The 55,323-nt window shown below is 38.5% G+C and carries 61 protein-coding genes and 19 tRNA genes (1 of these 80 only partly in view); 20 read left to right on the plus strand and 60 right to left on the minus strand.

The window, feature by feature from the left end:
* The 15 genes from ISS83_01410 to pilM (ISS83_01480) form a co-directional block, all read right to left on the minus strand.
* Positions 1–2,216 (minus strand): hypothetical protein (locus ISS83_01410; protein MBL7142311.1); only part of this gene is annotated, 2,216 nt, incomplete at its 3' end.
* A 55-nt stretch (positions 2,217–2,271) separates the two neighbouring features.
* Entirely contained in the window at positions 2,272–3,201 is a 930-nt protein-coding gene (locus tag ISS83_01415) for a hypothetical protein (protein MBL7142312.1), read from the minus strand.
* Between the two features lie 169 nt (positions 3,202–3,370).
* Complete coding sequence (locus ISS83_01420; protein ID MBL7142313.1) at positions 3,371–4,102, minus strand: hypothetical protein; 732 nt, start codon at positions 4,100–4,102, stop codon at positions 3,371–3,373.
* Between the two features lie 49 nt (positions 4,103–4,151).
* A complete protein-coding gene (locus ISS83_01425; protein MBL7142314.1) occupies positions 4,152–4,589 on the minus strand; it encodes a hypothetical protein in 438 nt (145 codons plus the stop codon).
* A gap of 4 nt (positions 4,590–4,593) precedes the next feature.
* Positions 4,594–5,055 carry a hypothetical protein gene (locus tag ISS83_01430; protein MBL7142315.1) on the minus strand — a complete coding sequence of 154 codons (462 nt, stop codon included), beginning with the start codon at positions 5,053–5,055 and terminating at the stop codon, positions 4,594–4,596.
* 4 nt (positions 5,056–5,059) lie between these two features.
* Positions 5,060–5,866 carry a prepilin peptidase gene (locus ISS83_01435; GenBank protein ID MBL7142316.1) on the minus strand — a complete coding sequence of 269 codons (807 nt, stop codon included), beginning with the start codon at positions 5,864–5,866 and terminating at the stop codon, positions 5,060–5,062.
* Between the two features lie 99 nt (positions 5,867–5,965).
* Entirely contained in the window at positions 5,966–6,409 is a 444-nt protein-coding gene (locus ISS83_01440) for a prepilin-type N-terminal cleavage/methylation domain-containing protein (protein MBL7142317.1), read from the minus strand.
* A gap of 127 nt (positions 6,410–6,536) precedes the next feature.
* Positions 6,537–7,739: a type II secretion system F family protein gene (locus tag ISS83_01445; GenBank protein MBL7142318.1), complete on the minus strand. Its 1,203-nt coding sequence runs from the start codon at positions 7,737–7,739 to the stop codon at positions 6,537–6,539.
* Positions 7,740–7,880: 141 nt separating this feature from the next.
* A complete protein-coding gene (locus ISS83_01450) occupies positions 7,881–8,972 on the minus strand; it encodes a type IV pilus twitching motility protein PilT (protein ID MBL7142319.1) in 1,092 nt (363 codons plus the stop codon).
* The gene (locus ISS83_01455; GenBank protein ID MBL7142320.1) at positions 8,969–9,331 is read right to left on the minus strand and encodes a response regulator; all 363 of its coding nucleotides are present in this window, start codon (positions 9,329–9,331) and stop codon (positions 8,969–8,971) included. The genes ISS83_01450 and ISS83_01455 overlap by 4 nt, the downstream gene beginning before the upstream one ends.
* Positions 9,332–9,383: 52 nt before the next feature.
* Positions 9,384–11,111: a type II/IV secretion system protein gene (locus ISS83_01460; protein MBL7142321.1), complete on the minus strand. Its 1,728-nt coding sequence runs from the start codon at positions 11,109–11,111 to the stop codon at positions 9,384–9,386.
* Positions 11,112–11,256: 145 nt separating this feature from the next.
* Entirely contained in the window at positions 11,257–11,577 is a 321-nt protein-coding gene (locus tag ISS83_01465) for a hypothetical protein (GenBank protein MBL7142322.1), read from the minus strand.
* A gap of 1 nt (position 11,578) precedes the next feature.
* Positions 11,579–12,118, minus strand: a complete 540-nt coding sequence (gene pilO, locus ISS83_01470) for a type 4a pilus biogenesis protein PilO (protein MBL7142323.1) — start codon at positions 12,116–12,118, stop codon at positions 11,579–11,581.
* Positions 12,115–12,639: a hypothetical protein gene (locus ISS83_01475; protein ID MBL7142324.1), complete on the minus strand. Its 525-nt coding sequence runs from the start codon at positions 12,637–12,639 to the stop codon at positions 12,115–12,117. Before ISS83_01475 ends, pilO begins: the two co-directional genes overlap by 4 nt.
* Before the next feature lie 3 nt (positions 12,640–12,642).
* On the minus strand, positions 12,643–13,737 hold the full coding sequence (gene pilM / locus ISS83_01480) for a type IV pilus assembly protein PilM (GenBank protein ID MBL7142325.1): 1,095 nt from the start codon (positions 13,735–13,737) through the stop codon (positions 12,643–12,645).
* 49 nt (positions 13,738–13,786) lie between these two features.
* Between pilM (ISS83_01480) and ISS83_01485 the strand changes: the two genes are divergently transcribed.
* On the plus strand, positions 13,787–14,191 hold the full coding sequence (locus ISS83_01485) for a ComF family protein (protein ID MBL7142326.1): 405 nt from the start codon (positions 13,787–13,789) through the stop codon (positions 14,189–14,191).
* Positions 14,192–14,239: 48 nt separating this feature from the next.
* Here the strand turns inward: ISS83_01485 and ISS83_01490 are convergent, their stop codons facing one another.
* The 11 genes from ISS83_01490 to ISS83_01540 form a co-directional block, all read right to left on the minus strand.
* The gene (locus tag ISS83_01490; GenBank protein ID MBL7142327.1) at positions 14,240–14,836 is read right to left on the minus strand and encodes a hypothetical protein; all 597 of its coding nucleotides are present in this window, start codon (positions 14,834–14,836) and stop codon (positions 14,240–14,242) included.
* 220 nt (positions 14,837–15,056) lie between these two features.
* Complete coding sequence (locus tag ISS83_01495) at positions 15,057–15,308, minus strand: GIY-YIG nuclease family protein (protein MBL7142328.1); 252 nt, start codon at positions 15,306–15,308, stop codon at positions 15,057–15,059.
* 83 nt (positions 15,309–15,391) lie between these two features.
* A tRNA-Ser gene (locus ISS83_01500) sits at positions 15,392–15,475 on the minus strand.
* A 229-nt stretch (positions 15,476–15,704) separates the two neighbouring features.
* Entirely contained in the window at positions 15,705–16,076 is a 372-nt protein-coding gene (locus tag ISS83_01505) for a C39 family peptidase (protein MBL7142329.1), read from the minus strand.
* 92 nt (positions 16,077–16,168) lie between these two features.
* On the minus strand, positions 16,169–16,780 hold the full coding sequence (locus ISS83_01510; GenBank protein MBL7142330.1) for a hypothetical protein: 612 nt from the start codon (positions 16,778–16,780) through the stop codon (positions 16,169–16,171).
* A gap of 303 nt (positions 16,781–17,083) precedes the next feature.
* Positions 17,084–17,767 (minus strand): tRNA ligase, encoded by a 684-nt coding sequence (locus ISS83_01515; GenBank protein MBL7142331.1) that lies wholly within the window; start codon positions 17,765–17,767, stop codon positions 17,084–17,086.
* 87 nt (positions 17,768–17,854) lie between these two features.
* Positions 17,855–18,229 (minus strand): VOC family protein, encoded by a 375-nt coding sequence (locus ISS83_01520; GenBank protein ID MBL7142332.1) that lies wholly within the window; start codon positions 18,227–18,229, stop codon positions 17,855–17,857.
* A 422-nt stretch (positions 18,230–18,651) separates the two neighbouring features.
* Positions 18,652–18,936, minus strand: a complete 285-nt coding sequence (locus ISS83_01525; protein MBL7142333.1) for a hypothetical protein — start codon at positions 18,934–18,936, stop codon at positions 18,652–18,654.
* Positions 18,937–18,988: 52 nt separating this feature from the next.
* The gene (locus tag ISS83_01530) at positions 18,989–19,204 is read right to left on the minus strand and encodes a hypothetical protein (protein ID MBL7142334.1); all 216 of its coding nucleotides are present in this window, start codon (positions 19,202–19,204) and stop codon (positions 18,989–18,991) included.
* Positions 19,205–19,241: 37 nt separating this feature from the next.
* The gene (locus ISS83_01535; GenBank protein ID MBL7142335.1) at positions 19,242–19,445 is read right to left on the minus strand and encodes a GIY-YIG nuclease family protein; all 204 of its coding nucleotides are present in this window, start codon (positions 19,443–19,445) and stop codon (positions 19,242–19,244) included.
* An 82-nt stretch (positions 19,446–19,527) separates the two neighbouring features.
* Positions 19,528–19,615 (minus strand) — tRNA-Ser (locus ISS83_01540).
* Between the two features lie 78 nt (positions 19,616–19,693).
* On the opposite strand from ISS83_01540, the gene ISS83_01545 reads away from it, so the two are divergent.
* A tRNA-Arg gene (locus ISS83_01545) sits at positions 19,694–19,766 on the plus strand.
* Position 19,767: 1 nt separating this feature from the next.
* Positions 19,768–21,873: an ATP-dependent DNA helicase RecG gene (gene recG, locus ISS83_01550; GenBank protein MBL7142336.1), complete on the plus strand. Its 2,106-nt coding sequence runs from the start codon at positions 19,768–19,770 to the stop codon at positions 21,871–21,873.
* Between the two features lie 89 nt (positions 21,874–21,962).
* Here recG and ISS83_01555 read toward each other — a convergent pair whose 3' ends face one another.
* Entirely contained in the window at positions 21,963–23,489 is a 1,527-nt protein-coding gene (locus ISS83_01555) for a glycosyltransferase family 2 protein (GenBank protein ID MBL7142337.1), read from the minus strand.
* Between the two features lies 1 nt (position 23,490).
* Positions 23,491–23,565, minus strand: a tRNA-Glu gene (locus ISS83_01560).
* A gap of 29 nt (positions 23,566–23,594) precedes the next feature.
* On the opposite strand from ISS83_01560, the gene tsaD reads away from it, so the two are divergent.
* The 4 genes from tsaD to ISS83_01580 are packed head-to-tail and all read left to right on the plus strand — an operon-like array spanning position 23,595 to position 28,215.
* Positions 23,595–24,758, plus strand: a complete 1,164-nt coding sequence (tsaD, locus tag ISS83_01565; GenBank protein ID MBL7142338.1) for a tRNA (adenosine(37)-N6)-threonylcarbamoyltransferase complex transferase subunit TsaD — start codon at positions 23,595–23,597, stop codon at positions 24,756–24,758.
* A complete protein-coding gene (locus ISS83_01570) occupies positions 24,758–26,848 on the plus strand; it encodes a class I tRNA ligase family protein (GenBank protein MBL7142339.1) in 2,091 nt (696 codons plus the stop codon). The genes tsaD and ISS83_01570 overlap by 1 nt, the downstream gene beginning before the upstream one ends.
* Entirely contained in the window at positions 26,848–27,558 is a 711-nt protein-coding gene (locus tag ISS83_01575; protein MBL7142340.1) for a PrsW family intramembrane metalloprotease, read from the plus strand. Before ISS83_01570 ends, ISS83_01575 begins: the two co-directional genes overlap by 1 nt.
* Before the next feature lie 18 nt (positions 27,559–27,576).
* On the plus strand, positions 27,577–28,215 hold the full coding sequence (locus ISS83_01580) for an Hsp20/alpha crystallin family protein (protein MBL7142341.1): 639 nt from the start codon (positions 27,577–27,579) through the stop codon (positions 28,213–28,215).
* A gap of 47 nt (positions 28,216–28,262) precedes the next feature.
* Here the strand turns inward: ISS83_01580 and ISS83_01585 are convergent.
* From ISS83_01585 to ISS83_01615, 7 genes are all read right to left on the minus strand, one after another.
* A tRNA-Leu gene (locus tag ISS83_01585) sits at positions 28,263–28,347 on the minus strand.
* Between the two features lie 93 nt (positions 28,348–28,440).
* Positions 28,441–28,770 (minus strand): hypothetical protein, encoded by a 330-nt coding sequence (locus ISS83_01590; protein MBL7142342.1) that lies wholly within the window; start codon positions 28,768–28,770, stop codon positions 28,441–28,443.
* Between the two features lie 49 nt (positions 28,771–28,819).
* Complete coding sequence (locus ISS83_01595) at positions 28,820–29,167, minus strand: TrbC/VirB2 family protein (GenBank protein ID MBL7142343.1); 348 nt, start codon at positions 29,165–29,167, stop codon at positions 28,820–28,822.
* Between the two features lie 4 nt (positions 29,168–29,171).
* Positions 29,172–29,687: a methyltransferase domain-containing protein gene (locus ISS83_01600; GenBank protein ID MBL7142344.1), complete on the minus strand. Its 516-nt coding sequence runs from the start codon at positions 29,685–29,687 to the stop codon at positions 29,172–29,174.
* A 2-nt stretch (positions 29,688–29,689) separates the two neighbouring features.
* On the minus strand, positions 29,690–32,098 hold the full coding sequence (gene gyrA, locus ISS83_01605; GenBank protein ID MBL7142345.1) for a DNA gyrase subunit A: 2,409 nt from the start codon (positions 32,096–32,098) through the stop codon (positions 29,690–29,692).
* A gap of 222 nt (positions 32,099–32,320) precedes the next feature.
* On the minus strand, positions 32,321–32,521 hold the full coding sequence (locus ISS83_01610) for a hypothetical protein (GenBank protein MBL7142346.1): 201 nt from the start codon (positions 32,519–32,521) through the stop codon (positions 32,321–32,323).
* 9 nt (positions 32,522–32,530) lie between these two features.
* Positions 32,531–33,184 (minus strand): MBL fold metallo-hydrolase, encoded by a 654-nt coding sequence (locus ISS83_01615; GenBank protein ID MBL7142347.1) that lies wholly within the window; start codon positions 33,182–33,184, stop codon positions 32,531–32,533.
* Positions 33,185–33,447: 263 nt separating this feature from the next.
* On the opposite strand from ISS83_01615, the gene ISS83_01620 reads away from it, so the two are divergent.
* The 11 genes from ISS83_01620 (at position 33,448) to ISS83_01670 (ending at position 38,769) form a co-directional block, all read left to right on the plus strand.
* The gene (locus ISS83_01620; protein MBL7142348.1) at positions 33,448–34,500 is read left to right on the plus strand and encodes a S1 RNA-binding domain-containing protein; all 1,053 of its coding nucleotides are present in this window, start codon (positions 33,448–33,450) and stop codon (positions 34,498–34,500) included.
* An 80-nt stretch (positions 34,501–34,580) separates the two neighbouring features.
* Positions 34,581–36,467: an ATP-dependent zinc metalloprotease FtsH gene (gene ftsH, locus ISS83_01625; protein ID MBL7142349.1), complete on the plus strand. Its 1,887-nt coding sequence runs from the start codon at positions 34,581–34,583 to the stop codon at positions 36,465–36,467.
* A gap of 3 nt (positions 36,468–36,470) precedes the next feature.
* A tRNA-Ile gene (locus ISS83_01630) sits at positions 36,471–36,546 on the plus strand.
* A gap of 1 nt (position 36,547) precedes the next feature.
* Positions 36,548–36,621, plus strand: a tRNA-Val gene (locus ISS83_01635).
* A 1-nt stretch (position 36,622) separates the two neighbouring features.
* Positions 36,623–37,237 carry an RluA family pseudouridine synthase gene (locus ISS83_01640; GenBank protein ID MBL7142350.1) on the plus strand — a complete coding sequence of 205 codons (615 nt, stop codon included), beginning with the start codon at positions 36,623–36,625 and terminating at the stop codon, positions 37,235–37,237.
* Between the two features lie 61 nt (positions 37,238–37,298).
* Complete coding sequence (gene rplS, locus ISS83_01645; GenBank protein MBL7142351.1) at positions 37,299–37,688, plus strand: 50S ribosomal protein L19; 390 nt, start codon at positions 37,299–37,301, stop codon at positions 37,686–37,688.
* Between the two features lie 23 nt (positions 37,689–37,711).
* Positions 37,712–37,795, plus strand: a tRNA-Leu gene (locus tag ISS83_01650).
* 11 nt (positions 37,796–37,806) lie between these two features.
* Positions 37,807–37,879: transfer RNA gene (locus ISS83_01655), tRNA-Val, on the plus strand.
* A 41-nt stretch (positions 37,880–37,920) separates the two neighbouring features.
* Positions 37,921–37,992, plus strand: a tRNA-Phe gene (locus ISS83_01660).
* A gap of 6 nt (positions 37,993–37,998) precedes the next feature.
* Positions 37,999–38,070 (plus strand) — tRNA-Gly (locus ISS83_01665).
* Between the two features lie 165 nt (positions 38,071–38,235).
* Positions 38,236–38,769: a 3D domain-containing protein gene (locus ISS83_01670; protein MBL7142352.1), complete on the plus strand. Its 534-nt coding sequence runs from the start codon at positions 38,236–38,238 to the stop codon at positions 38,767–38,769.
* Between the two features lie 45 nt (positions 38,770–38,814).
* Here ISS83_01670 and ISS83_01675 read toward each other — a convergent pair.
* The 8 genes from ISS83_01675 to ISS83_01710 all read right to left on the minus strand — a co-directional run bounded on the left by ISS83_01675 (position 38,815) and on the right by ISS83_01710 (position 41,485).
* Positions 38,815–38,897 (minus strand) — tRNA-Leu (locus tag ISS83_01675).
* Between the two features lie 8 nt (positions 38,898–38,905).
* Positions 38,906–38,978 (minus strand) — tRNA-Cys (locus tag ISS83_01680).
* Positions 38,979–38,994: 16 nt separating this feature from the next.
* A complete protein-coding gene (rbfA, locus tag ISS83_01685; GenBank protein ID MBL7142353.1) occupies positions 38,995–39,339 on the minus strand; it encodes a 30S ribosome-binding factor RbfA in 345 nt (114 codons plus the stop codon).
* Positions 39,340–39,343: 4 nt separating this feature from the next.
* On the minus strand, positions 39,344–40,879 hold the full coding sequence (infB, locus tag ISS83_01690; protein ID MBL7142354.1) for a translation initiation factor IF-2: 1,536 nt from the start codon (positions 40,877–40,879) through the stop codon (positions 39,344–39,346).
* Complete coding sequence (locus tag ISS83_01695; protein ID MBL7142355.1) at positions 40,818–41,234, minus strand: DUF4446 family protein; 417 nt, start codon at positions 41,232–41,234, stop codon at positions 40,818–40,820. The genes infB and ISS83_01695 overlap by 62 nt, the downstream gene beginning before the upstream one ends.
* Positions 41,235–41,237: 3 nt before the next feature.
* Positions 41,238–41,324: transfer RNA gene (locus ISS83_01700), tRNA-Ser, on the minus strand.
* 8 nt (positions 41,325–41,332) lie between these two features.
* A tRNA-Ala gene (locus tag ISS83_01705) sits at positions 41,333–41,406 on the minus strand.
* A 7-nt stretch (positions 41,407–41,413) separates the two neighbouring features.
* Positions 41,414–41,485 (minus strand) — tRNA-Arg (locus ISS83_01710).
* An 80-nt stretch (positions 41,486–41,565) separates the two neighbouring features.
* Here ISS83_01710 and ISS83_01715 point away from each other — a divergent pair.
* Positions 41,566–42,594, plus strand: a complete 1,029-nt coding sequence (locus ISS83_01715; GenBank protein ID MBL7142356.1) for a trypsin-like peptidase domain-containing protein — start codon at positions 41,566–41,568, stop codon at positions 42,592–42,594.
* 104 nt (positions 42,595–42,698) lie between these two features.
* Here the strand turns inward: ISS83_01715 and ISS83_01720 are convergent, their stop codons facing one another.
* The 17 genes from ISS83_01720 to ISS83_01800 form a co-directional block, all read right to left on the minus strand.
* Entirely contained in the window at positions 42,699–43,298 is a 600-nt protein-coding gene (locus ISS83_01720) for a hypothetical protein (protein MBL7142357.1), read from the minus strand.
* A 40-nt stretch (positions 43,299–43,338) separates the two neighbouring features.
* Entirely contained in the window at positions 43,339–43,941 is a 603-nt protein-coding gene (locus tag ISS83_01725) for a hypothetical protein (GenBank protein MBL7142358.1), read from the minus strand.
* A gap of 122 nt (positions 43,942–44,063) precedes the next feature.
* Positions 44,064–44,801, minus strand: a complete 738-nt coding sequence (locus ISS83_01730) for a hypothetical protein (protein ID MBL7142359.1) — start codon at positions 44,799–44,801, stop codon at positions 44,064–44,066.
* 97 nt (positions 44,802–44,898) lie between these two features.
* Positions 44,899–44,971, minus strand: a tRNA-His gene (locus tag ISS83_01735).
* A 24-nt stretch (positions 44,972–44,995) separates the two neighbouring features.
* A tRNA-Arg gene (locus ISS83_01740) sits at positions 44,996–45,069 on the minus strand.
* Between the two features lie 13 nt (positions 45,070–45,082).
* Complete coding sequence (locus tag ISS83_01745) at positions 45,083–45,745, minus strand: hypothetical protein (GenBank protein MBL7142360.1); 663 nt, start codon at positions 45,743–45,745, stop codon at positions 45,083–45,085.
* 137 nt (positions 45,746–45,882) lie between these two features.
* Positions 45,883–46,185, minus strand: a complete 303-nt coding sequence (locus tag ISS83_01750; protein MBL7142361.1) for a hypothetical protein — start codon at positions 46,183–46,185, stop codon at positions 45,883–45,885.
* Position 46,186: 1 nt separating this feature from the next.
* A complete protein-coding gene (locus tag ISS83_01755; GenBank protein MBL7142362.1) occupies positions 46,187–46,726 on the minus strand; it encodes a hypothetical protein in 540 nt (179 codons plus the stop codon).
* Positions 46,713–47,267, minus strand: coding sequence for a hypothetical protein (locus ISS83_01760; GenBank protein MBL7142363.1), 555 nt, complete (start codon positions 47,265–47,267; stop codon positions 46,713–46,715). Before ISS83_01760 ends, ISS83_01755 begins: the two co-directional genes overlap by 14 nt.
* Positions 47,260–48,369 carry a type IV pilus assembly protein PilM gene (pilM, locus tag ISS83_01765; protein ID MBL7142364.1) on the minus strand — a complete coding sequence of 370 codons (1,110 nt, stop codon included), beginning with the start codon at positions 48,367–48,369 and terminating at the stop codon, positions 47,260–47,262. The genes ISS83_01760 and pilM (ISS83_01765) overlap by 8 nt, the downstream gene beginning before the upstream one ends.
* Positions 48,370–48,384: 15 nt before the next feature.
* Complete coding sequence (locus tag ISS83_01770; GenBank protein MBL7142365.1) at positions 48,385–49,791, minus strand: hypothetical protein; 1,407 nt, start codon at positions 49,789–49,791, stop codon at positions 48,385–48,387.
* A 1-nt stretch (position 49,792) separates the two neighbouring features.
* Positions 49,793–50,392: a type II secretion system protein gene (locus ISS83_01775; GenBank protein MBL7142366.1), complete on the minus strand. Its 600-nt coding sequence runs from the start codon at positions 50,390–50,392 to the stop codon at positions 49,793–49,795.
* A gap of 6 nt (positions 50,393–50,398) precedes the next feature.
* The gene (locus ISS83_01780; protein ID MBL7142367.1) at positions 50,399–50,878 is read right to left on the minus strand and encodes a hypothetical protein; all 480 of its coding nucleotides are present in this window, start codon (positions 50,876–50,878) and stop codon (positions 50,399–50,401) included.
* Positions 50,878–52,098, minus strand: a complete 1,221-nt coding sequence (locus ISS83_01785) for a type II secretion system F family protein (protein MBL7142368.1) — start codon at positions 52,096–52,098, stop codon at positions 50,878–50,880. The genes ISS83_01780 and ISS83_01785 overlap by 1 nt, the downstream gene beginning before the upstream one ends.
* A gap of 11 nt (positions 52,099–52,109) precedes the next feature.
* Positions 52,110–53,864, minus strand: a complete 1,755-nt coding sequence (locus ISS83_01790) for a type II/IV secretion system protein (GenBank protein MBL7142369.1) — start codon at positions 53,862–53,864, stop codon at positions 52,110–52,112.
* Positions 53,865–53,877: 13 nt separating this feature from the next.
* Positions 53,878–54,246, minus strand: a complete 369-nt coding sequence (locus ISS83_01795) for a response regulator (protein MBL7142370.1) — start codon at positions 54,244–54,246, stop codon at positions 53,878–53,880.
* Positions 54,247–54,251: 5 nt separating this feature from the next.
* A complete protein-coding gene (locus ISS83_01800; GenBank protein MBL7142371.1) occupies positions 54,252–55,199 on the minus strand; it encodes a HAMP domain-containing histidine kinase in 948 nt (315 codons plus the stop codon).
* A gap of 117 nt (positions 55,200–55,316) precedes the next feature.
* Here ISS83_01800 and ISS83_01805 point away from each other — a divergent pair.
* Positions 55,317–55,323, plus strand: a tRNA-Pro gene (locus ISS83_01805) (it continues 64 nt past the right edge of the window).

Consider the following 55,323-nt stretch of genomic DNA (forward strand, 5'->3'; position numbering starts at 1 on the left):
TTAGATAAATTAAAAGTGGATGCGCCGCAAGCAGAATTATCATTGTTAGTTACGGTTATCGTGTAAGTAAGCTGCTGTCCTGGGTCTCCTGTTTGAGAAGAAGGAGTTAAGGATACAGAAGGATCAGCTCTGGTGCAAGCAGTTTGTGTAGTAAATTGCTGCTGGCCGCCATCGGAAAGAAAAATAACTGCTCTTCTTTCATTAGTATCAGCAAGATTTGACCAGCCGGCTGAGTTATATGCCTGGGTTTTATAATAATAAATTTGCCCTGAAGTCATGTTGGTCAAAGTACCCTGAAAATTAGTAGCAACACTGCCGGATACAATATTATTGCATGCAGAAATATTAGGACTGTTACTCCAACAAAATCTTGTCTGAGTAACAGTTGTCCCCCCATCACCACTAATCGTTCCCCTAAAAATAGCTCGATTATTTTGAATTTCCGTAGCCCCAACCGTAGCAATATCAGTAGTAACAGTAGGAACAGTAATGATTTCGTATGTGTCAAAATTAAGGTCATTGTTATTCCACCCGCTTACAAGCGGACCATCGTCACAATACTGAGAAATATCATTATCCTGCGGAGATGTATAAATTGGAAGCGCATGCCATTTTATTTTAGCAATAGTATTATTTCCTTTCTTCCAGCTCGAGCTTCCGGATAGAACATCAGAATATTCATCACCATAATTAGGATACTGACCAAAACTAGAGGGAGATACCCAATACATATAGCCTCGACGGTATGCTGACTGGTCACCCTGATAATTTATCAGACCCATCATTCTTTGTAGAGTAACGGTATCATCATCATAACAGTTAATATACATCCATTGCGCTTCGCCAGGGGCAACTCTGTTTTTAATAGCATAAACATTATCCAAATAGATATCGCCAGTGCCTCCTGAAATAATGCTGGTATGCGTTCCGCCAGCCCTATCACTGATATCAACTGAAGCAATGTGCCAGTGACCATCGTTAATTAGAGTAATGGCATTTGCTGAATGACTATAACTAGAACAAGTAGTTGGGGTATCGGCAATTTCAACCCATCCTCCGCCATTAATCATAAGACAAGCTGTTTCTCCAACGTCAATTTTATAAGCAAAAACTATACTGGGATAGGTTACTGCCGAAAAACTCGTTGTTTTCCGCACCCAGCTTCCTCTATTGTGAGTAGAATAACTTCCTTCGAACGAATTAGTTGACCTCTCGCTGAAGTCCCCACTATCCGGAAGCCATTGCGTTCCTTCGGCATACAGTTCAACTTTTTCACTAGAATTATCAGGAATAAGAACAATTCCGTGAGCTACGGGGGGGGAGGCGACAGATGACACCGTTACAGTAACACTTGTCCCGCTTGTATTATTGCCAGCTGCATCATAACACCTAGCATACATTGTATGGTTTCCTGTGCTAGTAAAAGTATGAGAACGAGAGGCAGTACAGCTGGTGCAGGGAAAAGAACCACTCATTGTACCCTGACTAACGCCGTCAACATAAAGATTACAGGAAGTAACTCCCACATTGTCTGAAACAGAAGCAGAAAAAGTAGCTGCTACATTAACTGTGGCTGAAGTGGGTGAAGTTTGTCCGACGCTGGGAGGAATTGTGTCCCCCGGAACAGACTCATTAATTATTACATCATCAATGACAATATAATCGTTTGAACCGCTCAATTCATCAAATTGAATATAATAGGTTGTGTTACTCGGTACGGTAAAATTAATTGTTTTTTGCGACCAAGAAGTACTGGTAATTCCATAATAGCCAGGAGAAGGAGTAATATTTGTTCCTCTTGTTCCCTGGAAAGTGCTTCGATAAACCCTAAGGCCGGAATTATTGCCTCCTCCGGCGCAACTGCCAACATTTCTAACCCAGAATGTCAAAGCATATTGGTTGCTGGCGCTCATGCTTAATCCTTTTGTCACCAACATAGACGGTAAAGAATAAAAATCAGTCTGGTAAGCCGATGCCGCGTAGTAGCCGGTTCCCCGATAAATATTGCCGCATTGCGTTCTTCCAAGTTTCCAAAAATTATCATCTGTTGTCCAACCAGTTGAAGGAGGAATGACGCAGGTTTGACCTTGATAGCAAGTGCTGTCAAAATATTCCTCAAGGATTATCCCTGCATTAGTTTTCCCAACCAATGCAAAACCAAAAATCACCAAAACCGCCAGAAAGATAAATATAAATGATGTTTTATAATTTAACATTAAAAATTAATTTTGGTCGTTTTTAAATTTGTCATTTATTAAAAATTCTAAACTATCACCAGCTGCCGCCGTTTTTAGCGAAAGCTTTAAAATAATAAGTGGTGTTTGAATTTAAACTAGAAATATTGGCTGAAAAATTACCGGTGGAAGTTCTTGTTTGAACAGCAGTACTATTCCCTAAAGAAGTGGTTGGTCCCCATTCAAACCAAACCAAACAATTAGCCGCACGACCTATGTCGTTAAGAGTTCCATTAAGAGTAGCAGAACTGGTGGTAATACTAGTAGCTGTGTTAGTAGTTACGCCAGGAGTAGTAATCTGGGCACTGGCTGCAGTAACGGTTAATTGGTAAGTAACGCAGCGCGTTAAACCTCCACCTGTCCCGCAAACGTTTATTGAATAGGTACCAGTTGGAGTGCTTCCAGCCGTATTAATAGTCATTGATGAAGAGCAAGTCGGATTGCAAGAAGAAATAGGAGGGATTGAAGCTCCCGACGGCAATCCGGAAACAGAAAAATAAACCGGCTGAGTGGTTCCTGAAAGCAAAGTAGCAATTATATTTGTAGACACTGAACTTCCTTGAGTTGCGGAGTCTGAAGTTGGATTAACCGCAACTAAAAAATCAAAAGTCGGAGCACCTGTTGCGATACAACAAACTTGCGTAGAATAAACGCCGCATTGTGCTATGTGTGCGTTATAGACGTTGGAAATCGAAGCCAAACAAACATAACCCGAAGAACAACTAGTTGAGTAAGTACAAGATATTGTTTCGCTAGCTAAAGGAGTTAAACAAGCGCTATTTGAATAGTTGAAATAATTGGCTTGTTCAACCTGAGCGTTTGTTAGTGCTGATAATTTTAAAAAAGCAGTGCCACCACTGCAAGATGTTCCGCTTATCCCAGAACAACAAACATAATTGCTGTAATTTGACTGGCTTGGAAGTTCAGCGTGAGCATTATATGATGCTGACATTTTTAAAACATACATACCACCCGAAGGACAGGAATTAAACGAGCAACTTAAAGCCGCCTCTGCTGTATTGACCAAGGCAAAAAATAGAAAAAGAGATAATAATGTAATAACTATTTTTTTCATCAGCTAAAAATCGGAAATTTATAAATTTTATCTTTCTAGACGGTTTTATTTATTTACATCATTAAAGCTTACAACAACGAGCATAGGCGGTGGAATTGCCGTATCCATTACATATACTATTACCGACAGCACAATACCAACCATTGCCAGAAGGATAACTCCAAGTCATGCCACACTGATAACCGCCAGAGCAACCTCCGCCAGTCATAATATAACCGGTACCAGCAGAAGCACAAGAAGCATATGCATAATTATTAGTAGCGGAAACAGTTACTGTTGTGCAATTTAAAGAGGGATTCTGCCAAGAAACTCCTGCTCCTGCGTTTTTTGTTAAAATCTGATATGCCAACCCAAAACTACTATTATAATCTTTAATTCCATTTGTACCAGAAAGATCTAAATAATCATCCGGCCTAATAAAACCTGTCGCACGAATATCACCGCTAACGTCTAATTTATAACTTGCTGACATTTTTCCAATAGCAACCTTAACAGTGCTATAATTAAGCGTATAAAGGTTGTCGGCACCATTTAACGCCCAATAATTCGTTCCTCCGCCGCTACAAACAGCACAAGCAAGAACGCCGCTAGAATTACTTTGAAGACATTCTCCTGCAGGACAATAAAAATTAGCTATTTCATTCCAAGTATGACCCACAGGTGTTGGCTTGGAACCAGTAGTTGCGGTTCCGGGCGAAGCTTGAATAATCTGGACAGCCGCAAAAGCAACACCTATTAAACTAACTACAATTAAAGTAAATAAATATTCTTTTTTAACTTTTCCCATTTTCATTTTTTAAGTATTTTTTGATTAATTTGATATATCGACCTTTGTGTTTTATTTAAGGCAATATTTGAACGAGATTCACATTATTAATCTCGTTCTTTCCACTAATATCTTCTTGAGATATAACTAAAACCTCATCTCCTTCTTTAAAATCAGAAAGGATAATTTCTTTCTTTTCCGGAACAAACTCAGTGCCGGCCGGAGGAGAATTGTCTGGAGAAAAAGGCGCTTCTAATTTAATCAGTTTGGTTGTTTCTGAAACAATAACCTTAAATTCTCCATTCGCTGTCTTTATTGTCAAAAAACCATTTTCAATGTCAATGCTGGAAACTTTTCCAGCCAAGCTTAATGTTTCTGTAATTACGCCTTCTCCCGTGGTAAAACTCTCTCCTTCAAATCCGGCTTTTTCCTTTTTAAAGAAAAAGAAACAGAAAACCATAACAGAAATTAAAACCAAAATAACCAGTATTATAATAATTTTATTTCTAGGCATATTTTTAAGAAAGAATTTGGATTAACTCAACGTCATCAAGTTCAGTTTTATCAACAAGATTTGTTGTTGTCTTAATAAATAGCTTGTCTCCTTCATGAAAATCAGAAATGTTTATTTTTTCTTCCGTTGGCGTAAAAACTCCTCCTTCTTTCGGTAAATCTTCAGGATCAGTGGGCAGCCCCAATTTTATCATTTTTGTTTCTTCTTTAATAATTACTTTAATTTCTTTTTCTTGGTTTTCCGGTTTTACTATTAGAAAACTATTTTCAATATCTATGCTTAAAACAGTGGCTGAAAGACTAATAGTTTCCCCAGACTCTTCTCCACTCTCTTCTAAAAAACCTTCTTCTGAGACAGGTTCTTCTTCAGGAGCAATTTTTCCTTTTTGTAAAAAGCTAAAAACAATAATTCCTCCGATAATTAATACGATAACTACGCCTAGAACAATTATTGTATTCTTTGACATTATATTATTTTAACAAAAATAAATTCAAATACCAGTCAAGCATCTTTTCCCCCCAGAACAAAGCAAGGAATGTTCCTGCCACCAAGAATGGGCCGAAAGGAACCTCTGATTTTAAGGTCTTTCTCTTCAAAACTATTAATCCCAATCCTATTATAGCACCGATAAAAAAAGCTAAAAACAAGGCAGTTAAGATATTCGGCCAGCCCAAAAACAGACCCATCAAGAAAGCCAACTTTATATCGCCAATCCCCATCCAGCGTCCCCGGGAAACTAAAACTATCAAAAGAAAAAAAGCAGCTGCCAAAAAAGCGGAAATAGAATATTGGATTAAAAGACCAGAATCACCAATTACGAATATAAAGTAAAAGATACTATATATGATGGCAAAAATAATAGCAGGATAAACTACTTTATCAGGAATGATAAAATGTTTGAGGTCGAAAACGAAAATAACAATCAGAAAGCAAGAAATGACAATTAAGAATAACAGATTAAGAATATTTTCAAAATTGAACAATTGAATTTTAAATACGAAATTAAAAATGAAAACAAACAAAAAACCGGTAAAAATCTCAACTAAAGGATACTGGAACGATATCGGCTTTCCGCAGTAACGGCATTTCCCTTTCAAGAACAAAAAACTAAAAACAGGAATTAAATCCTGCCAAGACAATGTATGTTTGCAATGAGGACAAAAAGACCTGCCTTTTGAAAAGTTTCCTCCGGTTTCAAGCCGATAAATCAAACAATTCAAAAAAGAACCGATTACTAAGCCTAAAACGAATATAAGCAAAGTAAAAAACAAGTTCATTAGCATATTATATATTACTAATTTAAGCTAATCAACCAAAAAAAAGAAAAATCCCGGCAAAATGCCGGGAATTTTCCTTTTAATTCAACGAAATATTCATTACCATCCGCAATCAAGAGTAGTCGGAGCAGTGCTTGTGCTAAGCGTTCCCCCACGAGATGCGGCAAAAATAAGTTTATCTGCGTCTACGCTTTCAAGAGTAGCATAAACACAATATTCTTGGTCATCGGAGACATTACTAACCCAACCGTAATCAACATTCTGCGGATCTTGAGGAATATTGGGAAGATACCTTCCAATCCCAATTGCTCTAAGAAGAGCCATTGTTGTTTCTGTAGCGTAAACCTGATCATCATCATAATACATTTCCATAGCCAGAGATATTTGCCTCATATCTGACTGCCTTTGGGCATTTCGGGCTTTTTCCCTAACCCCGCTCAAAGAAACTAAAACAATTGTAGCCAAAATACCGATAATGGCGATAACGACCAATAACTCAATAAGAGTGAAACCGCGATGCTTTCTGTTAAAATACTGAATCATACATTTGAATATTTTTAAAAAGAAAGTTAATCGACCTTTAAAATTGTTAATACGCAAATCAATTGACCAAACCTTTACCAATTTTACCACATTATCTTTGAGACGACAAAAAACGTCAAGTGGAAAACTATAGGGAAACCATTTTGTACATAGGGACCAGAATGGAAAGCATGAGTCCAGCTACCACCACGCCTAAAAACACGATCAATGCCGGTTCCAAAATGCTCAAAGTGTTTTCAATCGTCCTGTCTATTTCCTTTTGATAGAAATCAACAATACTCATCAAGGTGGTATCCAGGCTTCCCGTCCTTTCACCAACCAAGACCATCTGGACAAAAACAGGAGAGAAAAGCTCTGGCGATTTACTTAAAATCTCGGAAATCGCCTTTCCTTTTCTCACCTCGTCCCTGGTTTTTAGAATCACTTCCTTGTAAAGGGTATTGTCAATAATGTCTGCTACTATTTCTAATGCCTGGGCAATGGGCAAACCTCCGGAAATTAAAGTTGAAAGGTTTTCAGCAAAACGGTTGATAAAAATCATTTTGAACAAAGGGCTGAACAAAGGTAACTTGAGCAAAATATTATCAAAAAACCTTCTCCCTTTTTCAGTGCGGTAATATCTCAGGCCAAAAATCACTAAAAAAACAAATATCAGCAAGATCGCTAATCCGAACTGCCTGAAAAATTCAGCTATCGCTATGATAATCTGCGTTATCAAAGGCAGGGTTTCTCCACTAGCTTCCAAAACTTCAGAAAGATGGGGAATAACGAAAAACACCAACAAGGCTAAAATCAGGAAAACGACAAAAAGAACCAGAAGAGGATAAAGCATGGCGCCCTTTACCCTGCCTAATAAATGATATTCCCTTTCCAAATGCTCTGCTAAATAATCCAAGACTTCGGAAAGCTTTCCGGAAACCTCGCCTGATTTTATCATGGCAATATAAAAGGAAGAGAAAATGTTGGGATAATTAGACAAAGCGCCAGAAAAAGAGCTGCCGCCTTCCACATCATCCGATATCTTTAAAATCTTTTCTTTGAACTCAAAACTCTGTGACTGGGAAGAAAGAACTCTCAGGGATTCAACCAAAGGCACCCTGGATCTGAACATAATGGACAGCTGCCGGGAAAACAAAACTACGTCTTTTTGGGAAATTTTCTCAAAAAGCTTTATCCTAGTAGCATAAAAAGGCTGGACCGCTTCTTCCAGAAAAGTGACGTATAAACCGTATTTCTGCAAAAGGTTGATTGCCCCCTCTTTTGAGGAAGCTTCAACCTGGCCAGCTCTAATTTCGCCTGTTTTAGTGCGGACTTGATAGTTGAATTTCACCCCGTTAGAAGTCTGTCTTTATATGATTAAGACAATCAATTTAAACAGACCTTTATTTATTTGTTATACCCCATTATTGCAGAACAGAAAAAATTTAAATTTAAATTTTTTCTCTCCAAGACTTCTAACGGGGTTCATAAACTATCTTATAAGTATCTTGAGCTCAGAAGGGTTCAAAGAATAATTAAGTGCGTTTTCCAAGGAAATTTCTTTATTTTTTACCAAATTAGCCAAAGCTCTGTTTAAAGAAACCATTCCTTTTTCCGCAGAAGTTTCAATGACCAAGGGCAGCTCATGTATCTTGTTCTCTCTAATTAAATTAGCCACAGCCGGCGTAGCCAGCATTATTTCGCAGGCAGGAATCAAGCCTCCTTTTATTCTCGGCACCAAGCGCTGAGAGATTACACCGAGCAAGGAACCTGACAACTGGGCTCTGACCTGGCCCTGCTGTTCCGGAGGAAAAGAATCAACGATTCTGTGTATGCTCTGGCTGGCAGAATTGGTATGCAAAGTGGCAAAAACCAGATGCCCGGTTTCAGCAGCTGTAATAGCAATGGCAATTGTTTCAGGGTCCCTCATTTCCCCCACCATGATAACGTCAGGATCCTGGCGGAAAGTGGAACGAAGCGCCCTGGAAAAACTAAGGGTGTCCTGATAAACCTCTCTCTGGTCAATTATGCTTCTATCGTCTTGGAAAATATATTCAATCGGGTCTTCAATGGTAATGATATGGTCTTTTCTAGTCCTATTTATCTCGTCTATCAAGGCAGCTAAAGTCGTTGATTTGCCGTGGCTGGAAGGTCCGGTAATTAAAACAAAGCCTTGGGATGCTTTGGTGAATTCGTGCAAAAGAGGAGGAAGATTCAACTGTTCAATAGTTTTAACTTCTGCTGGCACCTGACGAAGGGCAATGGAAATTTCCTCTCTCTGGAAGAAAACGTTAACTCTGAACCTTGCTTTGTCTTCAAAATTATATGAAAAGTCAATTTCTTTCTCTCCTAAAAAGTTTTGATACTGTTCAGTATTCATTAAAGCTTTTGTCAGCTCCTGCATGTCGCTTGAAATCAAAACCGGCTCTTTCAAAAGAGGGACCAAAGTGCCTGACACTCTCAAGACAGGCTGGTGCCCGACCGAAAGATGCAAGTCGGAAGCTTGTTCTTTTATGGTTATCTCAAGGAATTCTTTTAATTTGACTATGTGGTTTCCGTCTACGACGTTGGGTGTTTTTTTCATATGATTTTTTTGATTTCTTCCACTACCTGACTAGGCGTGTAGTGGGCTTTAATTAAGTATTTGCTGACTCCCAAATTTATTCCTTTCTCAACCTCTTCTTTTTGGCCGAGATTTGAAAGAATGATTATTTTTAAATCTTTAAGAGTTGCCTCTGATTTTATGCTTCTGAGGATTTCCCAGCCGTCAACCTTGGGCAAAACAATATCCAAAAGAACCAAGTCAGGCTTTTTTGCTTTCACTTTTTCCAAAGCCTGCTCTCCGTCAGAAGCCACTTCGACTAAAAATCCTGATTCTTTCAGCTTTGTCGTATAAATATCTATTAAAAACGGGTCGTCTTCTATTAATAATATTTGTTTCATAAATCGAGTTTTAATTTATTAGTTCATGGAAAAGAAGATTTATCTTCTTTGACTATTTTTCTTCGGCCACCCTTAATACTTCCTCAATGGTTGTAATGCCCCGCAACGCTTTTAAAATGCCGTCTTGCTTCATTGTTACCATGCTCTGCTCGTCCGCTTCTTTTTTAATCATGTGTTCGGAAGGCTCTTTTAAAATTATATCAGAAAGCGAAGGCGTTGCCGATAAAATCTCAAATATTCCGATTCTGCCCGTAAACCCAGCACCGTTGCATTTTGGACAGCCTTTGCTTTTGAAAAGACTGAATGTTTTCTCAATCTTAAGGGAATTTTTGACTTTCAAAGGAAGCTCCTCAATTTCTTTTAGGATAATGTCTCTGATTTTGGGATTGGGCTTTATCTCTTCTTTGCAGTCGTCGCACAGCCTCCTGATTAATCTCTGGGCCATGGCTAATTGGAGTGTTGAAGGAATCAAATACGGCTCAATGCCCATATCAACCAATCTCGGGATAACGCCCAGAGCATTGGAAGTATGCAAAGTTGAAAGAACAATGTGGCCGGTTAGGGCAGCATGGATAACCAAGCTGGCTGTTTCCTTATCTCTGATTTCACCGACCATAATAATGTCAGGGTCCTGCCTTAATATCTGGCGGAGGCCGGAAGCAAAACTGTAGCCGATTTCCGGCCTTACCTGGGACTGGTTTATGCCTTCAATAAAATATTCCACCGGGTCTTCCAAGGTTACAATATTCACCCCTTCTTTATTCAATAACTGCAAAATGGCATAGAGCGTAGTTGTTTTACCGCAGCCTGTGGGACCGGTAGCCAGTATTAATCCGTAGGGCTTTGAAATACCCTCCTGCACCACCTCCAGATTCCTGCTTTCCAAACCCAATGCCTCAAAGCTTTTCAAGCCGGTTTCAGGATCCAATACCCTGATAGCTGCTTTTTCTCCCATGGTAGTGGGAAAAGTAGAAACACGGAAATCAATGGACTTTGTGTTTATTTTCGTGGAAAACCTGCCGTCCTGGGGAATCCTTGTTTCATCAATTTTCAAGTTAGAAAGTATTTTTATTCTGGCAATAACTGCCTGACTGATATTCAAAGGCAAGAATATAGAAGAGTACAGTATGCCCAATAGCCTGAATCTGATTCTCAGTTTGTCTTTGGCCGGCTCAATATGAATGTCAGAAGCATTGCCCTCTACCGCATGCCTCAAAATAACAGCAACGATTTTGGTGATCGGCGCTTCTTCTGTCATCCTCTGAAACTCAACCCGAGTCAATGGTTTTTTCTTTCCTTTTTCTTCCTTCAACTCAGTTTCCAGCTCTTCTAAAGCTATGCCAACTTCTTTTTTCAAGTTGCTGTATTGCTTTAAAAGATCTTTAAAAGTTTTGTCAGTAATTAAGAAAATGCGGTAATTGAAATTTCCCTGTCTAGCCAGAAACTTCAAAGCTTCCTGGGCTTTCAAATCTTCAGGGTAAACCATGCCCACTTCTAAATCTTTTTCTGTTTTCTGTATGGGAATCATCTGGTAGTATTTGGCTGTTTCCTCAGGAATTAATTCCAAAGTCTGTAAAGGAACTTTTTCAATCACCACCTCTTTCAAAGGTATTTTTAAAGATTCGCTTTTAATGCTAAAAAGCTCTATCTCCGGAATCAAACCTGATTCCAAAATCACCTCTTCTTCTCTTCTGTTTGAACTTTTGATTCCTTTTTCCAGGGAATCGCTCTTTTCTTTGTCCAGTATTCCTTTTTCAATTAATTTTTTAAGTAAAGACATATTGTGGTATTACCTAATTATGTCGCGGCACGTCCCGCTTACAGCGGGACTAACACCGCTCCTTAAAAACCCTCTGTTTTTAATATTTTCCTATACGGAGAAACCGAATGGTTTCCCCGACCCCCTTCCGATATCACAAATAATACTAATAGGGCAAGAAGGGATTTTCCCTGCCAATACTTACTCCCGGTATTTTTTCTCCTTCTTCGGTTTCCGAAGGAGCAATTTCTTTAAAGGGCTCTATTTCCGGAAAAGGAATGAGATTTTGCAAATCCTGGCCGATCAGCTTGTTAAAATCGATCTTTATCTCTTTTTTCGGAATAAGGGAGGACTCTTCAATAAGAAGAGACTCTTGCTTTTTGGAAACTCCCTGCCAAATAATAATCAGCGTAATAATAACTATAAAAACGAAAACAACGACTAAGCTCTTTTGGAAATTTTTCTGTTGTAGGAAAATAATAGCCATTTTAGTAAGAATGAATTTTTATCTTCAAAGCAACGCTGAACAAATCTTCCTTGGTCGGGGAAGTAAAAGAAATGTCTTCTACCTCAATAAGCCTAGCTGATTTTTCTAAAACAACAAGAAAGCTTTTTAAAGCGGTATAGGAGCCAGAAATCTTTAAACTCATTGATATTTCCTTGACGTTAGTCATGCCTCCGGCAGCAGTAACAGTAAAAGGGCTTACGTTTTCCAAAACTAGACCTGACTGGCTGCAGGCTAACTGAATGAAATTAAGCAGGGAAGGCATATCAATGGAATCTGGCAAAGCAGAATCGATTTTTGACGTTGCTTCGCTGTTTTCTGCCAGCTTGGCTTTTACCGTGTCAATTTCTGCAAAATACTGCTCTTGTTCTTCTATTTCCATCTTTTTGATGTTAATGCTGTTTTGCAATTCTTTCAGGCTTTGGTATTTAGGCCACAAAAGAGTCGGCCCCAAAATAAGGGAAAAAACAAAACAGCCGATAATAATAATTGGAATAAAATCTATAAGATTGAACCTGCTCATCTTAAAATACCGGGTTTAATAGATATTGATAATTCAAAATCAACGTTTCTTTCCTTACTTATGGAAACTTTCTGCAAATCCACTTTCGAAACCCAATCGCTTTGTTTAAGAATTAAAATCTGCTGGCCGAGAATTTCAAAAGTCGGCGTTTTCCCGGATAGAATCATCTTGTCCCCTGTGGTATTCAGGTTAAATTTCAAAAACCAAGTTTGGGGATGCGAAGACTGCTGAATCAAATCAAAAATCTTGGAACTTCTTGTGTGTTGGTCAAGCAGCTGGAAAAAATATCCAATCTTGTTGTTGTATTTTAAAACCTCTCTTTCTGCCGCACTCCTTTCCAATGACCTTAACTCATTCAAAGACATAGTTAATCCCTGGAGAACATCGCCAGCTCTTTTCACGGAACTGCTCAAAATGAAATAGCTCAAAATAGATAAAAGCAGAATAATCAAAAAAGCGAAAAGCAGGTTATTCAGCCAACCTGGTAATCTTGCGGTTTCTTTTGGTATTATTCCAACCATATATTAGTATTCCAAACCTCTTAAAGCTGTTCCGACAGCTATGGAATAGCCGGGTCCCATTTCTTTTAACTTTTCTTCCAAAATGGGAGGGTAAAAAATATTCGTAAAAGGATTGGCAATTTCCACTTCCTTGTTTAAGGTTTCTTCAAAATACTCTTTTAACCCTGGAAGCAGAGCCGTACCGCCGGCAATTATCACCTTTTGGATTTCTTTTTTCTCCTGCTGATAAAAAGTATTGCATATTCCCTGGACCTCTCTCAGAATAACATCGATCAAGGGAAGAAGTATTGATCTAATATTTTGAACGTTTTGCCCTTCTTCAACAGTTAAGGGCCTTATGCCGTATTGCCTCTTTATTTTCTCAGCTTTAGCAAAACCAATACTCAAAGATTGGGCAACCATTGAAGTAAAATCATCTCCTGACGTATCAAAGCTGTGAGAACTTTTTAAGGCTCTTTTATCGACAATAGTACAGGTAGTGCTTTGCGCCCCGATATCTATTAAAGCAATTGGTCTTTTTTCTTCTTCTCCTACTAAAGCTCTCATCAAGCTGAAAGCTTCCGCTTCCAAGGAAAACAATTCCATTTGGGAAAGCTTGGCAATCTCCTGGTACTGGCTTATTATTTCGTTGGGAGCAGCTACCAAAAGAATTTTGAATCCTTTTTTCCCGTTAGCTAATGGCTTATCACCAATTATCTGCCAGTCAAGGGTTACCTCTGATAAAGGAAGGGGAATATATTGCTTAGCTTCGTATTTAATGGCCTGGGGCAGTTCTTCCCTGGTCATTGACGGCAAATTGAAATTAGTGAAAAAAGTAGAAAAATCGGGAATGGAAAAAACCACTTTCTGAGTTTTAATGCCAGCTTCCTCTTTGACCGCCTTTATCGCTTTAGCAACGTCTTTATTGGAAAGAGATAAGGTATTTTTATCAAATGTTCTGAATGGCTTGTCGTAAAAAACAGAAGCGGAAATCTGACCGTAATTCTCCAATTTTCTCTGGTGGCCGAACCTATACATTTCCACCATCTTAACGTAAGAAGTGCCAATATCTATTCCTAAGAATTTTCTGGGCAGCAATGCCTGAATGAAATTCCACATAATGTTTTTTTATTATACTATGAATATTGTCTAAAAAGAATAGTAATCCATGTGGATAAAAACCAAAAACCTTGCCAAGGAACTCAAGGAACCCTTCTCTTCTTTAATAATATCTCACTTTCAATTAATGGACAACCAGCCTGATTTCAAGGATTTTTCATTGATTCCCGTACCTTTGCATATTAAAAGGTTGAAATGGCGTGGCTTCAACCAGGCAGAAGAATTGAGCAAGGAACTGAGTGAATTCTTTAAAATTCCCTTGATTACAAACTGCCTGATAAAAAAAACTGACAAAAAAGAATTTTTAATAAAAGACAATGAGTTCGTTAGAGACAAAAACATTCTGCTGGTTGACGACTTTTTCTCAACTGGTTCAACTATGGAAGAATGCGCAAAAACTTTGAAAGAAGCTCAAGCCAGAAAAGTCATCGGACTGGTTATCGCCAGAGAATAAAAAATCCGCAAAAAGCATGATTTTTTAATTCGTTCTACCAAAAACAATTTAAAGAATATTAATCCAAAATAATTCAGTCTGTAAAAAGTGGAATGAAACAATAGTCAAAAGGGCAAAAACATAAATCAAGATCCATTGGAAATGGAGCAAACGTTGCTGATACGTAGCGATAATGCTTTTACGGTTCTGCTGTAACGCTTGAATAGCGCCCCAGATGCCGTCGAACAGATTATTGTTTTTTACCTGATCTGCCTCCTTATCGGTAACGCTTCCCATGGCTTTGGTTAGTCGCGTAATAGTGGTTGAAGGATGAAACTCATTATATGCCCAATCGTTATGTTTAAGAATTCTTGTATAGTGTTCTCTGATAATTTCCCGCATTTCTGAATGTATTCTTGGATAAACCATAAAAACTCTATAGAGAGTCGAATAAAGTCCGTCTCGTTCCGCAATAATATCAACGATTTTATTGTAACGATCATTCTGCCTGGCAATGAAAAAGCCGGAGAACAAAGCGAAAAAGAAAACGCTCGCTACCGCTAATTGCGAGGCGAGATCAATCGAAATGTTTAATTTTGCTACAAAAACAAAAACTGAGAATAAAATTACAAAAATAACAGATAGAAAAATATATGATTTATTCATGCGTTTGTTTAATCAGTATATTAAAAAAACAAATAGCTGTCAAAATAAAAAATATATTTGCTAATTATTCTTATAATTAGCGGGACATTCGGGTTAAGTACCCGGGGAGACGCTCCTTATAGAGGCATTGTAGGACTTTTTTAAGGATTTTACCAGCGCGGAATTGAGGCATGCGGGTCACTACTCACTCGCTACTAATTGGGTTGCGCTGGGAAACCTTTTAGCTTAAATAATTTCTTAAAATTTTCTTTAAACTTCTTAATCCCCATCCGGATTTCAAATATAATTCTCTGTTCTTTGCGTCCTTTTGACTCAGGAACGCTTCATAAAATATAAGTTTATATGGACGAAATGGTTTTGTCGCAACGCTTTTCCCATCATTATGTTCCTTGAATCTCTTTTTTAAATCAGTCGTATAACCGATATACAAAGATTTATTTTTTAGACTTTGAAGAATATAAACATAATACATATTGAAGGCGAAACGTAATAAATTTGCAAAGCAAATTTAAACGTTTCAGCAACGTAAAAATTTCTCTGAAATTTTGTACGTTGCGGAGGGGGTGGGATTCGAACCCACGAGTCCTTGCGGACGTCGGTTTTCAAAACCGATGGAATAAGCCGCTATCCGACCCCTCCTGAAAAGAAGGCAATATACTAAGGTTAAGTACTCCTAGATTACAGTGTGTTGAAAGATTTTTCAAGTGTCTGCTGAGTCACTATTTTAGGCACGTGAATCAGGATAAACTACAATGATTTGACGGATTATCATTTCTTCCCATGAATTTATAATTTCTCCTGAAAAATCAAACCATACCTTTAAGAAATCATCCTTCTTGATAGTTCTTAGTGCTCCAATTTCATGGTCTTATAAATATATGTATTTATCATCCAGCCCAACCACGACAGAATAATGTCCGTCAGCAACAATGGAATCTGCATGGTCAGAACGGCCCTTTGTAAACCAATCAACAATTACAGGGACTTTTTTATCAAGCCAACTAAGGATATTTTCAAACGTTGAGAAATTTTTAATTTCTACTTTAAAACCAAATGTTTCAGCGGCTCTTCTAATGTCTTTATCGGACGTTCCTAAATCTTTGTCTGTTTTACAAAGCTCAGCAATATCTTTTTCGGTCTTCTGTATGCCAAAATAATCTAAGACCATTTTTAAACAAGCTGGACCACACATACCAGCATTAAGAGTTTCTTGAAAAGGTTTTACGTTTAACAGATTCATAATGGTGATTTTATTAGCTGGGGCTATGGGACGATGCCTGCACTGAGCAAGCGAAGCGAGTCGTAGTGCCTGCCCTGAGTCGCATCGAAGGGTTAGAACCTGTTTAACCTAGTTATTATTTTTAATAATGAAGGGCTCCTTCCCTTCTCAATCTCTATTGCCGGATATTTATATTTCTTTGACTCTCCCTTGAGCCAGAGGTTAAATTGTATTACCCATTCTAACTCTTTTGGCTTAAGCCGATCGGGATACTTGCCGGCATCATCCCATAATCCAAATTTAAATATTCTATTCTCCAACTCTTTCTTGTTATCGTTTAACACAAAAATTGCCTTGATTGATTTATTTCTAGAAAAATCTTTTGAAACTAAATTGGGAAGAATAGCAACTCCCTCGATTATATAAGATTCCCAATTATAATCGCTTTTAATAAAACTTTTTACCCCTTTCCAAACATCAACGCTTTCTTTGTTTTGATCTTTTACAATTTGTTCTGGCGTATGACTCGGCAAATAGATTTCCGGTTTTCTCTCCAAAAAATGAAAAAGATTTGGATATTTTTTCTTGTCTGCTACTTCCCTCATGAATTCTCTAATTGTATCTGTAGAAATCCAGGGAATACCTAATTTTTTTGAAAGCTCTTTGGCTAAAAAAGTTTTACCTGTTCTAGGTGCTCCCCCTATTAAAATAATTTTCTTTTTCATATTTTTATTTTAACAAAAAACCGCCCCAATTACGAGACGACTCCTTGACGATTTATTAACTGATTTCAATAGATATCACTTGATGATAAAGCTGGGGTTATGGGACGATGCCTGCCCTGAGTCACATCGAAGGACTAGAACCTGTTTATTCGCAACCCCGGTCTAGAGCTGGGTCTTTAAGAGGAAATTCGGGGTCTTTTAGGCGTGTCTCATAACGCGTCTCGGTCAGGGGCATCCCGCTATATTCTTTAACAATTTCAAGTTTTTAGCGAGCGAAGCTCGCTAAATTTTGGCGGCAAATCCCTAATTTAATTCGTTCAAAAAAGAATACGACCCACCACAATGTTTAGTTGTTAACTCGCAAACTTCTTTAGCGGCGCTTCGGACATATTCCACATCTGTATTTGCGTTTCCTTCAATAATCATAAAGACATCGTTGCTTTCGGACGTAACTTTTGTCGGCTCAACCTGCAAAACTTCCAACCTACAAATCACATTATTACCATCATCAATATAACTATATTCGCCGGGGAATATAGCAACCGGCTCTGTTTTACCGAGGGGAACAAAAATTTCATCGCCTTTTGTGAGCCGTAAAGTTATATTACCCTGCACTTTATCAATATCATGTGCTCCCAATGCCAAGCCCGTCTTTACGGAAACGAGATTGTAAATATCAACGAGAGTGTTGATGTGAGGAAAACGACCACGTTCGAGGAATAACCAGCGTAAGCCTTCTGGGGATGCAACATACTCTCGATTACTTCTACCAACTTTTGTATGTAAATCTCGGAAGCCGGCAAGAACGGGGTCATCTTTATATTTCTTACCCTCCCATTCTTGCTTAACTTTCTCTAACTCTGAATTTTTATAGTTTTCGAATTCAGCGTTTAAGTCACTGTTCTGAACACCTACGATTCGGGCAGTAAGAATTTTTATTCCCAAATCCAAAACTTCTTTTGTAACTCTAAATGATAAATCTCGCATAAAATTATTTTATCAATTCTTTTTTTAGCTATATCCCAACTGACTGGGGCTATGGGACGATGTTGGAACCTTTTTAAGATAAAAAGGCTATTCGGACTGCACAAGGTTAAATTCGTTGCCATCCGGGTCAGTAAAAACTGCCTTATATTGACCCCAGGATCTTTTTGAAATTTCTTCAACCAATTTTACGTTTTTTGATTTTAATTTATCTACAGTTTTTTTAATATCTTTAGTCTTAAAGATTATTGGATTTCGTCCCCCAATTTTTACCGTGTCCCAGCCTTCACCCCAATTAGGGCAAGGAGTTTCAATATAAAATTTAACATCACCTAATTTCATAAGTAAACACTTGATATCTGGATATTCTTCTATTAACTCCATACCAAGAATTTCAGAATACCATTTTTTTGATTTTTCTATGTCTGAAACGAAAATTTGGATTGAATCAAGTTCTAATTCCATATTTCAATTCTACCAAAAAACTGTCTTTTTGGCGATAAATAAAAACTGCCCAGCGATGGGCGGTTTTTGACGCGGCTCGGTCACACGAACCAAGCACTAGAGAGCTGGCATCCTCGGTCCAGAACCGAGGTTTTAAGGGTGATTTCGGGGCTTTTGGGGCTATCTTACCGACCCGTCTCGGTTGAGCCATAATAATTTTATTTAGGACGGTTTAACAAATTCTCGTGTATACGAACCATCATTTCTTCCCACTTAATGTTATTAATCAATGAGTTTCTGAAGGAATCAATATGCCAACCTCTGTTAAAAATCGAGGCTAATTCTTTTCGTCCAGTCTTGGGCCCGTAACGACAAATCGAAAGTAGTTTTTCAAAATCAGTACCACTCCTATACGTAATAGTTTTCGTGTATAGATCATCTCCTTACCCCACAATAGTTTGCATAATTGGTCTAACTTTTCTAAATTTATAAGCGTGGTTTTTGTAAAGTTTTTTATCGGGTGTGGTCTTTCGCACCCAACTGATTAATTCTTCTTTACCTATTTGTATATGTTCTTGGGCAATGAGTAACAATAGGATATGCACGCCATTTTGAACAGGACATGGGAATTTGTCAGCAGCTTTAAGATAATAACAAGCATTCGCTATATGATCTTTAATTGAAATAGGGACAGTGTTCATATGACTAATATTGAGTGCTGGCCACATGGGACTATGTTGGAACCTTTTTAAATTAAAAACCCAGCCATAAAGCTGATCCTTATTTTTTATAAATTTTCATATCACATTTTTCTTCTGGATTTTCAAAAACAGAACAATCATAATTTCCGTAATTTCCATTTTTACATTTTATCAATTCTTCTTTTTCAACTTCTACACATTTATTATATCTATAATGATTTATTATTAAGGGAACGAATAAAAATATAATAATTATAATTAGCCAATATTTATATTTCTTAATTTTTTCTTTCATTAATTTATTTAATTAATTTTAATTTCTTATCTCTTCTCTACCCCTTAATTTGTCTTTCTCGCGCCAATGCTTCTTTTTGTGTTGGATATTCTTCTTTGTAAATAATCTTCGCTGCATTATGGCTACTAGTATAATGTCCTCCTTTTTTATTCTTATGTTTTAAAAACCTTCTTTCTATATTATTAGTAACGCCAGTATAAATACTATTATCGTCACAAAGAAGAAGGTAGAGATAATACATATTGAAAGCGAAACGTTTAAATTTGCAAAGCAAATTTAAACGTTTCAGCAACGTAAAAATTTCTCTGAAATTTTGTACGTTGCGGAGGAGGTGGGACTCGAACCCACGGACGGCGTTTTAAACCGTCAGAGATTAGCAATCTCCTGCAATAGCCACTATGCGACTCCTCCAACTGTCTTCTATTCTACATTCAAAAACAATAAAAGTCAATTTGAATTTAAGCTAAAATTATGATAATTTTGAGATACGCCCCCATAGTTTAATGGATAAAATGCAAGGTCGCGAACCTTGTGACTGTAGGTTCGAATCCTACTGGGGGCACATGCAATTATCTACTCCCATTGAAGAAATTCCTCGGGTCGGACCGCAAATCCAAAAGAAACTAAGGAGGCTCGGCATTAAAACCGTAAAAGACCTTATTTTTCATTTTCCTCACCGCTATGAGGATTTTTCAAATATTATCCCTATTTCTGAAATACAACAAAACCAAACAGTTTCTACAAAAGGGAAAATTCTGGACATTAAAAACATCAGGACTTTCAGAAAAAGAATGACTTTAACCCAGGCCTTAATCGGCGATGAAACAGGACAGATTCAGGTTATGTGGTTTAACCAGCCCTATTTGATAAACACTTTCAAAAAGGGTGATTTTTTATTTCTCTCTGGAAAAACAAATAAAAAAGGAAGTAAGACATATTTGTCGTCTCCAGCTTACGAAAGAATATCAGATATCAACCTTAACCATTCTGATTTAACCCACACAGGCAGACTGGTGCCTGTTTATCCCGGGACCGAAGGATTGTCTTCGAGATGGCTGAGATTCCTGATCAAGCCTATTTTAATGAGAATGAGGAATGAGATTAAAGACGCTCTGCCAAAAGAATTAAAAACAAAATACAAACTGCTTGATTTTAAAACAGCTATCTGGCAAATTCATTTCCCGGATTCGTTAAAAGAAGCAGAAACAGCTAAAAAGAGATTTGTTTTTGAAGAATTGATTATCCTTTCTCTTTTCATTCTGAATGAAAGATTGAAAATGAGACAGGAAAAAGCTTTTGCCATACCAATAGACCTTAAACTGGTCCAAGAATTCGCAAAAAACTTGCCTTTCCAATTGACTGACGACCAGAGAAAGGCCAGCTGGCAGATTTTAAAAGACCTGGAAAAGCCAAGGCCGATGAACCGTCTTTTGGAAGGAGATGTCGGCTCTGGCAAAACAGTAGTCTCAGCTATGGCTGCCCTTAATACAGCCAAAGCTGGCTTCCAGACAGTTTTTATGGCGCCGACAGAAATCCTGGTAAAACAGCACTATCATACTTTCAATATTGCTCTTAAAAAATACCGATTGAAAATAGGACTGATAACCGGAAAGGAAAATAGATTACAAAATAAAAAAGTAAAGAGAAAAGACATTCTTGAAAAAGCAAGCAAAGGGAAAATTGACATTTTAATAGGCACTCACGCTTTAATCCAAAAAGAAGTGAAATTCGGAAAATTAGCTTTGGTCATTATTGACGAGCAGCACCGATTCGGTATAGACCAAAGAGCAAAGCTTTGCCAAAATCAGCAAACTAAAACAATTCCCCATTTATTATCAATGACCGCTACTCCCATTCCGAGAACTCTCACTTTAACCATTTACGGAGACCTGGATCTTTCTTTGATCAAAGAACTGCCGAAAGGAAGAAAGAAAATTATCACCGAAATAGTTCCGCCTTTAGCCAGAAAAAAAGCTTACGATTTCATCAGAGAACAGATTAAAAAAGGAAGGCAGGTGTTCGTCATCTGTCCGAGGATAGAGCCGACAAAAAGCGAAAATGGAAAAGCGACAAACTGGGACGAAGTCAAAGCGGTCAAAGAAGAATATGAAAAGCTAAAAAAAGAAATCTTTCCTGAATTCAAAATAGCTATGCTCCACGGCAAGATGAAGAACGAAGAAAAAGAAAGAATAATGAAAAAGTTTAAAAACGGCAAAACAGACATTCTTGTTTCTACCTCTGTCATTGAGGTTGGTATTGATATCCCCAATGCAAGCGTCATGGCTATTGAAGGCGCTGATAAGTTTGGTTTGGCCCAGCTCCATCAATTCAGAGGAAGGGTTGGCAGAGGCAAAGAACAATCCTTCTGCCTTTTTTTAACCGACTTCCAATCTCAAACCGTAAACAGAAGATTAAAAGCATTAATAAAATGCGAAAACGGGTTTGATTTGGCAGAAAAGGACTTGGTTATCAGAGGGCCTGGAGACTTGTCTGGACAAAGGCAGTGGGGAGTGCCTGATATGACCATGGCTGCTTTAAAAAACATTGAAATGGTTGAGGAAGCGAGGAACGAAGCAAAGGCAATTCTGCAAAATGATCCTGAAATGAAAAAAAATCCGCTCTTGCGGACAAAACTCGAGGAATTCCAAAGAAGAATTCATTTGGAATAAACCCCGTACCACTTTGCAATAATCTTATACCCAAAAACCAAAATTATGGCTGATGAGTTTTGAATTATGACAAAGTGGTGCGGGGTAAATCATTTTCTTATTTTTTCCGTTACCCAGAAACCCAGATATTTCCTGAAAGCTAATCTTGTTTGCGATTCCAAAGCAGGAAAAGCGCCAAAAACTATCAGGGTAACGGGCATTAAAAGCCACTGGAAAAACATTGAAACATTTTTCCATCTGCTCAATCCTTTCGGCCTGGGCGGCAGCAAAAGCAAGCTGGTAATGGCTGAAATAACTATACCAACCATGGCAGCTGTCATAATAAAACTGGTTAATTTGGGCAAGTTGTATGACAAAAGACTGGTTTTAAAGTGCTCTCCGCCGATCATCAAAGGCAGCCAGCCCAAAAGAAAAATAATCAGAGTAGCTACTGCCCAAGACCAGAATCCGTCCAGGATAACGAAAGCATGGCGGATTTTTTCTTTTGATGGGATTTTTTTGTTTTTCAGAAAGTTAAAAAAGATATATGGGATGTTTTCGCAGCCCCAGGCCCATCTCCTCTGCTGCTTGTACTGGTTTACAGCTGTCTTTTTTAAATTTTCTGCCAAAACAGCGTCCATAGAAACAGGATAATATAAAGGAACGACTTTGTAGTCTCCATTGTAAAAAAGATAGGCCTTCCAAAAAATGCGCGAATCATCGGAAGTCATATTATATGGATAGCCGACTTCCTCTAAAACCCTGAATGGTATTGAATGGGAAGAATAAGTTACCAGCTGCTCCGGCCTTTGCTGCTGCATCATCTGCCAGAAAGTTCCGGAGGTGGCAATGACCCTGGAAAAAGCAGGCGCCTGCCAGATATTGTTGTTGTAAACGGGAATCGGCTGGAAACTGCTTCTTAAAGGATTATCCGTTGTCAAATAATGCCAGGTTAAAACTGCGAAATACTGAGGATAGGGCCTTGTGTCTACGTCAAAATTGGAAACAATAATATTGTCTTGAGAAAAAGATGCTTTATCAATGATTGATTCTTTTACCTTTTTAATGGCCCAAGCAACATTGGAACCTTTGCCCGCGATCTCGCCTTTTATGTCTTTGGGATGAAAAGTTACTAAAAACTTGAAAAACTTTTCGCCAAACTCTTTTTCAATCTGTTCGGCTGTTTTTCTAGCTGTTTCTCCTCCTCTTTCTTCAACCGCCAAAACAACAATCATTTTGTCTTTTGGATAATTTGAATCAAGCAAAGCCTCAAAAGAAGGCTTAATAACCCCATAACTCTCTTTATATGTCGGCAAGATAATAAGATGGTAAATATCCTGCCATTTATCAATCTTTTCCACTTTTTCCAACCAGTTAATTGAAAGATTTTTTCTCATCAGCTTATAGCTGGCTGACTGGTGAAAAGCAAGATATAAAACCCTTAACAGCCAGAAGCAGTCAAAAACAATGATAAAAACAGCTACCACAGCCGGGTTCAGCCAGGAAAAAACAAAAGCTAAAAAAAGAGTCCCCCAAGAAAGCAAGGCGGGCAAAAATTCAAAACATCTATAAATTAATCTCTCTTTAGGATTTTCCAAATCTAAGGACGATGAGAGATTCAAATAGTTATTTTTCATGCGGCCCCAACCGGATTTGAACCGGTGTTTTCTGGATGAAAACCAGATGTCCTAGACCAGGCTAGACGATGGGGCCATAATTTCCCTTCTATCTTAGATTAATTTATGATATTTGTAAAGATATATATGCTGATATTAGCCATAGAAACATCCTGCGACGACACTTGCGCAGCTGTTATTAAAATCAAAAAAAACAGAAAGTTTGAAATCCTCTCCAACGTGATTTCTTCCCAGGTAAAACTCCACTCAAAATACGGAGGGGTTTTCCCTTCTCTGGCGAAAAGGGAACACCAAAAAAACCTGCCCATCGTCGTTAGAAAAGCTTTGAAAGAAGCTAAAAATCCGAAAATCAATCTGATTGCTGTTACCTCCGGCCCGGGCCTTGAACCATGCTTATGGACAGGCATAAACTTTAGCAAAGAATTGGCTAGAAAAATGAAATTGCCGATAGTCCCGGTAAATCATATTGAAGCGCACATCTTAGCTAACGTTATTGATAAAAAACCAGTTTTCCCAGCTGTCTGTTTGATTGTTTCCGGAGGCCACACCCAGATTATCTTAATGGAGAAAATCGGAGAATATAAAATACTAGGAGAGACCAGGGATGATGCAGCTGGCGAATGCTTTGACAAAACAGCCAGAATTCTGGGGTTAGGGTATCCCGGAGGCCCGATTGTAGCAAAAAAAGCAGCTGAATTAAAAAGCAAAAAATTGAAAATTAATTTACCCCGACCGATGATCCATCAAAAAAACTATGACTTCAGCTTTTCCGGGTTGAAAACCGCTGTTTTATACGAATTTAAAAAACGCCCTCTAAAAATTAGAAAATCCAAACAATACGTTCAAGAAATGTGCGCTGAAATCCAGCAGGCAATCATTGACGTTTTAATCCGCAAAACGATAATTGCAGCAAGGGACTACAGGGTAAAATCAATCATTTTAAGCGGAGGGGTAGCAGCTAACGAAGAATTAAGAAAGCAGTTCCAATCAGCAACCAGCAACCAATGTTCTAAAATTACTCTTTCTCTGCCGCCAAAAAACTTATGCACCGACAATGCAGCAATGGTGGCTGTCGCCGGCTATTTGAACACCGAGCTTCCGAAGGAAGCGAAGGTAAGAAAGAAAATGAAATTTTCTTTCGACTGGCAAAAGGGGCGAAGAGGACTTCGCCCTCTTCTTCCACCTCGCTTCCACAAATGGAAGCTCGGTAAAAAACACTGGAAAGAAATTAAAGCTAATGCTAACCTAAAAATAGGTGAAAAATTATGATTTCGGAACTTTCCAAAACTTACGAACCCGAAAAAGTAGAAAAGAAAATCTATCAACTCTGGTTAAAGACCGGTTTTTTTAATCCTGACAAGCTGCCAGGCAAAAGAAAAAAACCCTTTACCATAATTATGCCCCCGCCCAACGCCAACGGCTCTCTGCATATTGGCCACGCTGTTTTTGTCACTTTACAGGATATCATGATCAGATATAAAAGAATGCTGGGCGAAAAAACGCTCTGGCTGCCGGGCGCTGACCATGCTGGTTTTGAAACTCAAGTGGTTTTTGATAAAAAACTGGAAAAAGAAGGACGCTCAAGATTCCAAATCCCAAAAGAAAAACTGTATCAGGAAATCCTTAAATTTACTTTAAACAACAAGAAAATAATGGAAAAACAACTGATGGAGCTTGGCGCTTCCTGCGACTGGTCAAGGGAAAAATTCACTTTGGATAAAAATATCGTTAAGCTCGTTTACCAAGTTTTCAAAAAGCTGGAAAAAGACAATTTATTGTATAAAGGCAAAAGAATAGTTAATTGGTGCACAAAACACCAGACTTCTCTTTCTGATTTGGAAACTAAATACGAAGAAAGAAAGGACCCCCTTTATTTCATTAAATACGGACCATTGGAATTAGCGACAGTCAGACTGGAAACCAAATTCGGAGACACAGCAGTAGCTGTCAACCCAAAAGACAAAAGGTATTTGAAATACATTGGTAAAGAGCTTGAAATAGACACCCTTTTAGGGAAAAGAAAGATAAAAGTTATTGCTGATTTAGCTGTTGATCCTGAATTCGGCACAGGAGTGATAAAAGTCACTCCAGCCCACGACCCGGATGATTTTGAAATCTGGCAAAGACACAAAAAAGAAATACCTCCTCCGATTGAAGTGATAGACAAATTCGGCAAACTGAATGAAAATACCGGTCCATATAAAGGACTAAAAGTATTGGAAGCTAGAAAAATCATTGCCAAAGACATGGAAGAAAAAGGGCTTCTTGATCCTGCAAAAACTGACCACAGTTACCTACACAATGTGGCTACCTGCTACAAATGCGGTTCAACTATTGAGCCGGTTATTCTGGACAACCAATGGTTTGTTAAAATGACAGCCAAGCCGAAAATCGGAAAACTGTCTTTGAGAGATTCTGCTGTCAAAGCAGTAAAGCAAAAACAGATTAAATTCATTCCCCAGCGCTTTGAAAAGCTCTTTTTCCATTGGATGAAAAATCTCAGGGACTGGAACATTTCCCGGCAAATCGTTTGGGGCATTAAGATTCCGGAGAAAGATTCCAAAGATGTTTTTGACACTTGGTTTTCTTCTGCTCTTTGGCCTTTTGCCACTTTATCAACGAGCAAAGCAGGAGATCTAAAGAAGTTTTACCCGACAGACGTTATGGAAACGGGCTGGGATATTCTATTTTTTTGGGTAGCCAGAATGATTATGATGGGGCTGTATGTTTCTGGAAAAATACCTTTTAAATATGTCTATCTTCACGGATTGGTACGCGATAAAGACCGACAGAAAATGTCAAAATCAAAAGGCAATGTCATTGATCCATTGGGAGTAATAGATATTTACGGAGCTGACTCTTTGAGAATGGCCCTGGTCATTGGCAATTCACCTGGCAACGACCCAATTATCTATGAAGAAAAAATACGAGGATACCGGAACTTTACCAACAAGATTTGGAATGCTTCCCGCTTTGTTTTGATGAATCTGAATGGCTTTAATCCGAAAATAAAGCCAAAATTAAGCGCGAATGATAAGAAAACACTAAAAAATCTTAATAATTTTTCGAAACAAATCAATAAACTAATGGACTCTTTCAAATTCTATAAAGCATCTGAAAATCTCTATCATTATTTCTGGCATAATTTCTGTGATAAAATTATTGAAGAGCATAAATCCAGACTGCAGGGTTCCGATAAAGATAAAAAACAAGCCAGCCAGTATCTACTTTTAGAAATCCTGAATACTAATTTAAAAATGCTCCATCCTTTTTTACCTTTCATTACCGAAGAAATTTATCAAACTCTTCCTATTAAAAATAAGAAAAAATGTTTGATGGTTGAAGATTGGCCAAAATAATGTCTTACCCTCTTTACATATTTTTCGGAACCCTGCCCAGCTTCATTTGGCTTTTGTTTTATTTGAGAACAGACACCCATCCAGAATCCAACAAAATGATCTTAAAAATATTCGCTTTCGGCATGCTGATAGCCATACCAGCCATTCTTTTGGAAACTGGCCTTATAGATATTTTAGATAACTTATCCTTGCCAACAGTCTTATCGCTGCTCTTAAGAGTATTTATTGCTGTGGCTTTTATAGAAGAGATTTTGAAGTATTCTGTAGTCAAAGCAAAAGTATTGGATAGTCCTGAATTTGACGAGCCGATAGACGTGATTCTCTATATGATTATTGCTGCTTTGGGATTTGCCGCAGTAGAAAATATTCTAATCTTGTTTTCTCTGGGCCCGGTATTCTTTTTGGAAGACGTATTCCTTATCAGCGTTTTAAGATTCTGGGGCGCGACTTTCTTGCACGCTTTGTGTTCTGGGGTCTTGGGGTTTTTCATAGCCCTGTCCATTTTCGAAATAAAAAAAGGGATGGTATTTTTTGCTACCGGCCTGGGGATAGTTTTCCTCTTGCACGGATTATATAATTTTTCTATTATGAATACTGAAGGAATACTTTCCTGGTTGATACCGACCAGCATATTAGCCTTTTTGGCAGTTTTCCTTTTTTCAGGATTCAGAAAATTGAAAAAATTAAAAAGCGTCTGTAAAATAGGTTAAATAACTAATCACTAAACTATGGCATCATTTTTCGACAAACTAAAAAAAGGCATGGGCATTGATGAACCGATTTCAGAGCCCGAAGAAGAAAAAGAAGAAGAAAAAGAGGAAGAAGAAGTTAAGAAAAAACCAGCTAAAAAACCGAGGAAAGCTAAGAAACCGAAAAAAGAAGCAAAAACTCCGGAGATAAAAATAGAGGAAATAGAAATTCAGGAGGAAGAAAAAGAAGAACCGGAAGAGAAAGAGGAGTTAGAAGAGAAAAAGAAAGAAGAACCAGAAAAACCAAAAGAAGAAAAAAGGAAGAAATGGCCTTCCTTCGGCGGAATGGAAGAAGGAGAATTGGCAATTGACGTTTACCAAACGGATAAAGACCTGATTATCCAATCAGCCATAGCCGGAGTTGACCTTGAGGATTTGGACATCTCAATAGAAAGGGACATTATCACCATCAGGGGAGGAAGAGAAAAACCATTTGAAGAAAACGGAGATTATTTCATACAAGAATGCTTCTGGGGGCCTTTTTCAAAAGAAATCATCCTGCCAGCTGAAGCTGACCCTGGCAGAGCAGCAGCTGAAATGAAAAACGGCGTCTTAACCATCAGGATTCCCAAGATTATAAGGGAAACCAAGAAAAAGATAGTCATTAAAAAACACTAAAGATTCTTGATTTGATAACAAAGCCCGGCCTAAAAAGGTCGGGTTTTTGGTGCCCAGGGAGAGATTCGAACTCTCAAGAGTTTCCTCACTGGATCCTAAATCCAGCGCGTCTGCCAGTTTCGCCACCTGGGCGCATTATGCATTTTATTCTTTTTCGAAAACAAAATCAATCCCGCGCCATATTATGGTGCGGGATTAATGTAATATCAAATAATTTAAATATTCTTAAGCTCCCAAAAGATTCCTTACCAATGCAATCGCTCCCCTGGCCAACAAAGCAACAGCCACTCCAGCCAAACAGTACATTAACATTGTTCTGGCTTTCTCTAGTTTGATCGTATCTCCGCTAGCCGTAATGAAATTCATACCAGCAACAACTAAAAAGATGAAAGCGATCACTAGTAAAATGGTGAAAATCAAGTCGCCGATTCTGTTTAAAATAACGACTAGCTCGTCAACGCTGCCACCAATGACCGGTGCCGTTTCTTGAGCAAAAACAAAGAAAGGTAAAACCAACAAACTGATTGAAAGAAATGATATTAAGTATTTTTTCATTTTTTTTCTCTAAAATTGGCTTTCGACCTTTTTAAGTTTCCAAAAGCGATTATTCTACTACTCCTAATACTGACTTTAGCACTTCCACTAATCCTTTGGCAAGCAGAATAATGGCAAAACCAATGGCTGTGTATAAAAATAAATTCCTTGCCTTTTCAACTTTATAAACGTCTCCACCAGAAAAAACCATCAAAAAACCGCCAATAATAATAAGAATGGCAGCTATGGGTATGCTTACTGTAAAAAGGAAATTAATTATGGCGTCTATCAAATCTTTAATGTCTCCATATCTTAAAGGATTACTTAATTCAATAGCATCTTGAGCCAAAACAACATCTTTAGCAAAAAAAACTAAAAGCAGCATGAAGATTATAAATATGAAGTATTTCTTTTTCATGGTTTTATTTTACCAGAATTAAACCGAAATGATAAGGACCAGCGGCAAATTCCTTTTCTGCCTTTAAACCTAAGCTACTAGCGATTTCTTTCACTTTGGCAGGAGAAATTATCTTATCTTTTGGCACTAAAGCAGTATCTTTGGCCCAGTCAACCACCAGTATCCTGCCGCCTTTTTTTAAAACTCTTTTTCCTTCTTCCAATACCTTTTTTTTGTCTTCGCACTGGAAAAGAAGATTGGTCATTAAAACCAAATCACATCCGTAATCCCAAACTTTGCTCCCAGTCTCAATGTCTGCCAGAATGGTTTTAATATTGGATATCTTTGCCAGCTTTGCTTTAGCTTCCAAGGAAGAAAGCGGTTCTTCTAAAATATCTACTGCAAAAACCTTTCCATACTCCAATTTCCTAGCTAAAGGAATAGCCCAGCCGCCGGAGCCCGAACCGAAATCAGCAGCCACCATATCTTCTTCCAGTTTTAATTTTTGCAGGATTTTTTCAGGATCTAAAAACTCTTTCATAATTATGTGCAGGTTACTGAGGCAACTTTGTCACCTTGTTCCAGCCTTATTAATCTTACTCCCTGGGCTGAACGGGAGAGCTTTGGAATTTGGGAAATATTAGTCCTGATAACCTGTCCTTTTTGCGAAATGACGATCAAATCCTCTTCTTCCGGACCGATAACTCTGGAAGCGATAATATTGCCTGTTTTCGGATTTACGTTTCCGGTTTTGATTCCAGACCCGCCCCTGCCCTGAGTTTTGTATTCTTTAACGTCGGTTCTTTTGCCAAATCCGTTTTCCGAAATAATCAGCAAATAGTTCTGCGTTTTTTCTTTCTGCTCCTGGGAAGCGATTACGTCTACAGCCACTACTTCGTCTCCCTTTCTAAGCCTTATCCCTTTGATGCCGGAGGCAGTCCTGCCCATTGCTCTGATCTCCTTTTCTTGGAAACAAATGGACTGGCCTTTTTTGGTAACGAGCAGTATCTTGTCCTGGCCGGTGGTCTTCTGGACGTTCTTGAGCTCGTCTCCCTTTTTCAAAGAAATGGCGATCAATCCTGACTTCCTGATATTTTCAAAGTCCTCCAAAGGAGTTTTCTTGATTATACCATTCTTGGTAGCCATTATTAAATATTTTATGCCCTGTTCCTGGTCCAATTTACTGATCGTTCTAAGGCATAATATCTTGTCCTGGGGAGTGATTTCAAGAAAATTCAAAAGGCCCCTGCCCCTGGCCACTCTCTGGCCTTCCGGTATTTCGTAAACCTGGGTGCAGAAAACTTTCCCAGAATCAGTGAAAAAGAGCAGAGAATCGTGGGTTTGGGCTGCCAAGAAATGTTCTACTACGTCGTCCTGAAGAGTTTTCATGCCCATAATTCCCTTGCCGCCCCTTTTCTGGATTTTGTAGGTTCTCGGATTGATTCTTTTAATGTATCCTCCCTGGGTCAGGGTGATTATCGTTTCTTCCTGAGGAATTAAATCTTCCTCGGCAATTTCTCCTATTTTCTGGCTGTGCACCTTTGTCCTTCTTTCGTCCCCGAAATTATCCTTGACCTCTTTTATTTCTTTCTTAACAACTGATTTTATCTTTTGGGGACTCTTTAGGATTTCAATAAGCTCTTTGATTTTGAGTTTTAATTCTTTTAATTCGTCCTCAATCTTCTTTCTCTCCAGTTTGGCTAAAGCAGAAAGCTTAGTTTCCAAAATAGCGTTTGCCTGGATCTTTGTCAGTTTAAATCTTTTTATTAAATTCTTTTCTGCATCTTCCCTGTTGGCAGAATTCTTAATGGTCTTAATCACCTCATCAATATTGGCCAGGCACTTGTGCAAGCCTTCTAAAATATGGGCTCTTTCTTTAGCTTTTTCCAGGTCATGCTTTATCCTTCTGGTGATTACCTGAATGCGATGGCTGATGAAATAACTGAGCATCTCAGCCAAACTCAAAACTCTCGGCTGGATTTCATCTACCAAAGCCAGCATGTTCAAGTGAAACGTTTTTTGGAGGTCAGTGAATTTGTAAAGCCTGTTAAGAACCTTCTGGGGATAAGCGTCTCGCGAAAGCTCAATAACAATCCTCATTCCTTCTTTATCAGATTCGTCCCTGATGTCTTTTATGCCTTCTATCTTCTTTTCCTGAACCAAGGCAGCAAATTGTTCAATTAGAGTTGATTTTTGCACCTGGTAGGGAATTTCTGTAATGATGATGCGCTGCCTGCCTGTTTTTTCCTGTTCCATTACCTCTGCTTTTCCCCTGGCAACAATTGGCCCCTTGCCCTGGGAATAAGCCTCAATTATCCCTTTCTGGTCAAAAATTATACCGCCTGTCGGGAAATCAGGTCCCTGGATAAACTTAAAGAGTTCCTCAGTATCTGCTTTCGGTTTTTCAATCAAATAAATCAAAGCATCGCAAACTTCTGATAAGTTATGGGTGAGGATATTGGTTGCCATACCAACAGCAATACCCAAAGAACCGTTCAATAGAAGCTGGGGAACGGGCGAAGGCAAAACAGTCGGCTCTTTTCTCGTTCCGTCAAAGTTTTCAACGAAATTAACCGTATCTTTCTCAATGTCTTTTAGCATTTCCTCACCAATTTTTGACAGACGGCATTCAGTGTACCGCATGGCAGCCGGCGGATCGTTGTCAATGGAACCGAAATTGCCCTGGCCGTTAATCAAGGGATATCTCAAAGAAAAATCCTGAGCCATTCTTGCTAAAGCATCATAAAGAGCCATATCTCCATGAGGATGATAGCGTCCCAAGCAGCTTCCGACAACCGTAGCTGATTTCCTAAACTTGGCATTGTGTCTCAGTCCTTCTTCCAGGGTCGTATACAGAATGCGCCGATGAACAGGTTTTAAGCCATCTCTGACATCAGGCAAAGCCCTAGAAACAATAACTGACATGGCATAGTTAATATAAGACTCCCTCATCTCTTCAGTTATTTCCCGAGGCTTGATAAGGCCGATTTTGCTGTTTTCAGTTTTTAAATTATTGTTCTTCTTCACCCCGTTAGAAGTCTGTCTTTATATGATTAAAACAATCAATTTAAACAGACCTTTGTTTATTGATTATATTCCCGTTGATATCTCGCAGAAAAAATGTATTTAAATTTTTTCTGCCAAAGACTTCTAACGGGGTTCATAATTAATGTCCTACATATTGAAGTCCGGCATTTCCAAATTGGGCAGGTTCAATTCCTCTTTTATATCTTCTGCCTTGAAATTTCCTAACTTATTCTGGACTTTTTTTGACCAGAAAAACAAGAGCGCCAAGCCAAGAACAATCACTGTTGCCCAGAGAATAATCTTTTTCTTGGATTCTGGCAGTTTTTGGATTTTTTCAATAATGTCCACGGATTGATATTAAGGGCTGAGGACGACTATTTTCGCCTCTTCAGAAACAATGTCTTTCTTTTTAATGGATAACTTCGGCAAAGAATCTATCTTTTTGATTCCCATGGTTTTCAAGAATTTGTCTAAACCATCAAGCTTCATTTTCAATTTGGGCAGCTGATAATGCATCGGGATTATGATATTAGGCTCGATCTGCGACATTATTTTCATCGCCTCTTTAGCTGAAATAGTGAATACGCCACCGACGGGAACCATTAAAATATCAACTTCTCCTATCTTTTCCACCTGCTCTGGAGTCAATTCTTTCTGACCCAGATCCCCAAGATGACAAATCCTCAATTCTTCTGCCTCTATGATATAAATAGTGTTATTTCCTCTTTCTTTCCCCAAAGACGAATCGTGAAAAGAAGGGATCCCGCGGACAAAGACTTCTTTTATTTCGTATTCTCCGGGACCGGCAACAACAAAAGGGTTTCCTAAAACTGCTTTAACGTTGTTGTGGTCTGAATGCTGATGGGAAACCAATAAAATATCAGCTTCGGCTTTTGGAATTCTTAAGCCAGTATCTTCTGAAAAAGGATCGATAACAATATTGACGTGATTGTTTTTTGCCTGGCTTGAAGATATTTGAAAGCAAGATTGTCCGTGCCAAAAAATGTTCATAGAGCGAGATTTTAATTTATTAGTTCGATGAGATAAATCTCATCTCTCGTCTCAATTTATATTTATCAATCGAACGTCGAAATGAAATAAATATTTCATTGAGCAATCGAAACTGGAGATGAAATTGTAATTTCATCAACATATTTAATTTTATCACAGCTATTGTAAAAACTCAACATTTATTGTAAGCTGGAAGATATAAATTCGATACTCAATGAAGCTAAAGCTTCATTTCAATCTTCGATTTTACAAGTAAAATCTCGATGAAAGATTTATTGGAACAAAACAATTCAGTAAAACCAGCTCAGATCGGCAAGATCGTGGAAGGGAAAATCGTCGGCAAAGCAAGGTCTGCTGTTTTTTTGGATTTGGGACCGATGGGAACCGGAGTCATCTACGGCAGAGAGTTCCAGGAGGCCAGAGACGAGATAAGAAACCTGAAAATGGGAGATTCTCTTTTTGTAAAAATTATAGAATTGGAAAACGACGAAGGCTATATCGAGCTTTCCTTGAACCAGGCCTCTGACAAGATAACTTGGGAAAAACTGAAGGAACAAAAAGACGAAGATAAAAAATTTAACGTTAAGATAATCGGAGCGAACAAAGGCGGGCTTTTAGCTGAAGTTTTCGGCGTACCTGCTTTTTTGCCCGTTTCCCAGTTATTGCCCGAACACTATCCCAGAGTGGAAAAAGGAGATTCTGCTAAAATTGTCATGGAGCTTCAGAAATTCGTTGACCAGGAGCTGGAGGTGAAGATTTTTGATTTGGACGCGAGGCAGGAAAAATTGATTTTGTCGGAAAAGGCGAAAGAAGACGAAAAGATAAAAGAAATCTTAAAAAGCTACAATGTTGAAGACGTGGTTGATGGCGAAATCACCGGCATTACTGATTTTGGCGCATTCATGAAATTCGGCGAGGAGGGCCTTGAAGGATTAATACATATATCCGAGCTTGACTGGCAGCTTATTCAAAACCCGGCTGATGTCGTAAAAGTGGGCCAGAAAATCAAAGCAAAAATCATTTCCATTGCAGAAAACAAAGTTTCCTTGTCATTAAAAGCTTTGAAAGAGGATCCTTGGCAGGACTTTGAAAAAGAAAACAAAAAAGGAGACACTATTGAAGGACAGGTAACTAAGTTTAATCCTTACGGCGCTTTTGTCCAGATCAATACTAAAATACAGGGACTTTGCCATATTTCCGAATTCGGCACTAAGACAAAAATGGAAGAAACTTTGAAAATAGGAGAGAAATATAAATTTCAAATTCTATCAATCGATTCAAAAGAACACAGAATGAGCCTGAAAGTGGTTGATTAATAAATTAAGGCGGAAAGCGGCAAAAAGGGCCGTTTTTGTTTTCCTTGATTCTCCGATGTTTTCCTGTTATTCTTAAAGATATGAAAAGCCTGATTAAAAATTTCGCAATTATCCTGCTTATTTTTCTGGTACTTTCCAGTATTTTTACTTTTTTCTCAAGCCCTTTTGAAGAAAAAACAGAATTGTCTTTAAGCCAGGTTGTCGGAGGAATAAACGAAGGGAATATAAAGAATATCGTTGTTTCCGGCAATGACCTTGAAATTACCTACCAAGACGATGGCAAGGCCTTTTCCACTAAAGAAGCGGAAGCTGCCCTTTCCCAGTCTTTGATAAACTACGGAGTAAATGAAGAAAAGTTAAGGTCAGTAAATGTTGAAACAAAAGAAAAAAGCGACATTTGGAACTGGCTAATGCCCCTACTATTAATATTGCCGCTTTTGGTTTTCGGCATCTTTTTCTGGATGATGTTCCGACAGGCCAAAGGAGGAGCGATGCAGGCTTTTGACTTTACGAAAGCAAGAGCCAGGCTGTTCGGAGCAGAAGGCCATCCGAAAGAAAAAATCACCTTTAAAGACGTAGCCGGCTTGAAAGAAGCGAAGGAAGAGTTGCTGGAAATAGTTGACTTTTTGAAGAATCCGAAAAAATTCCTGCAAATGGGAGCGAGAATTCCAAGGGGAGTATTGTTAATGGGAAGCCCTGGCACAGGCAAAACGCTTTTGGCAAGAGCCGTGGCAGGAGAGGCCCATGTTCCCTTTTTCCATATTTCGGGCTCTGAGTTCGTTGAAATGTTCGTTGGCGTAGGCGCAAGCCGCGTCAGAGATCTTTTTACTACCGCTAAAAAATCAGCTCCAGCCATAATCTTTATTGACGAACTTGACGCAATCGGCAGACACAGGGGAGCAGGTTTGGGAGGAGGACACGATGAAAGAGAACAAACTTTAAATCAGATTTTGGTTGAAATGGACGGTTTTGAAAGAGATACGAAATTAATTGTCTGTGCTGCAACCAACAGACCGGACGTTCTTGACCCGGCCCTTTTAAGGCCTGGCAGATTTGACAGAAGAGTTGTATTGGATTTGCCGGACATTAACGATAGAGAAGAAGTTTTAAAAATCCACTGCCAGGGCAAGCCTTTGAATCTAGATATAAATTTAAGAGAAGTAGCTGAAAGAACTCCTGGATTTTCCGGAGCAGATTTGGCCAATGTAGTTAATGAAGCAGCTATTTTGGCTGCCAGAAAGAACAAACAGCAGATTTTCCAGCAGGAGCTTCTAGAGTCAATCGAAAAGGTTTTATTGGGACCGGAAAGAAAAAGCCATGTTCTTTCGAAAAAAGAAAAAGAGATTGCCGCTTTTCACGAAGCTGGCCATGCTTTAGTGTCTGATTCTCTAGTAGGAACAGAACCTGTCAGAAAAATATCAATAGTTGCCAGAGGAATGGCAGCTGGCTATACGATTAAAACGCCGATGGAAGAAAGAAGTATTAAAACAAAATCAGAGTTTCTTGCGGAAATGGCAACTCTTTTGGCAGGCCATTGCGCAGAAAAACTGAAGTTCAAAGAGATAACCACCGGAGCAACCAATGATCTGGAAAGGGCTTCACAACTAGCCAGAAAACTGGTAAAAGAATACGGCATGTCTTCTTTGGGTCCGATTTTCTTCGGCGAAAAGGAAGAATTAGTCTTTTTGGGAAAAGAAATTTCAGAACAAAGAAATTATTCAGAAGAAATAGCCGGGCAAATAGACAAAGAAGTAGAAAGATTCATTAGAAACGCAGAAGACCAAGCAAGCAAGATTTTAACTAAAAAGAAAGTTCTTCTCGAAAAAATCGCTAAAACCCTAATTGAAAAGGAAACGATTGAAAGAGAAGAGTTTGAGGCGCTTTTAGGTAAAAAGAAAACTAAAAAGGAAAAAACAGTATTCCAAAGAAAAGAAGAGACAACGAAATTAAAAATAAAATCATTATAGAATGCGCACGTAGCTCAGTGGTTAGAGCATCAAACTTATAATTTGAGGGTCGCAGGTTCGATCCCTGCCGTGCGCACCAAGGGCGCGTAGCTCAGCTGGTTAGAGCGTCTCACTGACATTGAGGAGGTCACAGGTTCAAGTCCTGTCGCGCCCACATGAGAACTATTTACGAAGACCAAGAGTTACTGGTGATTGATAAGCCCGCTGGGATAAACTCAGACGACTTTCAAAAAAGAGTCCACCGATTAGATAAAGACACTTCAGGAGTGCTTTTAATCGCAAAAAATGACGATATTTTGAAATTCCTCCAAAAGCAGTTCAAAGAAAGGAATGTTGTTAAAAAATACCTTACCTTAGTTGTCGGTAAATTGGAAAATACAGAAGGAGAGATAGAAACCTTGATAGGACGCTCGCCAGCAGACAGAAAAAAGCAGAAAATATACCTAATCGGAGAGCCTAATTCTGAAGGTAAAAGAACAGCTGTCACCAAGTACAAAGTATTGCAAAGATTCAAAGATTATGATTTCATTGAAGTTGAGCCGAAAACCGGCAGAAAACACCAGATCAGAACTCATTTTGTTTATCTTAACCACCCAATTGCCGGAGACAAAATGTACGGATTCAAAGGCCAGCTTTTGCCGAAAGGCTTAAAAAGGCACTTCCTACACGCATCTTATCTGAAGATAAAATTGCCAAACGGTCGAGAAATAGAATTCAAATCAGAATTACCCGATGATTTAAAAACAATATTAAATAAATTAAAACGATGAAATTTCTGCGAAATCTCATCTAAGAAGCTTCGTAAATTTCTAACGAAATTCACTCACTAAAATGAGCACAAAATTAGAAACATTCAACAAAAATCAATTAAAAAAAGACTTGCCCGATATCAGATCAGGGGATACGATTAAGGTTCACCAAAAAATCAAAGAAACGGCAAAAAGGGGCAAATCTGCCAAGCAAGAAACTAAGGAAAGAATTCAGGTGTTTGAAGGCCAAGTCATAGCCAGAAAGCACGGCAAAGGCGTAAACTCAACCATTACTGTCAGGAAAGTGATTTCCGGAGTTGGCGTAGAAAAAATCTTCCCGATCCATTCTCCGATAATTGATAAAATTGAGCTTATTAAACGCGGTAAAGCAAAAAGATCAAAGCTTTACTATTTGAGAGAAGCTAAGGGCAGAAAGGCAAAATTAAAGAGAGAAGAAGTGGTTATAAAATAGGAATAGGTTTAAATAATCTAAATGAGCGAGTGCTGAAACTGGTAGACAGCTTGGACTGAGGCTCCAAGGGGAGTATTCCCGTGGGGGTTCAAGTCCCCCCTCGCTCACTAAAGAAGAAGGACGGCTAGCTCAATGGTTAGAGCATCGCGTTTACATCGCGGGGGTTATAGGTTCGAGTCCTATGCCGTCCATTAGTTTGGCGGATTAAGGGTTTTTATTGAAATAAAGCTATGCCGGGGTAGCTCAGTGGTAGAGCACATCTCTGAAAAAGATGGGGTCGTGGGTTCAATTCCCTCTCCCGGCACAAAATGCGGGTGTCGTATAGCGGCTATTATGCAACCTTGCCAAGGTTGAGAAGAGGGTTCAACTCCCTTCACCCGCTTGAATCGCAATGAAAGCGGAGAAGAGAACAAAGTTCTCTTCGACTGCTCGATAGGCGATGAAATAAATTTCATCTTCACCTTCGCTCCGCTATGCGGGGCTCGGTCCTTGACAAAAGCCATGGATGAGCTATAATGACAGAATCCCGTTAAAACGGGGTTTAAAAATGGATATATACTCTAAAGTCCCCGATTTATCGGGGGTTAAGGCGAAAATCATAGTTTTTTTCTTTGCCGGATTGGGGATTCTAATTCTCGGGATGCCGTCTCTAGGACCGCCTATTCAAAACAGCGAGACAGAGTTGCTTTTGAACGCAGACGCATCAATACAAGAAAGATTGGCACTTTTTAGCCAAAATACCTTAATTCCTGTTGTCAGTCCGTCTACCGAAGAAGCTAAAGAGATCAAAAAGGTACCGGTAATTATTACAGCCTATTCCAGCACGTCCTGGGAAACAGACAGCACGCCTTTTGTTACTGCTGCCGGAACCTGGGTCAGAGACGGAGTCATTGCTAATAATTACTTTTCTTTTGGAACACAGTTGAAAATACCAGAACTTTTTGGAGAAAAAGTATTCGTAGTTGAGGACAGAATGAACTGGAGAAAAGACAATTATCATATTGATATCTGGTTCCCTTCTTACTGGGAAGCAAAAGAATTCGGAGTGAAAAGAACATATATTGAGATTACGGAAGGATAAACCTAAAAATTAACCCCCCGCCGATAGTGGCGGGGGATTTTTTTATGCCCGGGGTGGGATTCGAACCCACATGGCCTTGCGACCGCAACATTTTAAGTGTTGTGCGTAAACCGTTCCGCCACCCGGGCAAAACTTGAGGCGGCGGTGGGAATTGCACCCACGTATAGCGGTTTTGCAGACCGCTGCGTTAGCTATTTCGCCACGCCGCCAATAAGCTAATTTTAGTTATTTTTTATCTTTTTTCAACCCTACCAAAATCTCTTCAATTTTTCCTGCTTCCAAAGTTTCTTTTTCTTCGACAAAGCAAATCTTGGGGATAGGCCTCATTCTCAGCCTTTTATTCAGCAATTGCTGAAGGTGCCAAACTTTATTTCTTAACATGATAAATGCTTTTTCTTGTCTCGCTTCCGGTATGACACTAAGATATATTCTGCTTTCGCTTAAGTTGGGAACTGTTTCAACCCTCGTTAAAGTTACTAAAACGCCTGGTGAAAAATCAATTTCCCTAAGAATGATCTGGGATAATTCCTTTTTAATTAACTGATTTACTTTTGCAATGCGGTTTGGCATTAAATTATAGCTGGCCTTTTATTCTTTCTTCAGTATAAAACAGCAAAATATCTCCTTCTTCAATCTTCACTTCTCCTTCAAATAGAATGCCGCACTCTTCTCCCTTCTGAATCAAAGCTGCGTCTTTTTTGTTTCTTTGAAGGTTAATCATCTTGCCTTGGCCGATCTTTTCCTCGTTCCTGAAAACTTCAATTGAAGCCCCTTTTCTTGTTTCGCCCTCTGTCACCCTACAACCGATAATTTGGCGGTTTTTATCTGTCAGGAATTTGGCTAAAACTTTGGCCTTGCCTAAATCAGTTCTTACGTCCTGGGATTGGACGATCTTTTCCATTAATTTGCGCACGCCTTCAGCCAGTTCGTAAATAACTTCAAAAAACAGTATTTTGGTCTTTTCTCTTCCCGATATTTTGGCAGCTGTTTGGTCTGCCTTTACTCTAAATCCAAGAATAGTTGCTCTGGCGCTGGAAGCTAACTTTATGTCTGATTCATTAATGTTGCCCACTTCCGATTTTAATATCCTTAAGATAACTTTTTCCTGAGGAAGCGATTTTAAGATTCCCTCAACAGCTTCAAGAGAGCCTAAAACATCAGCCTTGATAATCAAATTCAAAATTCTCTGTTGGCTAGTTATCTCCAAAACTGCCGGAGTTCTTTTTTCTGGCGAAGAGGATAAATCCTCTTCTTCACCCTTCGCTGCGGCTCGGCTTTTTAAAGTTTCAATATGCTTTTCAACGCTTTCTAAATCAGGAAAAACCTTAAATTCTTCTCCGACTTTAGGAACCTGGTTAAATCCGAAAATGATTACCGGATCAGACGGAAAAGCCTCTTTAATCTGCTTTTTCTGGAAATTCTCTATGCTTTTTACTTTAACGGAAGCTGAACTGGTAGCGATTATTTCTCCCGCTTTCAAACAGCCGTCAGTTAAAAGCAAAGTGGCTGTCGGTCCCCTGGAATTGTCCAAATACGATTCAATAATTACTCCTTCTGCCGGCTTTTTAAAATCAGCTTTCAGTTCTTCCATTTCTGAAATTAATAAAATCAGCTCCAAAAGCTCTGGAATGCCTTTTTTTGTTTTAGCTGAAACTTCAATCGAGGGGATTTTACCGCCCATTGACTCAACCAAAAAGCCTTCTTTTGACAATGTTCCTTTTACTTTTTCTGGATTGGCTTCCGGCTTGTCTATTTTATTTAAAGCGACTATAAAAGGAATCTTTGTTTCTTTTATATTCAAAAGCACCTCTTTGGTTTGAGGCTTTAATCCTTCGGCCGCATCAATAACTAAAATAGCAATATCAGCTACTTTAGCTCCCCGAGAGCGCATTTGAGAAAAGGCTTCGTGTCCGGGAGTGTCAAGAAAAGTGATTTTTCCCTTTTTTTCTTCAATCTGATAAGCGCCGATATGCTGGGTGATACCGCCTGATTCTTTTGCCGTGATTCTAAAGTCCTTAATTGCTTCAAGCAGGGAACTCTTTCCATGATCAATGTGACCCAGCACCACCACTATTGGGGGCCTGGTTGTTATTTGGTTTTTGTTCTCCATATTTTTTTGCCATTTCAATTGCTTTTGTTTCTTCTTTGGAGAGCGCGTATTGGGAAACGCTCTGTTTTATAGGCTTGCCGTAAACCCTGTTTCCTTCCCTGGTGTAAAAGCTGGTAATGACTAAGCCATCGTCGTTTCCATCAAGCAAAGCAACGGAAAAACTCTGATCTCCGCCAATCTCAGAAAAGGGATTGAATCTGACCATGCCGATTTTCTGAACGGCAAACTGGTGATTTTCTTTCAAATCCTTGAATTCCTGTAAAAGTTCATCAAAACCTACTTGCAGGTCTTTAAACTGCTTTAACACTTCTTTTAAATCTTTTGGTTCTTTCTTTTCTTTTTTAAAATTGAACATATACGGCGAGGGGAGGATTCGAACCTCCGATACTTTTGCAAGCATAGCGGTTTTCGAAACCGCCCCAATAAGCCTCTCTGGCACCTCGCCAGATTCTGTGGACCCGAGGGGGCTCGAACCCCTGAACCTCACGCATGCCATGCGCGCGCTCTACCAACTGAGCTACGGGCCCTTCTTTGTGCCCCCAATAGGAATCGAACCTATATCCCCACGTTAGGAGTGTGGTGCTCTATCCATTGAGCTACAGGGGCTCAAGGGACAATTTTCAATTATTAAGATTAGCACAATTTTTCATTGTTGACAATTTCTTTATATGATAGAATATCAGAATATGATAGAAAAATCACCGATTATTGAAATCGCAAAAAGGATCTGCCCGGCAGTCATCACCATTATCATATCCCGCGACCTTCCTAAAATAGAGGGATTTTATTTTTTCCCATACGGAGAGCAGGAATTTCTCGTGCCTAAAATGCAAAAGGGCAAAAAGGAAAAAACGAAAATCGGAGGAGGATCCGGTTTTATCGTCTCTCAAGACGGCTATGTTATTACCAGCAACCATGTTGTCGGCGAAAAAGATGCTGATTACACCGTAATTTATGAACCAAAAAAGACTTACCCGGCTAAAGTAATTTCCAGGGATCCGATTAACGACATTGCTGTTTTAAAAATCCAGGGCAAGAACTTCCCTTGCCTTGAATTAGCTGATTCAGACAAAGTTGAGCTGGGAGAAACAGTTATTGCTGTAGGCAACGCTCTTGGCGAGTTCCACGACACTGTCAGCACCGGAGTGGTTTCCGGCCTATCCCGCTACATTGCTGCTTTTTCCGGCTTATCAAAACAAGCGGAAATGCTGAGAGGTTTAATCCAAACAGATGCAGCCATTAATCCTGGCAATTCTGGAGGACCATTGGTTAATATTGAAGGAAAAGTAATCGGTGTTAATACAGCCACTGTCATGGGCGCCCAGAATATCGGCTTTGCCATTCCAATTAATTACGCGAAAAGAGATTTGGAAGAAGTTAAAAAATACGGAAGAATAAAAAGGCCATTTTTGGGAGTAAAATACATTATTCTCAACAAGGAAATATCAGAGAAAAATAAACTGCCTGTTGATTACGGAGCCCTGATAACCAGGGAAACCTTGGGAGAATCAGCTATAGTGCCAGGGGGCGCAGCTGACAAAGCGGGCTTAAGAGAATTTGACATAATTCTAGAGTGCCAGAAAGAGAAAATTACCGAAGAAAACCCGCTTTCATGTATTCTACAAAAATACCAAATTAGCCAAGAGATTTCTTTAAAAGTCTTGAGAAACAAAAAAGAAATAACTGTAAAAGCTAAATTAAGAGAGAAAAAATAAAATCTTTTTTAAAATAAAAATTCCCGCTACAGATGCGGGAGTTTTTTATTAATAAATGATATTATAAAAAACGAAATTTATTTGAGTAAATTAATATAAAAAAACTACCACTCGAATAAGAATTCATGGTATGTATCGCCTTGATGAACACATTTTATCTCTCGGCAGGCGACTTTACTCCTTACTATCATTTGTATTAACATTGAAAATATTCCCTCCATAACTCGACATTGAATTGGATGAAAATAGTAGTTTTCTATTCTTAAAATCCCTTTTTTTTGTTTTTTGTCGAGTTCTACTACTTTTGCATCTCCCGTTGTAAAGAATTTTCTCCACATTTTCGGAATTTCCTTTGCTGCTTTATCAAGAGAAATTAAATAGTTCATAAGAATTTTAAGAATTATTGAAACTTTAACTCTAAACTCTCCCATGCTTCGAAATTTATTATCATCATATTTAAAAATTCTTTCAATAACTACAAAGGTAATAGCAAGTAAACTTGAGGGATAATAATCTGTTGCCCTTATTTGTTGATATATTATTGGAAAACCAATCATTTTCATTGTTTCCTCTAGTTTTTTTAAACCTTCCATTCCTTCTTCTTTTAAAACAAACTCTCCAGTATTTTTAATACTATTTCCCGTTGTTTCACCTTTAATTTGCGCTAACTTCACTAACTCTTCTTTTGAAATTATCTGTTCCATAATAGCTAGAATCTGTTTGACAAATAAATTACTGATAAAGCTACCATTTTAATAAATATTCATGATAATTATCTCCTCGAAAAGAACATTTTGTTTCTTCGCAGGTTGGCTCGGCTTTCAGTACCATTTTAAGAACGCTGGGGAAGTAACCTCTAAGAGTTTGGTGGCATTGAATCGGGTGACAAGAAAAATTCTCAAGCCTTAAAATCATGTGTTTCTTCTCTTTATCGAGCTCTATTACTTTAAGCTCTCCTACCGTATAATACTTCTTCCACATGTCTGGAACCTTTTTGGCCATCATATCGATTGAAAAGAAATATTTCAAAAATATTTTAATGATAATGGAGATTTTTGGCTGAAAACTTCCCAGTTCATAGAATTTTTTTTCATCATAATTTAAAAATTCCTTCATGGCAGCTATGGAAAGAGCCTGAAATCCTAAAGGATAAAAATCCATCGTTGTCAATTCTCGATACTTTATCGGATAACCAACTTCTGCCAAAGCCTTCTCTACTTTCTTTAATCCTTCTTCGCCATCTTTTTTTATAATAAAATCTGCGTAATTTTTAAGCAGAACTCCCCTTACTTCTCCCTTAAAACTCATGAATTTATCGGCTATTTCTTTTGAAAATATTTGTTCCATATTATATTTAGTATACCAGAAACCGCCTTCTTGAGAAAGCGGTTTCTGGTTTTAGGCAGGTCGTCTAGGGGACGATGCCTGCCCTGAGTCGCATCGAAGGGTTAGAACCTGTTTTGGATAACCTATTTTGTTAAGTATTTTTCTAAGAAATCTTTCCGAGTCATTGTGGCATGTTTTATATCTCTTTTCTCATCCTGAAAATGTTTTTCTTTTAATTCTTTTTTAACATCTTCAATCTCAAAACCAGCTCCCTCAAATAATTCAGGATTCTTGGCAACTATCCAAGAAGTTGCGGTAATTTCCTCAATATTCGGGTCATTATTAACTATTGTAGCAAGTTTTTTCATCGCAACTTCGTATAATTTTAATCTTTCCGATGTAGAAATTGCTCTTGCTGGAAGATGATGAAGATGTATCATCGACCCTGTTTTTCCATAAGAAACCACCCTATTTATTTCAATAAAACCGTCTTGTTCGTTAAATTCCTTTACTAATTTTTCTTCGGCTTTCTCAAGATTATTTGCGTATAATCTGACAACTGGTTTTAGCAAACTTTCTGCCTCCGAAAGAAATTCCTCTTGGCTATAATCTTCTTTTTTATATCGGTTTAATTGATTTATTATCTCGTGCAATCTTTCTTCGGGAAAAACTTCTTTGTCCACACTTTCAAAAATTTTTTTGACAGCTTCAATTATTTCTTCAACTCTTTGGTTGTTATTTTCGTTTTTCTCGTAATTATTTTTTAAGAAACTACCCATATCCTTTTCAATTTTCTCTTGTCTTCTTTCTTTTTCATTAGTCAAATTTTCATTTTTTGGTCCTGCACCGTAAATATTGGGTTCACCTTCTGGCGTTTTCATAATTTTAAATTAGATTACTTCTAAATTACTTATCTTATTCTACCAAAAAACCGCCTGATTGGCGATTAGTTGGTCTCCCCTGGAAAAGGAGTCGAAAGGTGAGCGAGGAGATTCGAACTCCCCCTAAGAGTTCCACAGACTCTTGTGCTAAACCACTACACTACGCCCACCATGGTACAGTATTCTTAAATTAGTGTCCCCGGCAGGACTCGAACCTACAACCTAGGGGTTAGAAACCACTTGCTCTATCCGATTGAGCTACGGGGACTTGTTATTTTTATTTAATAATTTAACGTTTCTATAAATCCCAATTTCCAACCTTTTATTCTTCTAAATAAATCTTTTCTATGGATAGTTATCGCACAAGTACCATTATATAATTTATTCTTTCTCACTTTCAGAGAGGTTGGTTTAATTTGAGTCTTGTGGAATTGAGAAAGTGAAATCTCTGTAACTCTAGACCAATACCTTTGTATGTTTTTCCTGCAGTGAAGTTTATGAACATGAAGACATATTTTAAATTTATTTTCTGGCACTTTACAAAATTCTCTAAACCACCACATCATGAATTTAACCATAATGGGATCAGAATTAGTAAATTTTACCACCTCTCTTTCGTCCGATTTGTCACCCTCAGCCCAATATAGCATCAAACCAGCTAAAAATAAAGGTTTTTTAAAAAATAATTTAAATTCTTTCTCAGCTTCCTTAATAATTCTTTTGGTCCTTTCTATTCTTTTTTTCTGTCTGACTTTGGCTCCCTTATAAGCATTTATTCTTCGTAGAGTCACATAAAGCCTCTTTTTTTGTTCGGGCCTGAGCTTAACATCCCTAAGCCATAAACTCAAAGCGCCTTTTGAGGCTTTTACTTTTTTGCGTATTTCACTATAGCTTTTCCCTAATTTTCTTAAATGAATTGCTTTAATTTTTTCGTTTATTTTCATAAATTAAACAAGTTAATATGTATTATTTAATATAACATCCTTGTTCAATTTTGTAAAATAAAAATCTCCTTGACTAGAAGATTCACTAAACTACGAGGGCAAGTTTTTAACGTATATATTCTACCTGAAATCAGCTTTTAGCCAACCTGAAAAGGATCAGAATATGTTTTAGAACCAGCTGAATTAAAGCTTTCTTCCCTTTTCTGCCATTCCTCTAAAACCTTCTGCTGCCTTTCAGTATCAAATTTCAACGGCTTTCCCGCGCTTAATTCATCGCCAGTGCTAAGAAAATAGCCGGATTGATAGTAATAAAAGATAAAGCCTCCCACAAAAGCAATAATTAGAAACAGCATTATAAAAAACAGGAAGCTGCGTTTGGCCAAGCTTTTGGGCAATTTTTTCAATGCTTCCTTTGATTTTGTTGGTTTAAACTTAAACATTTTATTTGACAAATACTTTTATGCCAAAACTGGCCTTGATATTGGTTAATCCTCCTTCTTCTTGAGCGCCTACTCTGCTGATATTCATATTCTGCACGTCAATAAGATAAGGGCTGTTTTCCAATTTTTCCAAGAGTTTTAAGAAGTTAAAGAAAGAGCCGCTGGAAACCAGCTGGAAAATGGAATAAGGCCATACGTCTTTTTCTGTATTTTTTTCGAAACTAGGCAGAATTTCTGTATTAAGCTGGCATTCCTGGGAAACGTCTTCCAGAAAATTGATAAACTCTAAAGGAACTTCCGAATCAATGAATAATTTGCCAACCTCTTCCATGAATTGATGGGACGGTTCCATTGAAGGCTCGTTTTCCTTAAGGCTTATGCTTTCCACTTCCAAAAGCGCCATTTTTTGCTTTTGCACAACCACTTCTTTGGAATTGTTTCCGATTGCCTGAAAAAGAGGAACAGTGGCAAAAACAATTATTGAAATGATCAAAAGTGAAAAAAATATTAAAGTGATATTAATTCTCTTAGCTATTGTCATTTATTTTGAAAGTTACCGTGAAATTAATATCAATTGGCTTTAACCAAGTGGCTGGCGGAAAAGAAACCTCATTGAAACTCTCTTCTTTCTCAAGGTTTTCTTTAAAAACAAGCAACATTTCCCTGGCCGGAGAAAATCCCTTGAGTTCGCATTGCATTATTTTATCTTTATCATTCCCCAAAGTAATGGCTAAATTTGTCAGGTAAATGCCTTCTGGAATTGTCTGTAAAATTTCCTCAATGGTTTCGGTCGGAGTAAGCTGATTATGATAGAAATTATCCAGCTGAAGAACAGCTTTATTAAATCCGATTATCTCTGTTTTTAAATCCAGCATTTGGGAGGATTCGAATTCTTTTGCCTTTTGTTCGTATAAAATCTTTTCCAGACCAACGTCTCCGGCAATAGAAATGTTTATCGCATAAAGAATAAGAATAAAGCAAACGAGAACTGCCAAAACACTGATAGCCAAAGTCATCAGAATCTTCCAGTTTTCTTCCTGATTTATTTCTTGTTTTTTGGGGGGCGGTAAAAGATTAATCATTTTCTTTGATTCCCCTTAATGCTAATCCCAGAACAGTGGTATAGCTCAACGATTCTTCTTTTTCATAAATCAAAGCCTTCTCTTTGGGCTGGCTGGCCGAAGGCAGAATGTTCGTCCAGGGATTGCCTATTTTCACCGCAATTTTAAGCTGTGAAGAAAGAAAATCAGTCAGCCCTTTCAGCTTGGCTCCGCCTCCGCAAACCAGAATAATTTCTTCTTTTATCGCGTCAGGCGGCAAGTGTTCGTGCTGGGGCCGAGTACGATAATAATCAAGATATTTTTTAATTTGTTCTATTAAATCGGTCAAAGGCGGAATTAAAGCGTTAAAGACTTCTTCTCCTGTTTTATCTGCTTTACCTTCCAAACCGTATTGCTTTTTCAAGTTTTCAGCCTTAACCAAATCAATTTGCATGGAACGGGCTATAGCTTCAGTAAGCTCTTGTGAAGAAACGGGCAGAAAAAACGTAAACTTTACAGAATTGCCGGAAAATATGATAAGGTTTGTCTTACTCAAGCCAAAATCAAGCATAAAAACAGGATGAGTAGAAACCTCTTTTTCTATTAAAGCGCGGGTAATAGCCAGAGATTCTAGCTCTAAAGCAACTGGCCTAATATTGGCTTTTTTAAGGCAGCTGACGTAGGAATCGATTATCTTCCGTGGAAAGCCAACAATTAAGACATCAAGATGGTCCAAGTGATCGTATAAAGGAGCAATAGCCTGGTAATCAAAATAAACTTCTTCCATGGGCAAGGGTATGTGATTCTCAGCTTCAAGAACTATCGCTGACCTCAAATCTTCTCCTGAAAGCTTGGGCATTTGGATTATCCTCAAAAAAGATTTCTCTTCCGGCAGAGAAATTATAGCATCTTTTGTCTGCAGTTTTTCACCTTGGACGTCTCTTACTGACTTTTTAATTGCTTCTGCCAATTTATCTTCGTCTCTAATTTCTCCCTTTCTGACTATGCCAGCTTCCAAGGGCATCTCTTTAAAGGAAGATACGCTAAAAAACTGGCCCTGCTTCCTAAGCTTGGCGATTTTCAAGGAGAAATCAGAAATATCCAGTCCAAAGGCTTTTTGTTTTAAATTAAGAAAATCAAACATTATATTGATATTTTATTACATTTCCTCCCAGCCGACAATTCTGAAGTCAGAACCAGTATAGGGAACAAAGAGCGGAGGGCTGTAAATTACGTTTAAGTCAACTTTGTGTTCGTAAACTTTGAAGCCTGATATTATTGATCCTCCGGAAGCCCAATTAATCCTGATTCTATTGCTGCTGACTATTGAACCTGTTATCTTCAGCTTATTCTTAAGATTTGAAGGATAATGGTTTATGCCGAATCTTCCCTTTTGGGCAACGAAAATGCCGAACATCTCCATTTGGCTAGGGGCATTAGGAGCGATCAGAATGTTTTTTTCGGTGATTAACGCTAACCCGCAAGAGCCGCTCTCATTATCATAATAAATATCGCCTGGCAAAATAATACTCGTATCTTTACTCGGACTAATCAGGTCTGCTGAAGCAATTGTTACTTTTCCGTTTATCTCCCCGCTTACCCAAAGATTATCCTCAACAAAAATAAGGCCGCAATCAGGGTCTGTGAAAATCGTACCGCCGTAACGATACTCCCCGCTGATGATGAAAGAGTCGTAATGCCAACCTTCTTCTGCACTGTAAGAATAAGTTGAAGTTAAATCGGTAATAATCCATATTTCAAACCCGCCGGTTGTCAAAAACTTAAGATGGTATCCCAAGCCAATAGGATCAACCTCTGTTACCGGCGGCCAGTAATGCTGCAAGGGATGGCTGATGGTAATGTCTTTTATCGCTCTTAAATCTATGGTAATTGCATCGAAATTAAAATACTCGATAGGAAAAGAAAACAAATCAGGATTAGATTCCTTGGTGGTGGTAAAAATCCCCGGGCAGCGGCAAGATGAGCCCTCCCGAGAACAATCAGTAGGACAGCTTAAATAATCGCACCCGTAAGAAGCAGTGCAAAGCCAGGAACTGGTAGCTGAAAGAACCGAAGATTTGTTTTCTCCATCCATTCTTATGCCGGCATTGGAACGATATACTCCTTTCACCTGCGTGCCTGATTCCACCCAAACATTGGTGTTGGTCAAATAGGAAAATCCGGTTATGGAAGATCTGGAATAAAACATGCTTATCTTTCTCTGGGTGTCAGGGAACTTGTTAGTCCGGCCAGTGGAAAATATTCTCCTGGAAACCATTTCTCCGCAAGCATAATTGGTGAAATCTTCAAGAAAAAATTCTCCCAATGGATTACCCTCAATATCAAAATGCTCCTTTTCAAGCTGGCAGTTATCTTCAACCGCGTTATTCAAACACCACCTGTAATAATGAAGGCCGGCTTCAGCAGTATGTAAAGCCTGATTCCAGGCCAATCTCTGATTAGCTTGTTTTAACTGCAGCAAAACAACTCCGACAATGCTGGCAAGCAATATGGTGAATATGGCTCCGAAAACCAAAGCGTATGTAGTGATTATTCCTTTTGGCATATTACTCTTCTTTTAAATTTCTTATCTGGGCTGAAGACAATAATTCAAAATTCTGAGAGGGATTGTCCGGATCAGCATTGATGGCTAAATAAACCTGGATCAGCCTTGTATTAAGGATGCGGCTGCTAAGTTCTGCTATCTCCTGATTATTGCTGTCAAAATATCTGAAAACAGGCAGGTCGTTACAAACAAAAGAGCTTAAATTTTCAATCTGTTCCTGATCCAAGGGATAGCTGATTACTCCTTCGTTATTGAAGGGTTCTGTCACCCCTTTTTTAAAACTGTTGATCGTTTCTCCGGCCTGCCAAAAATATCTGACCTTTTCAATACTGCTGTCTTTATCGATATCTGAATAGATTATTAATTCTCCGTCATCAACCTTCCCAAGAAGATAAGAACCGTCTTCTCCAGATCTGGCCTTTCTGATTTCCTGAACCATTGTTTCAATAGCTTTCCTTGCTTCGTTGGTAGTTGAAGACTTTTGCCAAGTTTGTCCGTATGTCCTATAGGTCATAACAATCAAGCCGACAACAAGGCCCATAGCCAAAGCAAAAACAGCGATAGTGGCCATGGTTTCAATGAGAGTAAATCCTTTTTTCATAAAAATTTATGGCTGAGCCTGACAGGAAGCAAGTTCTTCGTCTTTGCTTTGCGGAGATATATCAGTGACCATTTTTATCTCTCCGGGAAACCGACCCTGCCAAGAGACTCTAATATCAACCCGTTTGTAATCCAAATTGCAGCTGTCTGCGCCCCCGGTTCCGTCAGCTTCGTCTGAAATATATTCAATCTTCCTTTCGATAAAATAATCAACGTTATTCAAAATAACGGTACTCGTCGAAGATAAAATACCGACAGCTGTCGGCAAAGCGCCATTAATAATACCAACCGAGGGATAAACAAGATTCCTTATCTTTTCTATTTCTTCGTTAGCAACTGAGGCAGCAGTAATTTTGTTCTTTGATAGGACGATTATTTTCGAGGCCAACTGAAAAACGCCGAAAATGCTAATAAAAATAATCAGCAGCAAACTGACGCCAATCAAAACATCAACGAATGTAAAAGCTTTTGAATTCTGATTTTTCATTAAATTGCGCCTAACATCGAATACATCGGCTGAATCATTGAGATGGCAAAGAAACCGATAGCAGCTCCGATCATAATCATTAAAACAGGTTCAATAACGGAAACTAAATTCTTGGTAGCGTAATCTATTTCTTCTTCGAAAAAGTCGGCCAATTTGGTCAAAATGGGCGCTGTCTGGCCGGTTTCTTCGCCGACTTTAATCATCTGGATAACAACCAGAGGAAATATATTTTCATAAGGACTCAAGGCATCTGAAAGCTTTTCTCCTTTTTTGACTTTCTCCATGGCTACCAAAAGAGCGTCCTTGTAATAAATATTAGACAGTACGTCTGAAGTAACCTTTAAAGATCTTATAATCGGCACGCCAGCAGAAATCAAAGAACCCAAAGTCCTAATAGCCTGAGCAGAGTTAGTTTTTATCACCAAAGTAGAAATAACCGGAATTTTCAAAAATAAAGCATCCATCGCTCTTTTACCTTTTTTAATTTTCGGAGTGAAAGACAAAATGAAAACAAGGAAAATAATGCCCAAAAGAACGAAAAGCCAATTAGTGGCCAAAAACGTTCCCAAGCCAACTACTATTTGGGTGGTAAGGGGCAATTCAATTTCCAATTCCTCAAAAGTATCAGCCAGACTCGGCACAACCATGATCAGCATCAAAATACCTATGCCGATCATCGCCGAAATTATTACTGCCGGATACATCATGGCGCTTTTTATCTTTGACTTCAGCTCGTTTTCCTTTTCCAATTGCAGGGCCAGAATCTTCAACACTTCGTCAAGGTTGCCGGCTTCTTCTCCAACCTTCACCATGTTCTGAAAAAGTCCTGAAAAAATCTGGGGGTATTTTGTCAAAGCTTCAGAAAAATTGTTTCCCTTAATAATCTCATTGCTGATGTCTAGAATAGCTTCTTTGAATTTTTTGTTTTTTGTCTGCAAAGCTAAAGTTTCAAGAGCTTTGGGCAAAGCAAGGTCAGAACTTATCATTACCTGGAGGTTTCTGGTGAAAATTAATTTTTCGGTCAAGGGAACTTTCCCGCCGAAAGAAAACAAACTGACAGATTTGCTTTTTTTTGCTGATTCTTCTTTCTCTCCGACCCTAATTAAAATAAAACCCTGGTCTTTCAAAATTTGGGACAGCTCTTTTTTGTCTTTAGCCTGGGCTATCCCTGATTTTTCTTCTCCCTTTAAGGATTTGGCGAAATAATTATAAATAGGCATATGTTTTTAATTTAGTCTACCGCTACTCTTAAAACTTCCTCGATTGAAGTGATGCCCTGTGCTGCCTTTAGGAAGCCGTCTTCAACCATTGTTCTCATGCCTTCCTGCAAAGCCTGTTTTTGTATTTGTTCGGCATCAGCCTCTTTTACTATTAATTCCTTTATGGTTTCGGTAACCGGCAACACTTCGTAAATCCCAAGCCTGCCCTGGTATCCTTCAGGAGAATCTTTGGTGGTTTTCGGCCGGTAAAAAGTAACATCTTTCAAATCTTGGTCTTCCTTTATTATTTTTTCTTCTTTTAATGCTTTTAAGATTCTGTCCAAATCGCAGTATTTTTTAAGATTTTTTATTTCAGAGTCTTTTAAATTGTATTTTTCTTTCTCCTCGCAAAGCCGCCTGACTAATCTTTGAGCCAAAACAACATTCAGAGTCGAAGAGATTAAAAACGGTTCAACTTTCATATCGATAAGCCGAGGCATAGCGCCGACAGCTGAAGAAGTGTGCAATGTGGACAAAACCAGATGGCCGGTTAGGGCAGCGTTGATGGCCAAGCTTGCGGTTTCATTGTCTCTGATTTCACCTACCATAATTACGTCAGGATCCTGCCTGACCAAAGAACGGAGTCCGGAAGCAAAAGTCAGTCCGATTTTGGCATTCACCTGAGTCTGGTTGATTCTCGGCATCCTATATTCAATAGGATCTTCAATGGTTGAAATATTTATAGCCGGACTGTTTAAAATCTCCATCATTGAATATAAGGTAGTGGTTTTACCAGAGCCAGTGGGGCCGGTTACTAAAATCATGCCGATCGGCTTTCTTAAATTGTCCTGAATGAATTCCAACGACTCTCCTCTCAAGCCCAACTGTTCTAAAGTAAATGCTTTAGCTGTTTCCGACAAAAGCCTCATTACCACTTTCTCTCCGTCAAAAACCGGCAGAATAGAAACACGGATTGAAAACTTGTAATCTTCAGCTTCAACCCTGAAACGGCCGTCTTGGGGCAGTCTATGTTCATCAAGTTTTAAATTGGATAAAACCTTTATTCTGGCAACGATTCCTGAACTGGCCTGTTTTGGCAAAACCATGGCATCCCTTAAAATGCCGTCAATCCTGTATCTGACTATTACTTCTTTTCTCGTCGGTTCAATATGAATATCTGAAGCTCTGCCTAAAATAGCGTGTTTCAAAAGAGTATCGATAATTTTAATTACCGGCAAATCCTCAGCTGCTTTTTTTAAATCCTCGACCTCTCCTTTTTCTGTCAAAGCACTGTCTTTGACTGTTTTGATTCCGCCGGCCTCTTTTTTTATTATATCTCCGAACTCAGCTTCCAAGCTCTTCTGATATTGCAGAAGAACGTTTTTAATGCCTTGTGGAGTGGTTAATCTCGGTAAAATCCTAAAATCAGCGGTTTTTTTAATAAAATCAATCGTTCCCAGGTCTTCTGGATCAAGCATAGCCACCTCCAAATCTTTTCCTTTTTTCCTGAAAGCAACGATATTGTTGGAGCGGGCGATGGGTTCAGGAATAATCTTCAAGATTTCATCATCAATCTTTTCCCTTTCCAAATCGACAAAAGGAATGCCCAAGATATACGCTTCCATCTTAATCATATCTTCTTGTGAAATGATTCCTTCACAAACTAAAGCGTCCTGAACTTTTTGGCCTTTCTTTTCAGCTTCTTTTTGGACCTCATTAAACTGCTTTTCAGTGGTTAATTTGGCATCCAAAAGAAAAGCTTTTAATTGTTGCGGCTCTACTCTCATTGATAAATTGTTGTTATTCGTTGATAGTCTTTTTTATTTTCTCCAGTACTTCTTCCAGGCTATAATTCGTTTTCACCAAATAAGTGGCTGCTCCCAGTTCCAAAGCCTTTTGTATGTCTTCCATTCCTTCAAGATTGGTTAAAACGATTATCGGTACGTCTTTGATTGCCTCTTCTTCTTTTATCTTCTTTAGAACTTCAAATCCGTTCATCTTCGGCAAAATCAGATCAAGAAGAATCAAGTCCGGCTTTTTTTCTTTTGCTATTCTCAGTCCTATTTCTCCATCTAGAGCGGAGACTACATGGTAACCTTCTTTGGTTAAAACTTCCCCTAAAGTCTTTTGGAGAGTGGATTCGTCTTCAATAAAAAGAATTGTTTTCATAATATTTATTTTATTGGCAAAGTAAACCAAAATGTCGACCCTTTGTTTTCTCTAGAACTAAATCCTATTTTACCACCCGATTTTTCAACAATTGACTTGGCAATATATAAGCCAAGGCCTGATCCTTCGGTTTGACGCTTTTTTGCGTTTTCAGAACGGAAAAACCTCTGAAAAATATATTTTTGGTCTTTTTCGGGAATGCCCACTCCGTTATCTTTTACCTCAAAATAGAGCTTGCTGTTTTTCTTCTTTAAACCTATTTTCACGTTTCCTTTCGCTTTTGCATAACGTATGGCATTTTCCAAAAGGTTGGTGACTACCAGCTTAACTTGTGATGGGTCGAAAACAATCTCAGGCAAACTATCTACCGGATTGAATTCTACTTCAACGTTGGAAGCTTTGGCTAAAATTTCAGTTTCTTTTATTATTTTTTCAACTAAATCTTTAAAAGAGGTTTTTTCTTTTTGCAAGGGCAGCCTGCCTTGCTCTATTCTTGAAACGGTAAGTAGGTCGGAAACCAGCTCGTCCATTCTTTTGCTGTTTTCTTTTAGGATTCTGAAATATTCTGTCTGTTTTTCTGCAACAGGACAGACCTTGCCCGACATTAGAATCTCAATAACCCATTTCAAATTAGAAAGGGGGGAACGAAGCTGATGGGAAACAATACTGACAAACTCCGATTTCATCCTGTTGGTTTCTGCTAAAACTTCAAAGTTGCGGGTAATGGTTGTTGCGATAATAAGCAGAACAATACTAATGGCAATAACTATTAAAGCAACCAAAAGCGGGTCCTCTATATAGCGGTTGCCGATAGCATAAGTAAGCAACGAAGATACGATAATGATTATACCCATTATCAGGAAAAGAAACTGGGGGCATTGCCAAACAGATAAGCTATATTTCCTGCATTGCTTAATAATATTCAGTTGTTCAAGAATTTTTTTACCAATCATTATTATATTAGTATACCACACTAGAAAATTGACCAAAAGACTAAGTTCTACTAGAATGGGAATGAACGGGACATAGTGTAACGGTAGCACGAATCCTTCTTGCCCCGTTAGAAATAACGGAGAG

The organism is Candidatus Paceibacterota bacterium (genome assembly GCA_016782605.1).
Taxonomy (GTDB): domain Bacteria; phylum Patescibacteriota; class Minisyncoccia; order Minisyncoccales; family RBG-13-42-11; genus BS750m-G71.

What these genes read in the sequence shown, in the direction of transcription:
- ISS83_01415 (MBL7142312.1), bottom strand. Translation starts at nt 3,201, where the DNA reads ATGTATGTTTTAAAAATGTCAGCATCATATAATGCTCACGCTGAACTT.
- ISS83_01420 (MBL7142313.1), bottom strand. Translation starts at nt 4,102, where the DNA reads ATGAAAATGGGAAAAGTTAAAAAAGAATATTTATTTACTTTAATTGTA.
- ISS83_01425 (MBL7142314.1), bottom strand. Translation starts at nt 4,589, where the DNA reads ATGCCTAGAAATAAAATTATTATAATACTGGTTATTTTGGTTTTAATT.
- ISS83_01430 (MBL7142315.1), bottom strand. Translation starts at nt 5,055, where the DNA reads ATGTCAAAGAATACAATAATTGTTCTAGGCGTAGTTATCGTATTAATT.
- ISS83_01435 (MBL7142316.1), bottom strand. Translation starts at nt 5,866, where the DNA reads ATGAACTTGTTTTTTACTTTGCTTATATTCGTTTTAGGCTTAGTAATC.
- ISS83_01440 (MBL7142317.1), bottom strand. Translation starts at nt 6,409, where the DNA reads ATGATTCAGTATTTTAACAGAAAGCATCGCGGTTTCACTCTTATTGAG.
- ISS83_01450 (MBL7142319.1), bottom strand. Translation starts at nt 8,972, where the DNA reads ATGAAAAAAACACCCAACGTCGTAGACGGAAACCACATAGTCAAATTA.
- ISS83_01455 (MBL7142320.1), bottom strand. Translation starts at nt 9,331, where the DNA reads ATGAAACAAATATTATTAATAGAAGACGACCCGTTTTTAATAGATATT.
- ISS83_01460 (MBL7142321.1), bottom strand. Translation starts at nt 11,111, where the DNA reads ATGTCTTTACTTAAAAAATTAATTGAAAAAGGAATACTGGACAAAGAA.
- ISS83_01465 (MBL7142322.1), bottom strand. Translation starts at nt 11,577, where the DNA reads ATGGCTATTATTTTCCTACAACAGAAAAATTTCCAAAAGAGCTTAGTC.
- pilO (MBL7142323.1), bottom strand. Translation starts at nt 12,118, where the DNA reads ATGAGCAGGTTCAATCTTATAGATTTTATTCCAATTATTATTATCGGC.
- ISS83_01475 (MBL7142324.1), bottom strand. Translation starts at nt 12,639, where the DNA reads ATGGTTGGAATAATACCAAAAGAAACCGCAAGATTACCAGGTTGGCTG.
- pilM (MBL7142325.1), bottom strand. Translation starts at nt 13,737, where the DNA reads ATGTGGAATTTCATTCAGGCATTGCTGCCCAGAAAATTCTTAGGAATA.
- ISS83_01485 (MBL7142326.1), top strand. Translation starts at nt 13,787, where the DNA reads ATGTGGATAAAAACCAAAAACCTTGCCAAGGAACTCAAGGAACCCTTC.
- ISS83_01490 (MBL7142327.1), bottom strand. Translation starts at nt 14,836, where the DNA reads ATGAATAAATCATATATTTTTCTATCTGTTATTTTTGTAATTTTATTC.
- ISS83_01495 (MBL7142328.1), bottom strand. Translation starts at nt 15,308, where the DNA reads ATGTATTATGTTTATATTCTTCAAAGTCTAAAAAATAAATCTTTGTAT.
- ISS83_01505 (MBL7142329.1), bottom strand. Translation starts at nt 16,076, where the DNA reads ATGAATCTGTTAAACGTAAAACCTTTTCAAGAAACTCTTAATGCTGGT.
- ISS83_01510 (MBL7142330.1), bottom strand. Translation starts at nt 16,780, where the DNA reads ATGAAAAAGAAAATTATTTTAATAGGGGGAGCACCTAGAACAGGTAAA.
- ISS83_01515 (MBL7142331.1), bottom strand. Translation starts at nt 17,767, where the DNA reads ATGCGAGATTTATCATTTAGAGTTACAAAAGAAGTTTTGGATTTGGGA.
- ISS83_01520 (MBL7142332.1), bottom strand. Translation starts at nt 18,229, where the DNA reads ATGGAATTAGAACTTGATTCAATCCAAATTTTCGTTTCAGACATAGAA.
- ISS83_01525 (MBL7142333.1), bottom strand. Translation starts at nt 18,936, where the DNA reads ATGTGGCCAGCACTCAATATTAGTCATATGAACACTGTCCCTATTTCA.
- ISS83_01530 (MBL7142334.1), bottom strand. Translation starts at nt 19,204, where the DNA reads ATGAAAGAAAAAATTAAGAAATATAAATATTGGCTAATTATAATTATT.
- ISS83_01535 (MBL7142335.1), bottom strand. Translation starts at nt 19,445, where the DNA reads ATGTATTATCTCTACCTTCTTCTTTGTGACGATAATAGTATTTATACT.
- recG (MBL7142336.1), top strand. Translation starts at nt 19,768, where the DNA reads ATGCAATTATCTACTCCCATTGAAGAAATTCCTCGGGTCGGACCGCAA.
- ISS83_01555 (MBL7142337.1), bottom strand. Translation starts at nt 23,489, where the DNA reads ATGAAAAATAACTATTTGAATCTCTCATCGTCCTTAGATTTGGAAAAT.
- tsaD (MBL7142338.1), top strand. Translation starts at nt 23,595, where the DNA reads ATGATATTTGTAAAGATATATATGCTGATATTAGCCATAGAAACATCC.
- ISS83_01575 (MBL7142340.1), top strand. Translation starts at nt 26,848, where the DNA reads ATGTCTTACCCTCTTTACATATTTTTCGGAACCCTGCCCAGCTTCATT.
- ISS83_01580 (MBL7142341.1), top strand. Translation starts at nt 27,577, where the DNA reads ATGGCATCATTTTTCGACAAACTAAAAAAAGGCATGGGCATTGATGAA.
- ISS83_01590 (MBL7142342.1), bottom strand. Translation starts at nt 28,770, where the DNA reads ATGAAAAAATACTTAATATCATTTCTTTCAATCAGTTTGTTGGTTTTA.
- ISS83_01595 (MBL7142343.1), bottom strand. Translation starts at nt 29,167, where the DNA reads ATGAAAAAGAAATACTTCATATTTATAATCTTCATGCTGCTTTTAGTT.
- ISS83_01600 (MBL7142344.1), bottom strand. Translation starts at nt 29,687, where the DNA reads ATGAAAGAGTTTTTAGATCCTGAAAAAATCCTGCAAAAATTAAAACTG.
- gyrA (MBL7142345.1), bottom strand. Translation starts at nt 32,098, where the DNA reads ATGAGGGAGTCTTATATTAACTATGCCATGTCAGTTATTGTTTCTAGG.
- ISS83_01615 (MBL7142347.1), bottom strand. Translation starts at nt 33,184, where the DNA reads ATGAACATTTTTTGGCACGGACAATCTTGCTTTCAAATATCTTCAAGC.
- ISS83_01620 (MBL7142348.1), top strand. Translation starts at nt 33,448, where the DNA reads ATGAAAGATTTATTGGAACAAAACAATTCAGTAAAACCAGCTCAGATC.
- ftsH (MBL7142349.1), top strand. Translation starts at nt 34,581, where the DNA reads ATGAAAAGCCTGATTAAAAATTTCGCAATTATCCTGCTTATTTTTCTG.
- ISS83_01640 (MBL7142350.1), top strand. Translation starts at nt 36,623, where the DNA reads ATGAGAACTATTTACGAAGACCAAGAGTTACTGGTGATTGATAAGCCC.
- rplS (MBL7142351.1), top strand. Translation starts at nt 37,299, where the DNA reads ATGAGCACAAAATTAGAAACATTCAACAAAAATCAATTAAAAAAAGAC.
- ISS83_01670 (MBL7142352.1), top strand. Translation starts at nt 38,236, where the DNA reads ATGGATATATACTCTAAAGTCCCCGATTTATCGGGGGTTAAGGCGAAA.
- rbfA (MBL7142353.1), bottom strand. Translation starts at nt 39,339, where the DNA reads ATGCCAAACCGCATTGCAAAAGTAAATCAGTTAATTAAAAAGGAATTA.
- infB (MBL7142354.1), bottom strand. Translation starts at nt 40,879, where the DNA reads ATGGAGAACAAAAACCAAATAACAACCAGGCCCCCAATAGTGGTGGTG.
- ISS83_01695 (MBL7142355.1), bottom strand. Translation starts at nt 41,234, where the DNA reads ATGTTCAATTTTAAAAAAGAAAAGAAAGAACCAAAAGATTTAAAAGAA.
- ISS83_01715 (MBL7142356.1), top strand. Translation starts at nt 41,566, where the DNA reads ATGATAGAAAAATCACCGATTATTGAAATCGCAAAAAGGATCTGCCCG.
- ISS83_01720 (MBL7142357.1), bottom strand. Translation starts at nt 43,298, where the DNA reads ATGGAACAGATAATTTCAAAAGAAGAGTTAGTGAAGTTAGCGCAAATT.
- ISS83_01725 (MBL7142358.1), bottom strand. Translation starts at nt 43,941, where the DNA reads ATGGAACAAATATTTTCAAAAGAAATAGCCGATAAATTCATGAGTTTT.
- ISS83_01730 (MBL7142359.1), bottom strand. Translation starts at nt 44,801, where the DNA reads ATGAAAACGCCAGAAGGTGAACCCAATATTTACGGTGCAGGACCAAAA.
- ISS83_01745 (MBL7142360.1), bottom strand. Translation starts at nt 45,745, where the DNA reads ATGAAAATAAACGAAAAAATTAAAGCAATTCATTTAAGAAAATTAGGG.
- ISS83_01750 (MBL7142361.1), bottom strand. Translation starts at nt 46,185, where the DNA reads ATGTTTAAGTTTAAACCAACAAAATCAAAGGAAGCATTGAAAAAATTG.
- ISS83_01755 (MBL7142362.1), bottom strand. Translation starts at nt 46,726, where the DNA reads ATGACAATAGCTAAGAGAATTAATATCACTTTAATATTTTTTTCACTT.
- ISS83_01760 (MBL7142363.1), bottom strand. Translation starts at nt 47,267, where the DNA reads ATGATTAATCTTTTACCGCCCCCCAAAAAACAAGAAATAAATCAGGAA.
- pilM (MBL7142364.1), bottom strand. Translation starts at nt 48,369, where the DNA reads ATGTTTGATTTTCTTAATTTAAAACAAAAAGCCTTTGGACTGGATATT.
- ISS83_01770 (MBL7142365.1), bottom strand. Translation starts at nt 49,791, where the DNA reads ATGCCAAAAGGAATAATCACTACATACGCTTTGGTTTTCGGAGCCATA.
- ISS83_01775 (MBL7142366.1), bottom strand. Translation starts at nt 50,392, where the DNA reads ATGAAAAAAGGATTTACTCTCATTGAAACCATGGCCACTATCGCTGTT.
- ISS83_01780 (MBL7142367.1), bottom strand. Translation starts at nt 50,878, where the DNA reads ATGAAAAATCAGAATTCAAAAGCTTTTACATTCGTTGATGTTTTGATT.
- ISS83_01785 (MBL7142368.1), bottom strand. Translation starts at nt 52,098, where the DNA reads ATGCCTATTTATAATTATTTCGCCAAATCCTTAAAGGGAGAAGAAAAA.
- ISS83_01790 (MBL7142369.1), bottom strand. Translation starts at nt 53,864, where the DNA reads ATGAGAGTAGAGCCGCAACAATTAAAAGCTTTTCTTTTGGATGCCAAA.
- ISS83_01795 (MBL7142370.1), bottom strand. Translation starts at nt 54,246, where the DNA reads ATGAAAACAATTCTTTTTATTGAAGACGAATCCACTCTCCAAAAGACT.
- ISS83_01800 (MBL7142371.1), bottom strand. Translation starts at nt 55,199, where the DNA reads ATGATTGGTAAAAAAATTCTTGAACAACTGAATATTATTAAGCAATGC.